The organism is Dapis purpurea BLCC-M126 (genome assembly GCF_050015975.1).
Taxonomy (GTDB): domain Bacteria; phylum Cyanobacteriota; class Cyanobacteriia; order Cyanobacteriales; family Microcoleaceae; genus Trichodesmium.
Genome location: NZ_JBNHER010000006.1, coordinates 4829 through 62499, shown reverse-complemented (window position 1 = coordinate 62499; position 57671 = coordinate 4829). Strand labels below are relative to the sequence as shown.

General features: G+C 36.2%; 37 protein-coding genes and 1 pseudogene (1 of these 38 cut by a window edge). 22 read left to right on the top strand and 16 right to left on the bottom strand.

Translation table 11 applies throughout. The features are described from left to right. On the bottom strand, positions 1 to 798 hold the 5' portion of the coding sequence (locus tag ACP6PL_RS01595; protein WP_426541839.1) for a hypothetical protein. 243 nt of this gene lie to the left of the window's left edge; 798 of the gene's 1041 nt are visible here — the first part of the coding sequence; its start codon is at positions 796 to 798; its stop codon lies off the left edge, out of view. Positions 799 to 873: 75 nt separating this feature from the next. After that, complete coding sequence (locus ACP6PL_RS01590; protein ID WP_426541837.1) at positions 874 to 1146, bottom strand: hypothetical protein; 273 nt, start codon at positions 1144 to 1146, stop codon at positions 874 to 876. Between the two features lie 340 nt (positions 1147 to 1486). Between ACP6PL_RS01590 and ACP6PL_RS01585 the strand changes: the two genes are divergently transcribed. Beyond that, positions 1487 to 4315, top strand: a complete 2829-nt coding sequence (locus tag ACP6PL_RS01585; RefSeq protein WP_426541835.1) for a tetratricopeptide repeat protein — start codon at positions 1487 to 1489, stop codon at positions 4313 to 4315. Between the two features lie 415 nt (positions 4316 to 4730). Next, positions 4731 to 10676, top strand: a complete 5946-nt coding sequence (locus ACP6PL_RS01580) for a tetratricopeptide repeat protein (protein ID WP_426541833.1) — start codon at positions 4731 to 4733, stop codon at positions 10674 to 10676. A gap of 625 nt (positions 10677 to 11301) precedes the next feature. Here ACP6PL_RS01580 and pheA read toward each other — a convergent pair. Continuing rightward, positions 11302 to 12192, bottom strand: a complete 891-nt coding sequence (gene pheA, locus ACP6PL_RS01575) for a prephenate dehydratase (protein WP_426541831.1) — start codon at positions 12190 to 12192, stop codon at positions 11302 to 11304. Between the two features lie 478 nt (positions 12193 to 12670). Here pheA and ACP6PL_RS01570 point away from each other — a divergent pair, with 478 nt between their 5' ends. Beyond that, positions 12671 to 13261 carry a DUF1997 domain-containing protein gene (locus tag ACP6PL_RS01570; RefSeq protein WP_426541829.1) on the top strand — a complete coding sequence of 197 codons (591 nt, stop codon included), beginning with the start codon at positions 12671 to 12673 and terminating at the stop codon, positions 13259 to 13261. A gap of 439 nt (positions 13262 to 13700) precedes the next feature. On the opposite strand, the gene ACP6PL_RS01565 is transcribed toward ACP6PL_RS01570, so the two are convergent. From ACP6PL_RS01565 to ACP6PL_RS01530, 8 genes are all read right to left on the bottom strand, one after another. Then, the gene (locus ACP6PL_RS01565; RefSeq protein WP_426541827.1) at positions 13701 to 14339 is read right to left on the bottom strand and encodes an LON peptidase substrate-binding domain-containing protein; all 639 of its coding nucleotides are present in this window, start codon (positions 14337 to 14339) and stop codon (positions 13701 to 13703) included. Between the two features lie 342 nt (positions 14340 to 14681). Then, entirely contained in the window at positions 14682 to 14999 is a 318-nt protein-coding gene (gene rpsJ, locus ACP6PL_RS01560) for a 30S ribosomal protein S10 (protein WP_426541825.1), read from the bottom strand. Between the two features lie 303 nt (positions 15000 to 15302). Next, complete coding sequence (tuf, locus tag ACP6PL_RS01555) at positions 15303 to 16532, bottom strand: elongation factor Tu (protein WP_426541823.1); 1230 nt, start codon at positions 16530 to 16532, stop codon at positions 15303 to 15305. Positions 16533 to 16972: 440 nt separating this feature from the next. Beyond that, a complete protein-coding gene (gene fusA, locus ACP6PL_RS01550) occupies positions 16973 to 19048 on the bottom strand; it encodes an elongation factor G (RefSeq protein WP_426541821.1) in 2076 nt (691 codons plus the stop codon). Between the two features lie 86 nt (positions 19049 to 19134). Next, positions 19135 to 19605, bottom strand: a complete 471-nt coding sequence (gene rpsG / locus ACP6PL_RS01545; RefSeq protein WP_426541819.1) for a 30S ribosomal protein S7 — start codon at positions 19603 to 19605, stop codon at positions 19135 to 19137. A gap of 106 nt (positions 19606 to 19711) precedes the next feature. Beyond that, positions 19712 to 20086: a 30S ribosomal protein S12 gene (rpsL, locus tag ACP6PL_RS01540; RefSeq protein ID WP_094676223.1), complete on the bottom strand. Its 375-nt coding sequence runs from the start codon at positions 20084 to 20086 to the stop codon at positions 19712 to 19714. Positions 20087 to 20751: 665 nt separating this feature from the next. After that, entirely contained in the window at positions 20752 to 21075 is a 324-nt protein-coding gene (locus ACP6PL_RS01535) for a HesB/IscA family protein (RefSeq protein WP_426541816.1), read from the bottom strand. A gap of 28 nt (positions 21076 to 21103) precedes the next feature. Next, positions 21104 to 21514, bottom strand: a complete 411-nt coding sequence (locus tag ACP6PL_RS01530) for a phosphomannose isomerase type II C-terminal cupin domain (protein ID WP_426541814.1) — start codon at positions 21512 to 21514, stop codon at positions 21104 to 21106. 2101 nt (positions 21515 to 23615) lie between these two features. Here ACP6PL_RS01530 and gltB point away from each other — a divergent pair. From gltB to ACP6PL_RS01485, 9 genes are all read left to right on the top strand, one after another. After that, on the top strand, positions 23616 to 28286 hold the full coding sequence (gene gltB, locus ACP6PL_RS01525) for a glutamate synthase large subunit (protein ID WP_426541812.1): 4671 nt from the start codon (positions 23616 to 23618) through the stop codon (positions 28284 to 28286). A gap of 505 nt (positions 28287 to 28791) precedes the next feature. After that, positions 28792 to 30189, top strand: a complete 1398-nt coding sequence (locus ACP6PL_RS01520) for a type III PLP-dependent enzyme domain-containing protein (RefSeq protein WP_426541810.1) — start codon at positions 28792 to 28794, stop codon at positions 30187 to 30189. Position 30190: 1 nt separating this feature from the next. Then, positions 30191 to 30760: an HD domain-containing protein gene (locus ACP6PL_RS01515; RefSeq protein WP_426541808.1), complete on the top strand. Its 570-nt coding sequence runs from the start codon at positions 30191 to 30193 to the stop codon at positions 30758 to 30760. Positions 30761 to 30793: 33 nt separating this feature from the next. Next, entirely contained in the window at positions 30794 to 32065 is a 1272-nt protein-coding gene (locus tag ACP6PL_RS01510; protein WP_426541806.1) for an ATP-grasp domain-containing protein, read from the top strand. A gap of 30 nt (positions 32066 to 32095) precedes the next feature. Beyond that, positions 32096 to 33172 carry a TauD/TfdA family dioxygenase gene (locus ACP6PL_RS01505; protein WP_426541804.1) on the top strand — a complete coding sequence of 359 codons (1077 nt, stop codon included), beginning with the start codon at positions 32096 to 32098 and terminating at the stop codon, positions 33170 to 33172. 101 nt (positions 33173 to 33273) lie between these two features. After that, positions 33274 to 33741: a hypothetical protein gene (locus ACP6PL_RS01500; protein WP_426541802.1), complete on the top strand. Its 468-nt coding sequence runs from the start codon at positions 33274 to 33276 to the stop codon at positions 33739 to 33741. Positions 33742 to 34211: 470 nt separating this feature from the next. Next, entirely contained in the window at positions 34212 to 35390 is a 1179-nt protein-coding gene (locus tag ACP6PL_RS01495; RefSeq protein ID WP_426541800.1) for a saccharopine dehydrogenase family protein, read from the top strand. A 136-nt stretch (positions 35391 to 35526) separates the two neighbouring features. Next, entirely contained in the window at positions 35527 to 36276 is a 750-nt protein-coding gene (locus tag ACP6PL_RS01490) for a class I SAM-dependent methyltransferase (RefSeq protein ID WP_426541798.1), read from the top strand. Positions 36277 to 36432: 156 nt separating this feature from the next. Then, complete coding sequence (locus tag ACP6PL_RS01485) at positions 36433 to 37362, top strand: DUF2785 domain-containing protein (protein WP_426541796.1); 930 nt, start codon at positions 36433 to 36435, stop codon at positions 37360 to 37362. Positions 37363 to 37581: 219 nt separating this feature from the next. Here the strand turns inward: ACP6PL_RS01485 and ACP6PL_RS01480 are convergent, their stop codons facing one another. Beyond that, on the bottom strand, positions 37582 to 41442 hold the full coding sequence (locus ACP6PL_RS01480; RefSeq protein ID WP_426541794.1) for a DUF4347 domain-containing protein: 3861 nt from the start codon (positions 41440 to 41442) through the stop codon (positions 37582 to 37584). 439 nt (positions 41443 to 41881) lie between these two features. On the opposite strand from ACP6PL_RS01480, the gene ACP6PL_RS01475 reads away from it, so the two are divergent. After that, the gene (locus tag ACP6PL_RS01475) at positions 41882 to 43417 is read left to right on the top strand and encodes a phytoene desaturase family protein (protein ID WP_426541792.1); all 1536 of its coding nucleotides are present in this window, start codon (positions 41882 to 41884) and stop codon (positions 43415 to 43417) included. A gap of 203 nt (positions 43418 to 43620) precedes the next feature. On the opposite strand, the gene ACP6PL_RS01470 is transcribed toward ACP6PL_RS01475, so the two are convergent. Beyond that, complete coding sequence (locus ACP6PL_RS01470) at positions 43621 to 44952, bottom strand: spondin domain-containing protein (RefSeq protein WP_426541790.1); 1332 nt, start codon at positions 44950 to 44952, stop codon at positions 43621 to 43623. A gap of 176 nt (positions 44953 to 45128) precedes the next feature. Between ACP6PL_RS01470 and ACP6PL_RS01465 the strand changes: the two genes are divergently transcribed. Further along, positions 45129 to 45341 carry a hypothetical protein gene (locus ACP6PL_RS01465; RefSeq protein ID WP_426541788.1) on the top strand — a complete coding sequence of 71 codons (213 nt, stop codon included), beginning with the start codon at positions 45129 to 45131 and terminating at the stop codon, positions 45339 to 45341. 614 nt (positions 45342 to 45955) lie between these two features. Here the strand turns inward: ACP6PL_RS01465 and ACP6PL_RS01460 are convergent. Beyond that, positions 45956 to 47287 carry a spondin domain-containing protein gene (locus ACP6PL_RS01460; RefSeq protein ID WP_426541786.1) on the bottom strand — a complete coding sequence of 444 codons (1332 nt, stop codon included), beginning with the start codon at positions 47285 to 47287 and terminating at the stop codon, positions 45956 to 45958. Positions 47288 to 47811: 524 nt separating this feature from the next. Next, positions 47812 to 48720, bottom strand: a complete 909-nt coding sequence (gene murI, locus ACP6PL_RS01455) for a glutamate racemase (protein WP_426541784.1) — start codon at positions 48718 to 48720, stop codon at positions 47812 to 47814. A gap of 605 nt (positions 48721 to 49325) precedes the next feature. On the opposite strand from murI, the gene ACP6PL_RS01450 reads away from it, so the two are divergent. From ACP6PL_RS01450 to ACP6PL_RS01420, 7 genes and pseudogenes are all read left to right on the top strand, one after another. Next, positions 49326 to 49610 carry a hypothetical protein gene (locus tag ACP6PL_RS01450; RefSeq protein ID WP_426541963.1) on the top strand — a complete coding sequence of 95 codons (285 nt, stop codon included), beginning with the start codon at positions 49326 to 49328 and terminating at the stop codon, positions 49608 to 49610. Further along, positions 49499 to 49965: pseudogene (locus ACP6PL_RS01445) on the top strand (two-partner secretion domain-containing protein). Before ACP6PL_RS01450 ends, ACP6PL_RS01445 begins: the two are co-directional and overlap by 112 nt. A 716-nt stretch (positions 49966 to 50681) precedes the next feature. Further along, entirely contained in the window at positions 50682 to 50807 is a 126-nt protein-coding gene (locus ACP6PL_RS01440; RefSeq protein WP_426541959.1) for a group II intron maturase-specific domain-containing protein, read from the top strand. 161 nt (positions 50808 to 50968) lie between these two features. Beyond that, entirely contained in the window at positions 50969 to 51421 is a 453-nt protein-coding gene (locus tag ACP6PL_RS01435; protein ID WP_426541782.1) for a DUF6220 domain-containing protein, read from the top strand. Positions 51422 to 52089: 668 nt separating this feature from the next. Further along, complete coding sequence (locus ACP6PL_RS01430) at positions 52090 to 54282, top strand: caspase family protein (protein WP_426541780.1); 2193 nt, start codon at positions 52090 to 52092, stop codon at positions 54280 to 54282. Positions 54283 to 54481: 199 nt separating this feature from the next. Continuing rightward, positions 54482 to 55048: a Uma2 family endonuclease gene (locus tag ACP6PL_RS01425; RefSeq protein ID WP_426541778.1), complete on the top strand. Its 567-nt coding sequence runs from the start codon at positions 54482 to 54484 to the stop codon at positions 55046 to 55048. 282 nt (positions 55049 to 55330) lie between these two features. Continuing rightward, on the top strand, positions 55331 to 55918 hold the full coding sequence (locus ACP6PL_RS01420; protein WP_426541776.1) for a Uma2 family endonuclease: 588 nt from the start codon (positions 55331 to 55333) through the stop codon (positions 55916 to 55918). A gap of 115 nt (positions 55919 to 56033) precedes the next feature. Here ACP6PL_RS01420 and ACP6PL_RS01415 read toward each other — a convergent pair whose 3' ends face one another. Continuing rightward, a complete protein-coding gene (locus ACP6PL_RS01415; protein ID WP_426541774.1) occupies positions 56034 to 56678 on the bottom strand; it encodes a Uma2 family endonuclease in 645 nt (214 codons plus the stop codon). A 259-nt stretch (positions 56679 to 56937) separates the two neighbouring features. Here ACP6PL_RS01415 and ACP6PL_RS01410 point away from each other — a divergent pair. Next, the coding region (locus ACP6PL_RS01410; RefSeq protein ID WP_426541772.1) for a tetratricopeptide repeat protein at positions 56938 to 57671 on the top strand (734 nt) is incomplete at its 3' end.

Sequence of the window (57671 nt, the reverse complement as noted above, 5' to 3'; positions counted from 1 at the left end):
ACTCAAGTAAGTTAAAGTCAGTAAGCAAGCAAAGAAAATTCCTCCTAAGATTGTCACATCTCGCAAACTTAAAGGAATAGAAAAATATAACAGAATTAACCACCACAAAAATAATAATGGAGCTAATATTAATAGGCGAGGTAAAATACCTGTATTTTTTACTGATTCTGTAGCAGTAAAGACTCCAAAAGGATTTTTCACAGAAACATTATCATCAAATATCCAAGTAAATTTACGACCCTCATTTGACTCTATAGTTTCGGTAGGAATAATGCCACTAGCAAAGTCTGCTTTAGGAAAATTTGCTAATGCTATTAATCGGAAGTTTGATAATAGTTGATTATTCGCATCATAAATCCAACGAGGTCCTCCTTGAGCTTGATAATTAACTTTGAAATTGACAGTTTCTCCAGGAGATAAACTGAAAGGAAAACTAGAATTTTCAGGGCTAGTAGGAATTAGTCTTTTATTATTTTGTTCAATGCGAAAGTTTTGTAGTAAAGAATAACCATAAGGAGGACGAATATCAAAGAAAAATTCTTGGATATCTTGAAGTTGGTTAGTAACTTGATATTCTGCGGAAAAATCTACAACATAAACAGCTTTGAGATTTTGAAAGTTTTTACCTTGGTTAATATCTACCTGAATTTTTGAAGCATTTATGTTTAAATATTTATCTACATTTCTCGTACTTTTAACTTCAACCCGTTTATTATCAACCCACTGATAATATGTATAGGGTTCTTTTACTATATAACGAACTTTTGGAGCGATTTGTTCGAGGCGATTGCCTGCCACACCCGCAGCAATTTTAGAGATTTTTGCTTGTTCCCAATTATGGTAACGATTACTAAGAGTTGAACAGAGAAAAAATCAGCTTATTACTAAGCTTAAAACTAAAATTAGATGGGGTAAACTTTTAAGTAAACTCGAATATTGAGATACTAATTCATTAATCAAATTTTTGGGTTCTGATTCTTGGTGATGACGGATAGAAAAATTGATAATTGCTATTCCTATGCCTAAGAAGCCAGTTAGAATAATTAATATGAGTGATGTCTTAAGAATTTGATTGCCAAGTTCAATTATTTCTTGGGGATGGGTAATATCGGGTATATTGGGAATGCCTTGACTAGATGACCACATATTTTGAATATATATAAGGTTTTAAGTATTAAATTATTGGGTCTGACTATGGAATAATTATCCAAAAATTAATGCTGGTAGATAGTTTAGTAACTATATAAATTTGGAAAAGCTTGACTAGATTTAAGGTTTGTAAATTAACTCAAGTATCTGCCAGCGTATTTAGCTAAGTGGATTTATATTTAGTTATATAGTTGTGAATTTTAACACCTATTTACTCAAGCAAACATTATTATTAATTGCCCGTCCAGAAAGACTCTAGTAAGACTTAAAAATTTAAAAACTTAATTTACCTACTTTAGCTAATTTTAATTGAAAATTTTGTCATTAGGCTAAACTTATGGAAAATCAGACATCAGAACATCTTTTTAACTCCGCAGTAAACAATTATCAAAAAGGCAATTTAAAATTAGCGACAAAAATCTGCCACAAAATCTTAGAAAGAGAGCGAAAACATTCGCGGTCTCTACATTTATTAGGAGTTATTGCTGGTTTAGAGGGGCAACCAAAAGAAGCAGTTTCCTACCTCACTCAAGCTGTGCAACTAAATCCAAATAATCCCGAAATTCACAGTAATTTTGGTCTGGCGCTGAAAGATAACCAGCAATATAAAGCAGCGATTAAACATTATCAAAAAGCCGTTGAACTTAAACCAAATTATGCCGAACCATATAATGGTCTAGGTAAAATATTTTTAGAGTTAGGAAAACTTGGGGAATCTCAAAAATATTATCAAGAGGCTATTAAATTAGACAAAAATCATGGAAATGCTCACTTTGGTTTGGCACTTATTTGGCTTAAACAAGGAAATTTTATTCAAGGATTTCATAAATATGAATGGCGCTGGCAAAAGAAAGATTTTAGCTCTCGTAATTTCTCTCAACCTCTGTGGGATGGTTCAAATTTTCAGGGCAAAACTTTGTTAGTTTATACTGAGCAAGGTTTGGGAGATTCTATTCAATTTATCCGCTATATTCCTCTGGTGAAACAATTAGGAGGGGGTGTAATTGTTGAGCTTAATCAAGCTGGGTTGAAATTATTATTTATGACTGTTTTGGGAATTGATGAATTATTTGTTATAGGTGAAAAATTACCAGATTTTGACCTGCAAATTCCATTAATGAGTCTACCTCGAATTTTGAGAACTACCTTAGAAAATATACCTGCTAGAATTCCTTACTTATCTGTACCAAAGTCAACCAATTTTACCATCCCACCTGCTCCAGAAAAAAATCTCAAAGTAGGGATATGTTGGCAAACAAGTAGCAATACTAAAACCAGTCAAAAACGTTCTTGCCCAGTTCAATATTTAGAGGGAATTCTAAGTATAGGTAAAGCTAATTTTTATATTTTACAAAAGGAAGTATTGCCAGAAGATTTAGAATGGCTGAATTCTCAAACTCAAATACATAATTTAGGTTTATCTTTTAATGATTTGGCTGATACAGCAGCAGCTATCCAACAATTAGATTTAGTAATAACAATAGATACAGTTATTGCCCACCTAGCAGGAGCATTAGGTAAACCTGTTTGGGTAATGTTAAATTTTGATTCTGATTGGCGATGGATGTTAGATAGAAATGATAGCCCTTGGTATCCAACAGCTCGATTATTTAGACAGCCAAAAATTGATGATTGGAATAGTTTATTTAAACAGGTGAAAGATAATTTAAAAATTTTTCTGGAGAATAGTTATCCTCAAAAGGAAATGTCAAAAACTATAAATATAAAATTTGATGATAGTGAAATTAAACAAGCCTTACAAAAATACCAATCTGGACAGTTGGAAGAAACAAAAAATATTTGTTATAAGATTATAAAAAGACAGCCTAATAATTTTTTAGCTTTAGAACTTTTGGGTATATGTACTTATCAAAATAATAAAATAGAAGAGGCGATCGCTTATTATCAAAAATCTTTAAAACTTAATCCTAATGATGCGAGAACTCATAATAATTTAGCTGTTGCACTTAAAGATAATCAGGAAATTGATGCTGCGTTTAGTCACTATCAAACTGCAATTAAATTGCGTCCTAATTATGCTGAAGCATGGCATAATTTAGGAAATATTTTGCAAGATAAAGGTCGATTTGAGGCAGCTATTGCTCATTATCAAAAATCCCTTGAACTTAAGCCAAATTATGCTGAAGCATATAATAGTTTAGGGAGTATATTTTTAGAGCTAGGAAAACTTGGGGAATCTCAAAAATATTATCAAGAAGCTATTAAATTAGATAAAAATCATGTCAATGCCCACTTTAGTTTAGCTAGTATTTTGCTGAAACAAGGAAATTTTATTCAAGGATTTAATGAATATGAGTGGCGCTGGCAAAAGAAAGATTTTAGCTCTCGTAATTTCTCTCAACCTCTGTGGGATGGTTCAAATTTTCAGGGCAAAACTTTGTTAGTTTATACTGAGCAAGGTTTGGGAGATTCTATTCAATTTATCCGCTATATTCCTCTGGTGAAACAATTAGGAGGGGGTGTAATTGTTGAGCTTAATCAAGCTGGGTTGAAATTATTATTTATGACTGTTTTGGGAATTGATGAATTATTTGTTATAGGTGAAAAATTACCAGATTTTGACCTGCAAATTCCATTAATGAGTCTACCTCGAATTTTGAGAACTACCTTAGAAAATATACCTGCTAGAATTCCTTACTTATCTGTACCAAAGTCAACCAATTTTACCATCCCACCTGCTCCAGAAAAAAATCTCAAAGTAGGGATATGTTGGCAAACAAGTAGCAATACTAAAACCAGTCAAAAACGTTCTTGCCCAGTTCAATATTTAGAGGGAATTCTAAGTATAGGTAAAGCTAATTTTTATATTTTACAAAAGGAAGTATTGCCAGAAGATTTAGAATGGCTGAATTCTCAAACTCAAATACATAATTTAGGTTTATCTTTTAATGATTTGGCTGATACAGCAGCAGCTATCCAACAATTAGATTTAGTAATAACAATAGATACAGTTATTGCCCACCTAGCAGGAGCATTAGGTAAACCTGTTTGGGTAATGTTAAATTTTGATTCTGATTGGCGATGGATGTTAGATAGAAATGATAGCCCTTGGTATCCAACAGCTCGATTATTTAGACAGCCAAAAATTGCAGATTGGGATAGTGTATTTATTGAGGTAAAAGAAGCATTAATTGAACTTTTATAATCTGAGCATAATTCACCATATTTACCAGAAAATTTTGACCTTGTATATCATTATCAACAAAATAATTTAGGAAAAGCAGAAAAAATATTTCGTCTAATAGTTGCATAAAAATTTCAAGATTTTCAGGTGCTCTATTTATTAGCTGTACTAGAACATTTAGTAGATCGAAATGAATTAGCAATTTATCTTTCCCATCAGGTTATTACTTTGCGTCCCAACTTTAGATAGTCATTTTAGTTCAAATCATCAGGCTGAAATACGAAAATTTATTTTTTTCATCGCCTTAAAAAGGTAAGCTTGAGACCTTACTTTTTGGTTAAAAATTGATGATTGGGACAATGTATTTAAACAAGTGAACGATAATTTAAAAAAATTGCTGGACAATGGTTATCCTCAAAAGGAAATATCAAAAACTATGGATAGAAAATTTGATGATAGTGAAATTAAACAAGCCTTACAAAAATACCAATCTGGAAACTGGGAAGAAGCAATAAATATTTGTCATAAGATTATAAAAAAACAGCCGAATAATTTTTTGGCTTTAGAACTTTTGGGTATATGTGCTTATAAAAATAATCAAATAGAACAGGCTATCGCTTATTATCAAAAATCTTTAAAACTTAATCCTAATTATGCGGAAATTCATAATAATTTGGCTGTTGCACTTCAACAAGATGGGCAAATTGATGCTGCTTTTAATCACTGTCAAGCTGCAATTAAATTTCGTCCTAATTATGCTGAAGCATGGCATAACTTAGGACGTATTTTGCGAGAGAAAGGTGAATTTGAGGCAGCTATTGAGAGTTATCAAAAATCCCTTGAACTTAAGCAAAATTATGCTGAAGCATATAACAGTCTAGGCAGTATATTTTTAGAGTTAGGAAAATTTTCGGAATCTCAAAAGTATTATCAAAAAGCTCTTAAATTAGATAAAAATAATTTTAATGCTCATTTTGGTTTAGCTACTGTTTTGCTTAAACAGGGAAATTTTATTCAAGGTTTTTCTGAGTATGAATGGCGCTGCCAACGTCAAGATTATGTAACTAATAATTTTGCTCAACCTGTATGGGATGGTTCAGATTTTTCTGGGAAAACTTTATTGGTTTATACGGAACAAGGTTTAGGAGACTCTATTCAATTTATCCGCTATATTCCTTTGGTGAAAAAATTGGGAGGCCGTGTAATTGTTGGATGTAATAAAGCTGGATTAAAGTTATTATTTACCACTATTCTAGAAACAGACGAATTATTTGTTATAGGTGAAGAATTTCCAGATTTTGACCTGCAAATTCCATTGATGAGTCTACCTCGAATTTTTGATACTACCTTAAAAACTATACCTGCTGAAATTCCTTATTTATTTGTACCAGAATCAACAAAAATCAAGCTGCCAGAAACTACAAATAGTTTCAACATTGGCATAACCTGGGGAACAAATAGCCAAATCAAGACTAGCAAAAAACGTTCTTGCTCCGTCGAAGATTTACAATCTATTCTGAGTCTAGATAATGCTAGCTTTTATATTTTACAAAAAGAAGTTTCTCCCCAAGATTTAGAATGGTTGAAATCTCAGACTCAAATCCATAATTTAAGTTCATATTTTAATGATTTAGCTGATACAGCAGCAGCGATAAAACAATTAGATTTAGTAATTACAATAGATACAGTTATTGCTCACCTAGCAGGAGCATTAGGCAAACCAGTTTGGGTAATGTTAAATTTTGATTCCGACTGGCGCTGGTTGAGAGATAGCCAAGACAGTCCTTGGTATCCGACAATGAGGTTATTTAGACAGGAAAAAATAGGAGATTGGCAAGGAGTTTGTCGAGAAGTTTTTGATGCTTTATCGTCTAAATTACTGAGTTTTAAAAAAACAGATTATCCATCAATAATTCAACCAGGGTCATCAGTTACAACTCAGCAGTTACTGACAGCAGCATTAGAACAATATCAGGTAGAAAACTGGAAAGAAGCAGAGAAAATATGTGACTTTATTATTCAATATCAACCCCATTGCGCTACTGCACTTGAAATACTTGCTTTGTGTGCTAAAAAAACAGGAAAAATTGATTTAGAAATCGCTTACCATCAGAAAGTAATTAACCTCAACCCTAATAATTATAAAACTCATCTAGGTTTGGCTATTGCTCTGAAAAAACAAAAGAAACTTGAGCAGGCAATAGTTCATAATCAAAGAGCGATTGAACTAAAACCAAATGATGCTTCAGCTTGGCATAATTTGGGTTTAATATTTAAAATTCAAGGCAATATTCCCGAAGTAATTCGTTCTTATCAAAAATCTCTAGAGATTCAACCAAATAATGTTCATATCTATTACTCTTGGGGTAATATTCTGAAAGAACAGGGTAATTTAACAGAAGCAAAAGTTCTTTATGAAAAATGTCTGGAGTTAAATCCTAACCATATCAATGCTCACTTTGCTAGAGGATTTATTCTTCTTAAACAAGGAAATTTTTTAGCTGGATTTTCTGAATATGAATGGCGCTACCAACGTGAAGATTATATAACTCGTAATTTTGCTGAACCTGTATGGGATGGTTCAGATTTTTCAGGCAAAACTTTATTGATTTATACGGAACAAGGTTTAGGAGACTCTATCCAATTTATCCGCTATATTCCTCTGGTGAAAAAATTAGGAGATCGTGTCATTGTTGAATGTAATCAATCTGGATTAAAATTCTTATTTACCACTGTTTCAGAAATAGATGAAATATTTGTTGAAGGTGAAAAGTTACTAGATTTTGACCTGCAAGTTTCATTGATGAGTCTACCTCGAATTTTCCAAACTACTCTGGAAACTATACCTGCTGAAATTCCTTATTTATCTGTACCAAAATCAATTGAGTTTCCTATTCCACTTACTCCAGAAAAAAATCTCAAAGTAGGAATATGTTGGCAAACAAATAGTACAACTGAAACCAGTCAAATACGCTCTTGCTCAGTTGAATATTTACAAGAAATTATCAATATAGATACAGTCAACTTTTATATTTTACAAAAAGAAGTTTCTCCCCAAGATTTAGAATGGCTGAACTCTCGAACAAAAATCTACAATTTAGGCTCATCTTTTAACAATCTAGCTGATACAGCAGCAGCGATAAAACAATTAGATTTAGTAATTACAATAGATACAGTTATCGCTCACTTAGCAGGAGCATTAGGAAAACCAGTTTGGGTAATGTTAAACTTTGATTCTGACTGGCGTTGGTTAACAAACAGAGAAGATAGTCCTTGGTATCCGACAATGAGGTTATTTAGACAGCCAAAAATTGAAGATTGGGATAGTGTATTTGTTGAGGTAAAACAAGCATTAATTGAATTTATAGAATCTCAGCAAAGTTTAACAGATTTACCAGCAAATTTTGACCTTGCGTATCAATACTATCAACAAAAGAATTTAGTAGAAGCAGAAAAAATATGTCGTCGAATACTGAAAGAAAAACCAGAAGATTTTCAGGCACTCCATTTATTAGCTGTACTAGAAAATTTAGCAGGTAGAAATGAAGTGGCAATTCAGCTTTTGAATCAGGTTATTACTTTGCGTCCTAACTCTAGTCAAGCTTATTCAAACTTAGGCAAAATCCTGAAAAAAGAATATCGTTTAGAAGAGGCGATCCCTCATTATCAAAAAGCTATTTCTCTTCAACCAAGTGATAGTAGTAACTATTCCAACTTAGGACTGATTTTTTTAGATAAAGGTGAAATTGATTCGGCAATTATCAACTATGAAAAATCCAGAGAAATTAATCCTAACAACTCATCCACAAATCTCAATTTAGGCTTTGCTTGGGAAAAAAAGAGAGACTTATCAAAGGCAAGTACCTATTATCAACAGGCAATTAAAATTAATCCTAATTACACCGAAGCATGGTACAACTTAGGAAATATTTTGCAAAAGCAAGGTCAACTTGACTTAGCAGTTGAATATTGCCAAAAATCTCTGGAACTAAATCCAGATTATGTCGAAGCATATTATTCTCTAGGCTTTATATTTTTAGAATTAGGAAAACTTGCGGAATCTCAAAAATATTATGAACAAGCTCTTAAATTAGATAAAAATCATGTAAATTCTCATTTTGGTTTAGCTTCTGTTTTGCTTAAACAAGGAGATTTTATTGCCGGATTTTCTAAATATGAATGGCGGTCAAAAACTAAAGGTTTTATCACTCGTAATTTATCTCAACCTGTGTGGGATGGTTCAAATTTTTCAGGGAAAACTTTATTGGTTTATACCGAACAAGGTTTAGGAGATTCTATTCAATTTATCCGCTATATTCCTTTGGTGAAAAAATTGGGAGGCCGTGTAATTTTTGAATGTAATCAACCTGGATTAAAATTCTTATTTACCACTGTTTCAGAAATAGATGAATTATTTGTTGAAGGTGAAAAATTACCAGATTTTGACCTACAAGTTTCATTGATGAGTCTACCTCGAATTTTTCAAACTACTCTGGAAACTATACCTGCGGAAATTCCTTATTTATCTGTACCAAAATCAATCGACTTTCCCATTCCATTTGCTCCCGAAAAAAATCTCAAAGTGGGAATTTGTTGGCAAACAAAAAGAAGTAGTATTGGTGACTCCAGTCAAGTACGTTCTTGCTCAGTTGAATATTTACAAGCAATTATCAATATAGATACAGTCAACTTTTATATTTTACAAAAAGAAGTCTCTCCCCAAGATTTAGAATGGCTGAAGTCTCAAACTCAAATACATAATTTAGGTTCATCTTTTAATCACCTAGCTGATACAGCAGCAGCCATAAAACAATTAGATTTAGTAATTACAATAGATACAGTTATTGCTCACTTAGCAGGAGCATTAGGTAAACCAGTTTGGGTAATGTTAAACTTTGATTCTGACTGGCGTTGGTTAACAGACAGAGAAGATAGTCCTTGGTATCCAACAATGAGATTATTTAGACAGTCAAAAATTGGAGATTGGAATAGTATATTTAAGCAAGTTAAAGAGAACTTAGAAAATGTGATAGATAATAATTCTATAATCAATAAAAGTTCTGAAACAAAAGCTATTCAATTGTCACAAGAATCAATTAAAAAAGCTTTAGCACAATATCAATCTTGCAAACATCAAAAAAATATAGCTTTATCTACCTCCATAACTTCTGCAAAAAATCTACAAACTCAAATTTATACTTCGGAAATAATGAATATAATTGGAATTAATTGGCCGTTAAACCATAATACTGGTTGGGGAATTTATGGCATTAATATTACTCTCCAACTACTTAAAAATAAAGAATATAAACCCCTATTATTAACACCTGCTTCTATTCAACCTGGAACCTTAAATCCCTTGCATCAAGCTTTACTAAATCCAGCTTTTAATGCTCAAAAAAATCTGCAAAATCAATTCAAAAATCACCAAGAAAAAAAGATTAAACTGAATTTGCCAATATTACAAGCATTAAATGGTAATTTTTCTGTAAATAACAATTTTCTAGGAACCCAAAACATTGGAATTATTTTTTCAGAAAATACTAAATTTACTTCAGAACAAATAAATCGCGCCAAAGCATACAATTTGATTATTACAGGCTCTACTTGGAATACTAATATTTTAGAAGGTAATGGCATAAAACCCGTACAAAAAGTTTTACAAGGTATCGATCAAACAATTTTTCATCCAGCACCTAAATCTAATACTTTTAGCGATCGCTTTGTTATTTTTTCTGGTGGCAAACTAGAATATCGTAAAGGTCAAGATATTGTTATAGCGGCTTTTAAAATTTTCCAAAAACGTCATCCAGAAGCATTATTAATTACAGCTTGGCATAATTTTTGGCCTCAATTTATGGGAGGAATTGAACAAACAGGAAATGTTGTAGGTTTACCTAAAATTAGTCAAGATAAACGTTTACAAATTACTGAATGGTTGCTAACAAATGATATTCCTGAAAATGCCGTTATTGATGTTGGTCCTATTCCTAATTATATGGTCGGACAAATATTACGAGAAACTGATGTTTCTGTATTTACAAACCGTTGTGAAGGTGGAACAAATCTTGTGGCAATGGAAAGTCTCGCCTGTGGTATTCCCACAATTATTTCTGCTAATACCGGGCATTTAGACATAATTAATGACTCTCATTGTTATCCATTACGTTCTCAAAAATCTGTCAAACCTACCCCTCATTTTCCAGGGATAGAAGGTTGGGGAGAATCTGATGTTGAAGAAGTAGTGGAAATGTTAGAAAAAGTATATTCCGATCGAGAAAATGCTAAAGTTAAGGGCAGTAACGCTGTGAATTTTATGCAAAATTTAACTTGGGAAAAACAAATTCAACGTCTGCTAGTTGTGCTGCAAAATATAATCTAAATCAGTAAGTAATATGATGTAAGGAAGAGGGAATAGAGGGAAATTTATTTGCGCAGCATTCTTCTGAAATAGAAAAAAATTTTTATTATGGTTAATTAATGAGACTCGATCGGGACTTATACCAATTTGAAAAAAGAATGTTACGAATAGTTGGGTCAACAAAAATGGTTAAAATTAGATTTATATTTGGCAGAATCGAATTCTTTGCAGGGTCAAAATGATAATAACAGCTCAATCTATCTGACTACTGACTACTAACTATTGACTACTAGAAACAGTTTCAGTATTTGTAGCAAACATTTATCAAATTGGTATTACACACCCAAACAATAAACTAGGTTTATTAACGTGATTATTGTGTTTCAAATCACAAAATTTCATCAATAAACCCCGTTTCTGCGTAATTTATATTGATATAAGAAATAAATATCAATAATAGCAAATATTAGAAATTTTTGCTACATATCATTGTGATAGATATAGGGGGATATGGAGATATAAAATGGCAACTAAATAAAGCATTAATTTCGATAAATACTATAAGATAGGCAAGTATTTAGCTATAGATATCAATCATAAAAAGTAAAGCAAAATAAAAAAACTGATAGTTGAGTGTTAATTGCTATTAATTAATTGCAGTTATAGTATAACTGCCAAATAATTTGAGAATTTTTGTATAGGTTTTTAATTCTTCTATTGCTGCCTTGACATAATTATGATTACTATTAGCTTCTATATCAATAAAAAATAAATAATCCCCTAGAGATAGTTTCGTCGGACGAGATTCTATTCTACTCATATTAATGTCCCTTTTTGCAAATACTTGCAATGGTTTAACCAAAGCACCTGGTACATTTGCAGGTACAGTAAAACCTAAAGAAGTAAAAACTGAATTTTCTAGTTGATTGATCGAATTAATTATTAGTTTTAAAGCCGAGTTTTCTATTTCTGTACATCCTTGTTTCAAGACCAAAAAGCGAGTACAATTATCAGGATAATCATTAATTGGATAAGCTAATATAGGTAATTGATAAAGTTCAGCAGCTCTTTGAGAAGCGATTGCTGCGGCACTCCGATCTGTTTCTAAATGCTCTAATGCTTCCGTGGTAGAATTAGCTGGAATTTGCTGTACTTGTGGCAAAAACTTTTCTAACCAACCTTGACATTGAGCTAAAGCTTGTGGATGAGAATAAACAGTTTTAATCTCTTCAAAACTACTAGCTAATGATATTAATCCATGAGAAATAGGTAAAACTAATGCTGTTTGAATCTTTAAAATATCCAGTTGCCAAAGTGTATCTAGAGTAATAGTAACGCTTCCTTCAATAGAATTTTCTACAGGTACAACTGCTAAATTAACTTGCTCTTGAGAAACTGCCCATAAAGTTTGAGCAATACTAGGATATGGGCACAGAATAGATTTTTGACCAAGTTTACTTAGTTTGTTAGAAAATGCTAATGCTGCACTTTCTGCATAAGTTCCAGCCGGGCCAAGATGTGCGATAGATATGGTCATTTCAGTTATCAGTTATCAGTTATCAGTTAGCCTACTAGGTCTAAACTGCCTCTTGCAGAGGAGCTTTCCTAGGTGATGCTCCGCATTCATGTCGCCTAGCAAAACAGTATCTCCTACTGAATTAGGAGGCTACGAAGTTTTTTATCCCCTTGTAGAGCGACAGCATCGCATCTAAGGGGAGATTATTGACCTTATTTATATTTATTGGTCATAAAACCCCGTTCTCTTTTAGATTTTATCTCTAAGGGAAATCTCTAAAAATTTGAATAATTTACACTTTGCAAAATTAAATTACATTTGTTTACTTAGTTCTCATTAATAAGACAGTATCATTTATGAGAATTAATTAATTTTACCTAAATCCTATCTTAGTTATTGACCAAACTTGAGTAGATACTTTAATATGATCTGAATCACATTAATAAATGTGAATTTTAATTAAAATTTAGCCATAAAATATTGATTTTTTGAAAAAATTATGATTATCAGATTTACTGCTTCACAATCAGTAGATATTCCTGTAATAGAAGAACAAGTTCCTATTCAGCATTATCTCCGTCAGCCAAAGCGTTTAGTTAATGCTTTGACAGATCCAACAAGATTAGAACAATTAGATAAAGATTGTTTCCGCTTGAAAATGCGTCCACTACACTTTATGATGTTGACTATTCAACCAACTGTAGATATGCGGTTTTGGTCTAGTCCTAAAGGCAAAATCTACTTAAAGTCAGAGAGATGTGAAATTCGTGGGATAGAATACATAAACCAACGCTTTACTCTCAATCTGGTTGGTATTCTTGAATCCTTGCAAATAAAAGGAGTTACTCATCTCAAGGGTAAAGCTGATTTAGAGGTTAAAGTAGAGTTACCCCCTCCATTATGGTTAACACCATTACCAGTTTTAGAAACAACTGGTAATGGCTTGCTCAAAAGTGTATTAATGACAATCAAACAAAGACTAACCCATCAATTATTGGTGGATTATCATAAATGGGCTTGTGATGAAACTAAGGTATTAGCTCAAAGTGAACAAATGTCTATCTTAGCCCCTGGTAGTCAAAGTGTATAATTTATCACTAAGTATTGAGTTCTACTCCTTCTCGTCCTAAATATCAAATTTAATTCCAGGACATACTCTCTATTTGATAGTCCTACTATCTACATTGACTAATTATTGTTAATAACTACTGACTACTTAAGAAGATGTAGCAAAACTTTTGAGATTTAGAATAATTAGTTTCGTATTATTAAAGTAGTATGAGTCAAAACTGGCAAAAGATTGAGCCATAAATTGTTATTATAGTAACTGAGCTATTGTTCTGAAATTCCTAGGAATTTTTTAACAAAAAAAATATTTAGGTATTAGGAATTGAATTATAAATTAAACTTCCTAATACCTAAATTTTGAGCTACTATTCTATTATTTCTATTATTTGTTTAGTTGAATTTAATATTCAAAATAATATTTCATAAACATAATATCTTGAACTGACAAAACGACTAATTTATTATTTTAGAGTGTCTTTAAGAACAGTTCTAGCTGCAAGATGATTGCGGGTAGAGCTGAGAATTTCTACTTCTCTTTCTAGTCTAGCAGCAGTATCTTGCATCTCCAAAAGAGCTTGCTGTTCAGTTGCGACACCATAAAGATTACTAGCTACCCAATACGATAATTCTTCTGGTAAATTAGGAACATCTTCTGGTAGCTCTATCCTTTGATCCATGAGTTTTCCAGAAAGATGAACTACATCTCTAAGTAACAGCTCAACTTGATTTGCTAACTCTCCAAGCTCGTTTTCTGAAGGGTTATCTTCTATCCATTCAACTAAACCAACTAAATACGGTTTCTCTCTAACTGTGTCTAAAACTCTAAATCTTTGCTCACCTATAGTTAAAACCTTCATCCGATCGTCAGGTAAGCGCTGATAATCCTCAATTTTAGCGCAGCATCCAGTTGCCACAACTTGATCTTGAGCAGAATCCCACATTAAAACTCCAAATCTCTTATCACTTTCTAGAATTGTGTTCATCATAATTCTATAGCGAAATTCAAAGATATGTAGTGGTAGAGGTCTACCTGGAAATAATACTACTTCTGGTAGTGGAAATAAGGGAAGTTCTCGAACAGCTACAGAAGAAGATGGCATTTTTCTAGTATTAATAGATTTTTGGTACTTATACTTCTTATACTTTAGCGGATTTTTCGATACTTGGATATGTATATACTTAATATTTTTGAGAATTTTGACATAAAAATTGAAGATAATCAGGGTTGTCTAAAGTGGCTTAGTTTTATGTTTTATCACAACCTTGATTAAAGACTCGCGCTCTTAGTCATAGGAATATCTATGCCTAACACCCGGAGAAAATGTCAAAATGTAACAGCAAATCTGACTCCAATATATCAAGAAGTTTAGATTAGCAAATCGCTTCTGGCCATGAGCATAATTAAGAATTCTCAACTATTACTGGCTCATGGCTTAATTTCTCTATAGCTTTACTTCAATATCTACACCTGCTGGCAAATCAAGCTTCATCAAAGCATCAATTGTTTTTGATGAAGGTTGATAGATATCTATAATCCTACGATGTGTGCGTGTTTCAAAATGTTCTCGTGAATCTTTATCAACGTGGGGAGATCGCAACAAACAGTAAATGCGTCGTTTTGTGGGCAAAGGTATCGGCCCAATTGCTGTGGCTCCTGTTCTATTTGCTGTATCTACAATTTTATCACAAGATGTATCTAGTAAACGGCGGTCAAATGCCTTGAGACGAATACGAATTTTTTGCTGTTGAATTGTGGCCATTTCTCTTTAGTTTTCTAGGTTCGGATTTTTAAGTTTTCAATTATCAATTACTAGTTTTATTAACTGGCAATAGATTTTTAGGAAATTAGATTAGGAGAGCCGTCAGATTAGCGATCTACAGAGGTTATTTTTGTAATTGGTAGTTTTGCAACCCTCCAAAAAGATTTCGTCTTCAAAAAAGGGGGGGGTTGCGTGACACAATTATTTTGATCAAAATTAACTTTCACTAATAAGCAGCAGAAAAGCAAACATCAATAATATATATCTGTGCTTTTCTGCCACTTAATCTTTCAGGCAGTTGTCCTACTCTATAATTTTAGAAACAACACCAGCGCCAATAGTTCTACCACCTTCACGAATGGCAAAACGCATACCTTGTTCAATGGCCACTGGGTTGATTAGTAGAACTGTCATTTTAATCCGGTCACCAGGCATTACCATTTCTGCTGTACTGCCATCATCAGCAGTAAAAGACTCAATGGCACCAGTTACATCTGTTGTCCGGATGTAGAATTGAGGGCGATAATTTGGGAAGAAAGGTGTATGACGGCCTCCTTCTTCTTTTTTCAGAACATATACTTCTGATTCAAATTTCTTATGGGGAGTAATAGAACCTGGTTTCGCCAAAACCATACCACGTTGGATATCAGTTTTCTGCATACCACGCAGTAGTAATCCCACGTTATCACCAGCCATTCCTTCATCGAGAATTTTCTGGAACATTTCTACACCTGTAACAGTAGTACTACGAGTTTCTCTGATTCCCACTAATTCTACTGTTTCGCCCACTTTCACTTTACCACGTTCAATCCGGCCTGTAGCCACAGTACCACGACCAGTAATAGAGAATACATCTTCTACGGCCATCAAGAATGGCTTATCAACATCACGTTCTGGTGTAGGAATATAACCATCAACTTCATCCATCAGAGCGAGAATTTTATCTACCCACTCATTTTCACCCTTTGCTATATTTGGATTAGCTGTTAGTGCTTCTACTGCTTGTAATGCTGAACCAGAAGCAATGGGAATATTATCTCCATCAAAATCGTAATCACTTAAAAGTTCCCGAACTTCCAGTTCCACCAGTTCCAAAAGTTCCTCATCATCCACCATATCTTGCTTGTTGAGGAAAACAACAATATTAGGAACCCCTACCTGCTTGGCCAATAGAATATGCTCGCGAGTTTGTGGCATTGGACCATCAGCAGCAGAAACAACTAGAATTGCACCGTCCATTTGAGCTGCACCTGTAATCATATTTTTTACATAGTCAGCGTGTCCAGGACAATCAACGTGAGCATAGTGACGATCTTCTGTTTCATACTCTACATGAGCAGTATTAATTGTAATACCCCGTGCTTTCTCTTCTGGAGCTGCATCAATATCTGCATAATTCCTGGCCTTAGCTTTTCCCTGTGCTGCTAGACTCATTGTAATTGCAGCAGTCAAGGTTGTTTTACCATGGTCAACGTGGCCAATAGTTCCAATATTGACGTGAGGCTTATTTCTTTCAAATTTTGCGCGTGCCATTAATTACTCGTTCCTTTTTTCCGTTGTTAATTCCGCTTCCGTTCTTAGAAACCTACGATTATCTGCAAAAATCTATGATTTTCGTGCTTATAATCTGTTCTATTCCTGCTTCAACCTGGCAAAGTCGGTGTTATCCAGTCCACAAGCTGTCACGGACGAACTGCCCGCCAAAGCTAGATTAGCTTCTAGCATTCAAGTCTCATACGCAACTGAAACCACACAGCTAGTTAAATTAGGAAACGGATGCACTGATAATAATAGATAAATTTTTAAAACTCTGCCTAATCCCTTCAACTAATCTTTGTTAGTTTTTGTTTTAGACAATTGCCTACTTTTTCAGTAAATTGCAAGTTTTTATCTAGTTATCAGTGATTTTATTTTCACATTATTCAACCCAAAGCTAGTATTTTAACCTGAAAAACACACAATTTTCCAGATTACTAAACATATCCTCTGCTTTTAGCAATGATAGTCTCAGCCACATTACGAGGCACTTCCTCATAATTACTAAATTCCATCGAAAACATACCACGACCTTGAGTCTTTGACCTCATATCAGTAGCATAACCAAACATTTCTGCCAAGGGAACCTTTGCCGTTACTTTAGCCACACTTGATTCTAACTCTTGATTCTCAATTTGTCCTCTTCTAGAGTTCAGGTCTCCAATAATATTACCAATAAAATCTTCAGGTACTTCTACCTCTACTTTCATCATAGGCTCTAATAACACAGGTGAAGCCTTAGTAACACCTTCTTTAATTGCCATAGAACCAGCAATTTTAAAAGCCATTTCTGAAGAATCCACATCATGGTAAGATCCATCTACCAAAGTAGCCTTAACATCTATTAATGGATAACCAGCTAAAACACCTGCTTCACAAGCCTCTTTCATTCCTTGCTCTGCTGGACTAATAAATTCTTTAGGAATTGTACCTCCAACAATTTTGGAGACAAACTCAAAGCCACTTCCCAGCTCTCCAGGCGCTAATTCCACGACAACATGACCATATTGACCTTTGCCACCACTTTGTCGGATAAATTTACCCTCGGCCTGAACCTCTCCACGAATAGTTTCTCGGTACGCTACCTGTGGTTGACCCACATTAGCTTCTACTTTGTATTCCCGAAGCATCCTATCTACCAAGATTTCTAGGTGCAGTTCGCCCATACCAGCAATCACTGTTTGATTAGTTTCTGGATCGATACTCACCCGGAACGTAGGGTCTTCATCTGAAAGAGCCTGAAGAGCTTGAGACAATTTTTCCATATCTTGCTTGGTTTTCGGTTCCACAGCCACAGATATAACTGGCTCAGGGACATAAAGAGATTCTAGGATAATTGGATGTTCTTTATCACAAACCGTATCTCCTGTCAAGGTATCTTTCAACCCCACAACTGCTCCCAAATCTCCTGCCCGTAGTTCATCAACCTCTATTCTGTCATCAGCTTTCAGAACAATTAGACGAGAAATTCTTTCTTTCTTACCTTTAGTAGAATTTAAAATATAACTACCTTTAGCAAGGACTCCAGAATATACTCGGAGGAAGGTAAGACGACCATAAGGATCTGACATAATTTTGAATGCCAGAGATGCCAGGGGAGCCTCATCATCTGATATCCTAGTATCCAATTCCCCATTTGGTAAGGTTCCTTGAATTGGTGGAACTTCTGTAGGAGCTGGCAAATAATCTACTACTGCATCTAATAAAAGCTGAACACCTTTGTTTTTGAAAGCAGAGCCACATAACATAGGTACAATTGTACCTGCAATAGTAGCTTGACGTAAAGCCTGCCGCATCTCCTTTTCTTCAATTTCCTCACCTTCAAGATACTTTTCTGTCAAAGCATCATCAGTTTCTGCTACTGACTCAACTAACTTGAGACGATATTCTTGAGCCAATTCTTCCACTTCTGCTGGAATTTCTGTTTCTTGAATATCTGTTCCCAGGTCATTGGTATACATAAAAGCCTTCATTCGCACCAAATCAACAATTCCCCTAAATTCATTTTCACTACCAATAGGAATTTGAATAGGAACTGCATTAGCTCGGAGGCGATCGCGAATTTGATCATATACCTTGAAGAAGTTAGCCCCTGTCCTGTCCATTTTATTCACAAAGGCCATACGAGGCACATTGTAACGGTCAGCTTGTCGCCAAACCGTTTCTGATTGAGGTTGTACTCCTCCAACAGAACAAAAGACAGCTATTATACCATCCAGAACCCTCATAGATCGTTCTACTTCAATTGTGAAGTCTACGTGTCCTGGAGTATCAATAATATTAATTTGATGGTCTAACCATTTGGTACTAATAGCAGCCGCAGTAATAGTAATTCCACGTTCTCGCTCTTGAGCCATCCAGTCGGTAACTGCGGTGCCATCGTGAACCTCTCCCATTTTATGTACTATGCCAGAATAAAATAGGATTCTCTCTGTTGTTGTTGTTTTACCAGCATCAATATGAGCTGCAATGCCAATATTCCGCACCCGCTCAAGTGGCATAGTTCTGCCCACAGTTACCTCCTTATCTGTGCTACCAATTTTGACGGTTGATTAAAATTCTATACTTTTGGGACAACTGCTGCTATGGTCTAAATTTATTAGTAACGATAATGAGCAAAAGCCTTATTGGCTTCTGCCATTCTATGAGTTTCTTCTCTCTTGCGAATAGCACTACCTGTTTCGTTAGCTGCATCCATCAACTCATTGGCCAACTTCATGGCCATTGTCTTCCCACCTCTGGCTCTAGAATATTGCACTAACCAACGCAAAGCTAGGGTAGTTCCCCTGTCAGAGCGTACTTCCATCGGTACTTGGTAAGTAGCACCACCTACACGGCGAGCTTTAACCTCTACTAAGGGAGTCACATTCCGGACTGCCTTCTCAAATAGTTCTAGTGGATCAGAATCTGTCCTTTCTTCAATAGCTTTAAAGGCATCGTACACGATATTAAAGGCTACAGACTTCTTACCGTGATGCATTATGCGCCGGACAATCATGCTGACTAACCGACTATTATATTTTGGGTCTGGAGGAACAGGACGTCTTTGAACAACTCTACGACGAGACATAATAAAAACCAATAAATTGTCAACAATGGATAATTGCTTGATGCAAGATAAAATATCTGCTAGTTAATTTTAGCTAGGATTTTCTAGAATTTGGCATTTCACTAATTTAGCCTTTTGGTTTTTTAGCGCCATATTTAGAACGACTTTGCTTGCGGTCTTTTACTCCTGCAGTATCTAAAGTTCCACGAATAATGTGATATCTTACGCCAGGTAAATCCTTAACCCTACCACCCCTAATCATAACTACAGAGTGTTCCTGTAGGTTATGACCGATACCAGGGATATAAGCGGTAACTTCAAAACCAGAAGTTAGACGTACCCTGGCCACTTTGCGCAGAGCTGAGTTAGGCTTTTTTGGTGTAGTAGTATAGACTCTTGTACATACTCCACGACGTTGAGGGCAACTTTTTAGAGCTGGAGACTTAGTTTTCTTCTCCGTTTCTTGACGAGCTGAACGAATTAGTTGTTGAATTGTAGGCATTAGTAACAGTTTTTTTTCTAATTGTTTTTATACTGCTTCATAAAACTGATATAAGGTCACAATTAGTGACATTTGAATGTTTACTTCCTGCTTCTACGGCCATACTCGGCAGTACAACCTTCACAGGCATCAACGGTCAAGCATACCGCATCTATCGCTATACTTGTATATAATACGCAGTCTATAGACAAACCATACTAGCTAGCAATCAAAAGTAAAAGACTCAATGGCATATTCATTACATTACCGTTACGAGTCTCGCTACAGATCTAGAATAATTCTGAGCTAATTTACTTAACAAATTTTTTCCCAATACTCTTAAGCATGATATGCAGATTTAGGCAAATTAGTATTACTTTAGTATTACTATTTAAGATAATCTTTTGTTTTCCAAGTAAATATATTGTTTTTACTCTTAAAAGTCATATTTGCCTAACAACAAATATTGGGATGATTAATCTTAATCTGATAATTTTTCAAATTATTTGATTAGGAATAATTTACCGTTGCACCAAAGGGTTATTTGGTGCAACGGCCTACTTTTGAGGAAGTTTCGGGAAACTATAAGGAGCATGAAGCATTGTTTTTACCTTTGTCCCTATGTTATTCCCAATAACTTTACAAACAATCTTTTATTTTAAATTAGTTAGATATCTTTGTCAATATCAAACAGAAAAAGAATTACCACAACCACAAACTACCTTAGCATGAGGATTGTTAAATCGGAATCCTCCACCCATAAGATCCTCAGAATAATCTAAGGTTAATCCATTTAGATAGTTGAGTTGTTGAGAATCAACTACAACTTTAATTTGGCCATAGTCATAAACTTGATCATTACTAGTCTTTTGTGAATCAAATTGCATTATGTAACAGAAACTACAGCAACCACCAGATTTAACCTTTAAGCGAAATAAGGCATTTGGTTGATTTTGTTTGGACTGAAGACGGATAATCTCTTGGACTGCTGCTGCGGTCAAGTTAATCATTGAGAAATTTTTTTGCTTACCAGTTTAATTAAGACTTTGTTCGAGCATAATCGTCTTGAAAACGAACAATGTCATCTTCTCCAAGATACTCTCCATTTTGTACCTCAATCAATACTAGAGGGATAACTCCTGGATTCTCTAAGCGATGGGAGGTACATTGAGGTACATAAGTAGATTGATTGTTTTCCAGAATTTCCTCTTTATCACCACAAATAACCTTCGCAGTTCCTGAAACGACAACCCAATGTTCACTACGGTGGTAGTGCATTTGTAAACTGAGTCTATGCCCTGGTTTTACTTCTATACGTTTGATTTTGTATCCAGTTCCTTCTTCTAAAGTAGTAAAGGACCCCCAAGGACGTTCTGTAGTAGCAGCTCCTTGTAAGTCAGAAGATATAGATAACTTAGGAGTTTGAGGTGCTTCTTTAAGTTGTACCATTGTTTGATGTTCTCCAAAAGAAAATAGTAATGTTAGATTGGTCTCCTTAACTCGCAGACTATTAATTATCTGGTATGAATATAAGTCTTATCCTAGGTATTATCAAATCACATACTGATAGATAAATATTTTATGGGTTTGAGTTAAATTGGATACTTTATCAACCATAGCAAAGTTACCCCTGTTACTGTCACCCCCCATTCAAGCTTTTTCAATATCTCTATCAAATCTTTACATACCCTATCTATAATCTCTGTAGAAAATACTAGGAAAAATTAAAAATTATTTATCGTTAATAGAGTTTATATAAATGATTTAGGAATCATTATTATCTAGCTTGACCAAGTTTTTTGAGCTTTCTAGAATTAATTAATATTCTTGAGTTTAATACATAGTGGATAGGAGATTAATTTCGGTATCATAACCAACTTAAGACTAAGTATATTTGACTATGATATTATAGGAGGCCATTCGGCCAATAGTGAAAATTTTCTCCTGAGCTTGCTAACCCCAACCAATTGTAGGTACTACAGGTGATAGCGGTACTTTAGCAAAAAAATATGTTAAAAATATTATAAAACCCTTATACAGTAAAAGTTTTACTGAATAATTAAGGTTTAAAGCCTCTCCTTTAAAGGAGAAACAAGCGGTCGTTTGCGGAGCATGACCTTAGGATGGGATGGCGTTAGCGAAGCTGGTCCGTAGGAGCGGGTCTCCCGCTCTTACAGAGCCGCTCCGCTTTTCATGTCGGCTCAAGCGCCGAAACGCCATATCCAATCACCAAGAGAGAAAAAATTTTCACGTTCCGCCTCAATCCAATCCGTTTTAGGGAGAGGTAATTATCCATTATTAATTAATGAACCCCATTAGTTTTGAAGGCATTTTTGCTGCGAAAAATATCAAAGTACTGATAGTGCGAATTTTAATTTCAGAGTAATTTGGCCAGGAGTCAGGAGCTATCCCCATAGAATGTACATAGCAGTTGCCATAACTTTCAGGAGATTCTCCCTATTCTCTTGCTTTGGTCAGAGCAATAACGGGACTAAGTGCATAAAATATGTTAAAACTTACATTATGGACTTCAAAATGTAGTATAAAAAATTAGGAGTCAGAAGTCAGCCGAAAATAAAAGATACCGAATGGGTTTTATACAGTAATGGTTTCACCTTTAATCTGCTTGTTTATTGATATATCTGGGTTTTAGCAATTTTTAGCCTCTATAACGTATTTCTTTTATACCATTTATCTCTCCAGGAAAGTCATATTTAGTTGCTATTGCAGTTGCCGAACTAATAATTTAACTTTTGACTTTTGACTTGCGCGTAGTGCTAAAGAAGTACATCTAAAATCTAAAATACAAACATAAATCTAGTGAAAAAATTAAAAAATATATAAGCCCAGTTGATAGAAGAAACACTGGACTATAATTAAGTAAAACAATTCCAACTACACATAAAATAATTGGCATTATGTGAGGTTGAAACTAAAAGTAGTTGAAACAGATTGCAATTCATAGATTTAATTTGAATTAAAAAACAATAAATTAATGTGTCGCTAGTGTTTTGTCATAAATCTTGAGTAGAGCGTGGGGTATTCTTTGTATCACAATTATTTTCTGGCAATCATTAAGATAGATAGATGAAATAGTCAAAACAATAGTTTTGCAGGTTTTCGTGGGGAAGTTGTATGCAAGGTCTGTGCTTCTACATAACCTGCTATTTTTGTCAAGTATTCTTTATATATTTTCAAATGCAATGAGGAAAGTAGGAATAAGCATTCAGTCGTCAGCTATTAGCTATAAGTTAGGTGGAGGTAAAAACAATTGAAAATTTGAGAGAGAATTAAAATTTACCGCTAAACTACGCTCCCTTAACCTGAGCAACAACTCTATTATTAATTGCTGTTTGCGTAGCATTCCAAATGAATAGCTGACCGCTGATAGCTAATTGCTTACAGTATCAACCTTCAAACAACATTAAAATTTCAGTCTATTGTTCAAATTGTTATGTACTTTAAGCAAGTAACAAAACAATTTAGATGAAAACTTCTATATCAAGGGTGACACCCTCTTTAAAGTTATAATGTTATGGGTAAATTAAACATGAATCAATCTCACACAAATCTAACAGCAAATAAAGAAACTTATCAGGGCCAAAGATGGCTGGTAGAAGAACGAGATGCCTGTGGAGTCGGTTTTATCGCTCATCCGTCAGGGAAAAAAAGCCATGAAATTATATTGAAAGCTTTACCTGCCTTAACTTGCTTAGAGCATCGCGGTGGTTGTAGTGCTGACCAAGATTCAGGGGATGGGGCGGGTTTAATGACTCAAGTCCCTTGGGAGTTGCTGTCTGAAAACTTAGAACTCAACCCTAATAACTGTGGGGTGGGAATGATATTTTTGCCTCAAACCGAAAAGAAAGCAGCAATAGCACGTCAGGCAATTGAAAAAACAATAACTACAGAAGGTTTGACGGTAGTTGGTTGGCGAGTTGTGCCAGTTCAACCAGAAGTATTAGGAGTACAAGCACGAGCAAACCAACCACAAATCGAACAAATTATTGTCAGTTCAGACAAATTGCAAGGAGATGATTTAGAGCGATCGCTCTATTTAATGCGTCGTAATATTGGTTGTGCTTTAGAAGAAGAAGGTTTTATTTGGGGGATAGATGCCTACATTTGCTCGTTTTCTTGTCGCACTATTGTATATAAAGGTATGGTGCGCTCCGCAGTGCTAGGAGAATTTTACACAGACCTGAAAAATCCAGCTTATAAGAGTTCCTTTGCTGTTTACCACCGACGCTTCAGCACCAACACAATGCCTAGATGGCCTCTTGCCCAACCCATGCGTTTGCTTGGTCACAATGGAGAAATTAATACTCTGTTGGGAAATATTAATTGGATGAAAGCACGGGAAGCTAGCCTGAGTTCATCTATTTGGGGGGCACGACTAGATGAGTTAAAACCTTTTGTTGATGATAAAAGTAGTGATTCGGCAAATCTAGACAACGTGATGGAATTAATTACCCGTTCCGGACGTTCTCCACTAGAAGCATTGATGATAATGGTCCCGGAAGCATACAGAAATCAACCAGACCTAGTAGATCATCCAGAAATTGTCGATTTTTACGAATACTATAGTGGTTTGCAAGAATCCTGGGATGGTCCTGCACTATTAGCATTTAGCGACGGAAAACAGGTGGGTGCAGCTTTAGACCGGAATGGTTTGCGACCAGCACGTTATTGCATCACCAATGACGACCTAATTATCGTAGCATCTGAAGCAGGAGTAGTTGAGATACCAGAAGCAGAAATAGTTGAAAAAGGTCGCCTCGGTCCCGGACAAATGATTGCTGTAGACTTAAACACTAACGAAATTCTTAAAAATTGGGAAATTAAAAAACGTATCAGTTCCCAACAACCCTATGGAGAATGGTTAAAACACAGAAAGGAGATAGCAAAGCAACCATTTACCACAAACACCAAATTAGAATCACAAACCCTACTCCAACTACAAACAGCATTTGGCTATAGTTTGGAAGACCTGGATATGGTGATTAGTGATATGGCAAATTTGGGTAAAGAACCAACATTTTGCATGGGTGATGACATTCCCCTAGCAGTTCTTTCTCAGCGTCCTCATTTGCTATATGACTACTTGAAACAAAGATTTGCTCAAGTGACAAATCCTCCCATCGACCCTCTGCGGGAAGGAATGGTAATGTCACTGAATATGCTTCTTGGTAAGCGTGGAAACTTATTAGAAATTAGTGCGGAAGATGCACGCTTATTAAAAGTAGAATCACCCGTATTAAACGAGGTAGAGTTAACAGAAATTCAAGACTCAGAATTTGCTACAGAAACTATTTCTACTCTATTTGCCGTAGCTAATGGACCAGAAGGACTGCAAAAAGCGGTGAATAATTTGTGCCAACAGGCAGCAACAGCAGTTCAGAATGGTAAGGAAATTATTATTCTATCTGACAAATATGATGGGGGAATAAGTTCAGAATTTGCTTATATTCCGCCTCTGTTAGCTGTAGGTGCTGTTCATCATCACTTGATTAAAGAACGGTTGCGGATGAAAGCATCTTTGGTGGTAGAAACAGCTCAGTGTTGGAGTACCCATCATTTCGCTTGTTTGATTGGTTATGGAGCGAGTGCAGTTCATCCTTATTTAGCATTAGAGTCTGTGCGTGCTTGGTGGTCTAGTTCCACAGTTCAAAACCAAATGGAACGGGGTAAAATTACAAAAATTACCATTGAAGAAGCTCAGAAACATTATCGTAAAGCAGTAGAAGCAGGTTTGTTGAAAATTCTCTCTAAAATGGGAATTTCTTTGTTGTCTTCTTACCAAGGAGCACAGATTTTTGAAGCTATTGGTATTGGTGGAGACTTACTAGAATTGGGTTTCCGAGGAACTACATCTCGAATAGGTGGTTTAACAGTAGCAGAGTTAGCACAAGAAGTGATTTCTTTCCACACTCGGGCATTCCCAGAACTGAATATTAACAAACTGGAAAACTATGGGTTTGTGCAATATCGCCCCACCGGAGAATATCACATGAACAGTCCGGAAATGTCGAAAGCACTCCATAAGGCAGTAGCAACATTTAATCATGCTAACGGCAATGGTAATGGTAAACACGAAGAAACAACAAAGTATGACCACTATGAAGTTTACCGGAAATATTTGCAAGGGCGACCAATAACAGCTTTACGAGATTTGTTAGATTTTAATATCTATTCCCCTTCTATACCTCTAGAGGAAGTCGAACCAGCAGCAGAAATAATGAAACGTTTTTGTACTGGGGGAATGTCTCTAGGATCATTGTCACGGGAAGCACATGAAACTTTGGCGATCGCTATGAACCGGATCGGAGGGAAATCTAACTCCGGCGAAGGTGGAGAAGATCCGACAAGGTTTAAGGTATTGGATGATGTGAATGGTCAAGGTTTGTCTACTTTATTACCTCATCTCAAGGGATTACAAAATGGTGATACCGCTTCCTCTGCAATTAAACAGGTTGCTTCCGGTCGTTTTGGCGTGACTCCAGAATATCTGATGAATGCCAAACAGATAGAAATTAAAGTTGCTCAGGGTGCAAAACCAGGTGAAGGCGGTCAGTTGCCTGGTAAAAAAGTCAGCAACTACATTGCTACACTCCGTCGCTCTAAAGCAGGGGTTACCTTAATTTCACCCCCTCCTCACCATGACATTTATTCTATTGAGGATTTGGCACAGTTAATTTTTGACCTCCACCAAATTAATCCTAATGCTGGTGTTTCTGTGAAGTTGGTTGCAGAAATTGGTATTGGTACCATCGCTGCTGGTGTAGCTAAAGCTAACGCTGATGTTATTCAGATCTCCGGTCATGACGGCGGTACTGGTGCTTCTCCTCTGAGTTCAATCAAACACGCCGGTAGTCCTTGGGAATTAGGGTTAACCGAAGTGCATCGGGTATTGATGGAAAATCAACTCCGCGATCGCGTTACTCTGCGGGTAGATGGTGGTCTGAAAACTGGTTGGGATGTAATAATGGCAGCATTAATGGGTGCTGAAGAATTTGGGTTTGGTTCCATTGCCATGATTGCTGAAGGATGTATTATGGCAAGGATTTGTCATACGAATAGTTGCCCAGTTGGTGTAGCAACTCAGCAGGAAAAGTTGCGTAAGAAATTTACTGGGGTGCCAGAAAATGTGGTTAATTTCTTCTGGTTTATTGCTGAGGAAGTACGAACAATTTTAGCAAAGTTGGGTTATCGTTCCCTCAATGAAATATTAGGTCGTGCCGACTTGCTGAAAGCACGGGATATATCAGCTACTTCCCCGGAGGGGAAAGGTGTGCAGTTAACTAAAACAGAAAGTTTGAATTTAGACTGTTTGCTCAAATTACCAGATACTCGCACTAACCGAGATTGGTTAAAGCATGAAACAGTTCATAGCAACGGTCCTGTTTTAGATGATGTGCTGTTGGATGACCGGGAAATTGAAACTGCAATTCGCAACCAGGGCAGTGTTTCTAAGACAATCAAGATTGTTAATACTGACCGGACTGTGGGAGCAAGGTTAGCAGGAGCGATCGCTTCTCGTTATGGCAATACTGGTTTTGAAGGATTCATTAATCTCACATTTAATGGTAGTGCTGGCCAGAGTTTTGGTGCTTTCAATTTGCCAGGAATGACTTTAACTTTGCAAGGTGAAGCTAATGATTATGTTGGCAAAGGAATGCACGGTGGAGAAATTATTATTAAGCCACCTGTAGAAGCAGGTTACAACCCAGCGGAAAATGTGATTGTTGGCAATACCTGTTTATATGGTGCGACTGGTGGTATTCTCTTTGCTAATGGTCAAGCAGGAGAACGTTTTGCTGTCCGGAATTCTATGGGTAAGGCAGTTATTGAAGGTGCTGGCGACCATGCTTGTGAGTATATGACTGGTGGCGTTATTGTCTGCTTAGGTAAAACAGGTCGCAATGTCGGTGCTGGTATGACTGGAGGAATTGCTTATTTCTTAGATGAAGATGGTGATTTTCCTGCCAGGGTGAATAATGAAATCGTTTCTATTCAGCGGGTGTCTACACCAGCAGGTGAGACGCAGTTAAAGGAGTTGATTTCGTTGCACTTTGAAAAGACTGGTAGTGAAAAAGCTAAGGCTATTTTGGCTAATTGGTCTGAATATTTGCCGAAGTTTTATCAAGTCGTGCCTCCTTCTGAAGCTGAAACTCCTGTGGCAAGTGTTGATTCTGGAAAACAAATTGCCCTTAAGGTTTAGGTTGCTGTTGATTATCCTATAACTTAGGCATAAGCTATTTATGTAATTGCAAGCGATAGTGTTGGCGTTTCATCTGTGTAGCAAAGCACTTCGTCAAGATAGCAATCTCAAATGCCTAAAACTAATTGAGAATGCGTAAGTTCTGTATCAAATACAATAACTAAATAATCAGGACTTACGCTTTCCCAACCAAGAAACCGATTTTATAGTCCTGATTTTTGTCTTTCAAATTACAAAATTTTGTGTTATATCATGTGCCCCCTCCGGGGGAGCTGCGCTAACGTATAATCAGTTGTGAATAAAATTTCAGCTCTGACAGTAGGGAAAAGATATTACACTTCTACTTTAATCCTGACTCCTTTCTGCAGCAATTATAACTCCTGACTCCATGATAATTATTATAAGTATTCAACCAAACATGATATTACAGTGGTTTTTATTTCAGTAGAGCACAGTTCGGATTTTGTGTTATGAGCCGATTTCTGCCTAATTCCTGTATAATACAGTGGCTGAAAAACTCAAGCATAATTCTATGAAAAATCCTAATTTGAATGGAGATAGAGTGCCTCCAATTCTCCTATCTCAGCAAGAAATAAAAATAGCCTCAGAACAATACAAGACTCCCTTATATCTCTACAATCTGAATAAAATTGGCCGTCAATATGCCAAACTACGAGATTACCTGCCCCCAAATTTCAACATTCTCTATACTCTCAAGGCCAATAGCAATTTAACTATCTGCCACAAATTGGCTCAATTAGGATGTGGAGCAGACATAAGTTCAACGGGAGAATTGAACGCAGCACTCAAAACAGGATTTTCAGCTCCAGAAATTGTGTTTACAGGACCAGGAAAAACTAATTCTGAACTAGCAGCAGCAATAGAAGCAGGAATTGGCATCATTGTACTAGAATCAGTCAACGAAGCTCGTCGCTTAAATAATTTGGCTCAAAAGTATGGTAAAAAGCAAGATGTCTTAATTCGGATTAACCCGTTGTACAGAACAAGTCAGAGTTGCGAAATTCGGGAAAAAGCAAGTAGTTGTGGGACTAATGATACTAATGGCGGAGAACCTAGGGCAAAAATTCAAATGATCGCCAGTAGCTCCAGCAAATTCGGTGTAGATGAAGACAGAGCCATAGAAGAAATTGCAGCGATAGACTCTTTAGAAAATCTTAATTTAAAAGGTATTCATATCTTTACTGAGAGTAATGTCCTAGACTATAACCAATTACTAGCTTCTTGGACAAATACCATTAGTATAGCTAATAGAATTAATGACCAAGGTTATCATATTTCCGTGTTAGATTTTGGTGGTGGAATTGGCATACCTTATAATAGTGTCGATCCTGAATTTGATATGGAGTCCTTTGGTAAGGAGTTGCAAATAATTTTTGAGAATAATCCTTATCCATATCATTGTATTGTAGAGATTGGGCGTTATATGGTGGGAGAGGCCGGATGTTATATGACAGAGGTAGTTGATATCAAAGAATCTCTAGGGCAAAAATTTATTATTTTGGATGGGGGTGTCCACCAAATTTTAAGACTGTCGATGAAACCAGCAAGCAAATATATGGAAGTGCTGGGAAGAAATGGCAACTATACCCAAAAATTAACCCTGGGAGGAAAACTGCCAACACCTTTAGATATTATGGTTGAAGATGTGATGGTGCCAGAAGATATAGAAATAGGCGATCGCTTGGTAATCTATAATTGTGGAGCTTATGGGTTTAATCATAGTCTGACCAATTTTGCCCTACACAATTATCCAGCAGAAGTTGCTTATTGTGATGGAGAAATGGAACTCATTCGCGAACCGGGAAATATTGAAGATTTTTTCTTGAATCAAAAATTACCTTTTGCGAAAAATCTAGAAAAAGAATTACTTACTTCTATTTAAGATGAAACAAGTTAAGTTTACCGCCATGGAAAATGGCGATCGCCAAGATTACGATTTATTATGTGCAAGCTTTGAAGAATATACCTCAAACTTACCAAAACAAATTTTAGATGGCCTCATGAAATTGAAAACAGCTTATGAAGGTTATCAAATTTCTCGTTACGAGCATTCTTTGCAAACAGCTACTAGAGCGTATCGTAATCAAGAAAATGAAGAAATGATTGTAGCAGCATTAGTTCACGATATAGGTGGAACTTTAGCACCTTATAATCATGGTGCCTTAGCTGCTGCCATTCTTCAACCTTATGTCTCTGAAAAGATTTGTTGGATAGTAAAATATCACGATCTATTTATGAAGTATTACTGGGGACATTATCTAGGTTTAGACCGCTATGCTAGGGAAAAATATCGTGAATATCCCTACTATCAAGCTACTGTAGATTTTTGTCATAATTACGACCAAAATAGTTTTGACCCCAATTATGATACATTACCTTTAGAGTTTTTTGAACCAATAGTCTGCAAAATATTTGCTCAACCTCGTCATCATAGTCCTTACCTTGAAGAGTAGAAAAAAGAGTTGTTTTTAACTGATGAAAATGTTATGGAACCTATTCCTATTTTAGTAATATGCCCTAGAAAAATAGATTACTTGAACTGTCAAACCATACCCGAAGCAGAAAAGTATGAATTTCATTTTCTGGATGCACCCTTAAAATTAAGTGGTTTTAGCCAGGATTTTGATATGATGAAATATTTGGAAGAGTGCCGTCAATATATTAAACAGCATGATATTAAAGTAGTCTTAGCAACTCGCGATATTCCTAGTTTATTACAAGCACAATTAAGTCAAGAGTTTGCTCATTTACGAGGTCCTAGTATAGAATCCTCTTTTTTATGTTTACATAAATATTACACACATCAAAAGATTGATTTTCCATCTAGTCAATATGCAATTTGTTTGTTAGAAAAGAAAAATAATTTATTTGAATATATTCAGGAAATAGATATTCCTTTTCCTTGGATGATGAAACCTTGTACTGGGGCTTGCTCGTCATCAATTTTCAAGGCTAATAATGTTCAAGAAGCTATCGATGGGATTGCATTTCACAAGGAGTTTGTAGTAGATAATCTGAATTATTTGAAACCTTTTTTAGAAGCTTATTTAGATACAAATAAATATCCACTAATTAGGAGTAATTCAATCTTACTTGAAGAATATATTGACTTCCCCCAGAAATGTTGTGTAGATGGTTGTGTTAGTAATGGAGAAATATTAATCTGGGGAATTTCTGATGGTCATTACTATTCTACTAAGCCAGAATGTTTTGCTGATTATACATTTCCTTCAACTTTACCTTTATATATTCAAGAAAAACTCCATCAAGGGTATAAAAAAATAGTCGAAATATTAATAGAGTATGGATTTGATAATCAATTTGTTGATGTGGAATTTTTTGTTAGTGACAAAGGAGAAATCAAAGTTATGGAAATTAATGGGCGGATGATACCTATATCTGCTTCTCTATATCGTCAATGCTTAAATCAAGGCGATCCTTATACTGCCATAATTTCAATTGCCATGGGTAGTAGACCTAAAACTCCTACTCTCAACGGATTAGTTGGAGGCATATTTTATATCACTACTTTTGCCAAAGATATTGCTAAAAATTTATTTGATTTTGAATTAGCTAGTCAATTTTCTAATTTGGAAATTAGAGTAAGTCCCGAACTGGAAATAACTGAAATTAGTGCTAGTGGTTTTACTTTAGCAACAGTAAATTTAGTAGGAAATAGTTATGCAGAAATACATGAGCAAGCAAATAATATTAGACGAGAACTTTTAAAACAGCCAAAATTTTCTTCTTGGAATTAATTAAGCTAACCTTAGTCGAGGAAAAATTCAATGACTACAACTCAAACCAAATCTTTTATTACCATCAAAAATAAACGTTTTCACTATATCTGGTTACGAGAAAATTGTCCGAGTTGTCGGTATGCTGCTCCTTATCAACAACTATACGATCCAAATATTAGTGATCGCCCAGAAAAACCCATACCTTTATCCATAGAATTAAATGAAGAAACCCTAACCATTGACTGGGATGAAACTCCCGCTCACCGCAGCGTATTTTCTGTGGAATGGTTGCTCAAAAATAGTTACGATCCTCAACCAGAAGTCGAGTCTGACAACAATATTTTATGGGATCGAGCCAAACTAGAATTTAAACCGCCCCAAACTTATAACCCTCAGACTACTAATAGCGATGTTTGGATGGAACAATTATTTAATCTGGGATTTGTCGTTCTAGAAAATATCGCACCTGAAAAATTGGAATCTTTTCTTGAATCTGTTGGTCCGATTTATAACATTTATTACGGGAGAATATTTGCTCTAGAAACTAAAGCCAAAACTAAAGAATCTATACCATCCCGTGATGGTTGCCCCTTACCCCCTCATAACGATCTGAGTTATTGGGGAGGACATCGCCTCGCTCAATTTCTTTATTGTGTAGAAAATCAAAATCCTGGGGGTGAATCTACGTTAGTAGATGGTTTCCGGGTAGCTCAAGACTTTCGTCAAGATTATCCTCAATATTTTCAAGTTTTGCTGGAAACTCCCGTACAATTTTGGTTAGTTGACCACAATCATCACTACCGCTTTTGTAATATTGCCTCTATATTAGAATGCGATAGTTCTGGGAACTTGACTACAGTGCGTTTTAGTAAAAGAAATTGTAGACCTCATTTAGCTTTTGAGGAATTAGAAAATTTCTATCAAGCGTATCATGCTTTTTTCCGCTATCTGAAAAAATCAGATTATCAATATCAGTTTCATTTGAAATCTAATAACTGTCTACTCTTCCAAAATTTCAGAATTTTACATGGGAGAACAGCTTTCGATCCAGAACTGGGCAATAGAAAACTCAAATCAGGATATGTTGATTGGAACTTTTTTGTGGGAAGAAAAAATTTTCGTTAGTAGACCAAGAAAATCTGGGAATGATAAGTAAGATGAATATAGTTTCTATTCAAAAAAAGTATTGTGTGAAAATCATTTTCACCTGATTATATTACCAATATTTGGATGAACAGATGGATATAAAAAAACTTTGTGAAAAAGCCTTATTTAGATATGATGAAAAAAGTAAATTTTTGTTGAGCGACTCATTGAGCTTTAACGAAAATATGCTTAGTGGAAAATTTATTTGTTATCAGCCGTATTTAAAGAGCGGTGAAAAATCTGCTGCCATGAATAATACTGATTTTATGACTTTATCTAATCAGGCTTGTTATTTAATAATATACTGTTATTTTATTGAGCAGCTAGATTATACCTTAGAAGAAGTTGTCGATCTGCATGGTAATATTGCGGTTTATAAGCAAAGCTTTTTCTTTAAAGACACAGTCGCTCTGGACGGTGATAACAAATTTCAAGCTACAATCTATGGCGTTAAGAAAAGGAGTCTCAACGTGAGTGTTGAGGTTAATGATGGAGATTACACAACTGATATAAAATTAGTACTCTTGAAAAAGAACATTCACTTTTGAAAAAGTAGGTTCAACTGATAAATTTAATAACTAAACTATCGGGAATTACCCAAATCATTAGACAACAGGCTATCAGGAGAAGGAAAATGCCATTACTATATATGGAGGTTCTGCATAAGTCCTGATGATATTACTTAATTCTTTTCATAAAACCATAAAGTGAATTTTATGCGAGATAAAAAAGATAATGATTTCCCCCTAAATGTTTTAGTTATCTGTCCAAAAACGCTATATTTCATAAACTTTAATAGCATTCCTCACAATGCTCAATATGAATTCAATTTTTTTGAGGCTTCAATCGAATTAAGTCGTTTGATCCAGCCTTTCGATATACTTGCCTAACTTGATGAGTGTAGAAAAGTTATCTGTGAAAAAAGGATAGATATTATTCTTTAAACTTAGGATTGTTATACTCTTATTCAAGCCAAGCTGTATAGTGAATTTGAAAATTTAATCTGAAAATATCTAAAATGAAAACTACACGATTTGCAATTATAGGTGGTGCTGGTTATACAGGTACAACCACAATAAAAGATTTGTTAGATACTTGTCAGTCCATTGACAAAATAATTGTTGTTGATTATGACTTAAAAAAACTGGAGTATGTAAAAGAAAGTTTTAATAGTGAGTATATTGAAACCAGAAAGATAGATATTTTAAGTGAAAATGCAGTTAATGAACTAAATGATGTTGATATTCTAATTAACTGTACCCCTTATCGATTGAACTTAAAGATAATGAATTTGGCATTAGCAATAAAATCTCATTATCTGGATATGGGGGGCTTATTTTACATGACTCAAAAGCAATTAACAATGAATGAGAAATTTGCTTCAGCAAATTTAACTGCTATTGCCGGTATGGGGATGGCACCAGGGACAACTAATATTATGGCCCGTTATGCTGCTGATAGAATGGAAACAGTAGATGAGGTGCATATTAAAGTTGCTTTTTACGATCAAACAGTTTACGAAGATAAAAATGCTTTTCCTGTTTCTCATGCTATTGGTACAACGTGCCAGGAATTTGAATATCCGGCTGCTGTTTTCACTAATGGGAAAATGGACTTTGTAGAACCAGCTTCTGGTGGTAATGAATATGAATTTCCAGAGCCTTTCAATATAAGACGTCCGATATATGTATTGCACTCTGAGTTAGCCACATTGCCTGAAAGTTTAAAAAGTAAAGGTATTAAAGAAGTTTCATTTAAGCTGGCTTTCAATGAAAGATTTGAGAAAGGAATGCGTTTTTTGAAGGCAATGAATTTAACGTCTAGTGAGCCAATAGAGATTAATGGTGTTAAAATTTCACCAGCTAACTTTGTAGAAAAAGTTGTGATGAGCCGTCCACGGCCTATAAGTCGAGAACCTAAAAAATCTGAGATCAAGCGAGTTATTGTTAAGGGAACGAAAGATAACAAAAATATTACATGGATAATGGATTACCTTTCTCTAAAGGGTGTGCAGTGGGAAAAGGGGAAAGATAAGAATGTTTGCTCGCCAATATCAATAGCCGCTCAGATGGTGGCAAACGAGGAAATTTCTCAAAGAGGGGTGTTTCCTCCAGAATCAGTAGTAAATCCTGATAGATACTTGGAGGAGCTTGCAAAACGAAAAACACCGATTAGTATTAGTAAACATACTGATTAATCCTCATCTGAAGTTCTAATAGAAAATTCTAGTTCTGCTGGCCTAATGGTAGATAAGGCTACAGCCTTACTACAAAAAAAACTTTTTGATCGCTGATTATCCGGACATAATATTACTCAATAAAATTTTTAACAAAATGTCAACTAACTTTCAAATTCGTTTGCCTGATAGCATCGAAAATTTACCAATTAATGAAGAATATGTTTTCATTACAGAAAACGGGCAAGAGCGTCGATTAAAACTCCATAATTATGGAGAAATTTATAGCATTCCTGGACTTTATAACTATTTGGCTGTAGAGAAACTCGCCTATCGTTCTCACCAAGTCATGGCTACCTTATTAACTGAGAACTTAAAAAATAGCGGTGAGTCAGTGGAGGAGCTAAAACTATTAGAATTAGGTGCGGGAAGCGGATTATTTGGTCAAGAAGTTGCCCAACTGGGAGTAAAATCTATTATTGGTATTGACATTGTTCCTGAAGCTGCCGAAGCTACTCAAAGAGATTCTCCCGGAGTGTATGAAAATTACTTTGTGGAAGATTTAACTCAATTATCAAAATCAACCAGCGATTTTCTCAAGGAGAAAAAGTTAAATGGTTTTGTTTGTTGTTCTGCATTAAGTGAAGGTCATATTCCTGTAAAAGCTTTTGCCACAGGAATGAACTTAATTCAAAATCAAGGTTGGGTGTTATTCAATGTGGCAAAAACCAGTTACGAATGTGAGGATAATTGTCCGGAATTTGTCAATTTTTACCGTCAGGCAGTGGAAAAAGGTTACTTAAAAATACATTCTACAGAATTCTATCTCCACCGTCGTTTTTTGAACGGTAAACCTCTAGAATATGTCGCAATTTTAGCCAAAAAGCAAATAAATATTCCCGTATAGGGTTTCTCGAATGGGTGAGGTACTTATGCGATCCCCCTAAATCCCCCTTTTTAAGGGGGACTTTGAAGGTTCCCCCCTTCTCAAGGGGGGTTAGGGGGGATCGAAAAGCTTTACCTTATAGATTAAATAATTTCCATAACTTAAAACATAAAACCAATGGATGTAGAACTTTTAAAATCAATTTTTGAGAATAGATTTGCCATTCCTGATAATTATCAGGTTGCGGAATTAACCCCCCAACTAATGAAGAATTTAGGAGCAGTAAGATCGGATTTACGGGATTACAGCTATATGACTTTGAGTGCATGGATTTGGGGATGGTATGACCGCACCTACTATAATGACGTAGAAATGCTGGAACTGGCAGAAAAAGCTAAATGTAATATAAAAATTGGTCTTGGTGAAACAGAAAGCGATGGAGTATTTTTGCGGAGTTATTCTATATTACTTTTAAATGATTTAACAGACTTCCATCGCCAGCATCCTTATATAGAAGAACCAGAAATTCGTGATCGCATGGAACTCTACTTAACTTATCTAGAAAAAGAGCAAGATTTAAGAGGATATATTTCTCCAGAAAAAGGATGGTCTCACGGAATTGCTCATGTTGCCGATGCTTTAGGTATTCTTAGTCTAAATTCCTATCTCAACGATTTAGATTTAATGAGATTGTTAATAGGGATCGCGACCAAACTTCGCCAACCAGTACCATCAGTTTATATTCATTCTGAAGAGGAGAGGTTAGCTAGAGCCACTGTCAAAATTTGCCAACAGAATATACTTAGCATTGAGCAAATAAATTCTTGGTTAGATATCTTGACTGAAACTGAGCGTCGTCCTTCAGGTCCTTTAATTTGGGATGATTTTGAAAAGTATCCTTGGCGAAAAATACTTACAAGTCCGACTGAACAACTATGTGCTTACCGAAATATCCAAAATTTTCTCCGCTCTCTCTATTTTCAGTGGGAGCGATCGGAAAATATCATTGAGAGGCAAGAGCCGGTTCGACAACTAATTTATCAAGCTTTACAATTTATAGAAACAGGTTTTGCCAATAGTGATCGAGGTTTCTTTCTCAATCCTTAAAAACCTACATTCAGAATATCAGGACTTACGCATAACAAGCATATCTAGTAGGGACGTTTCATATTGCGGAGCAAAACGGCCGTTCGCCCCTAAATCTTTGGACAAAATTTGATCTCCCAACCCTTTCAACCCTCCCCACACTTCCTAACTTCCCACATCCCCCAAAGTCTGCTTTATTCAGCAAACCCTATATAGTGTCCTTGCGTAACTCCTGACTTGTTACTCCCAACCAACAGCAGCGGTGCTAATTACTTCCTCTAAACTCTGAGTTATTTCCACCGTATAATCAAAGGGTGAACCCAGACTTGTATCTACTTGAGTCATCCGACTACCATCAGGATTGCGTGGTCCAAAGAAAGCATTAGCTTCCACAACTAAATTATTATCAGAGTTAATAGATAGATCTGTAACTGTCAAAGTATTACTATTACCGCTATTCAAGACTGCTGAGAAAAATGCAGCATCTGTCATTTCTCCTGTTAGCTCATCTATTCTGGCAACAACACTTACCTTCGCACCACCACCTTGACCATAACTGCGTAGCCAAGACTGTGTGGCATCGCTGGCAGCACGCCGAAAGTCTTCACTGGGAGATCCTTGAGTGCCATCGGTACTGAAAACTGCATATAAGTCGTCTCCATCCCAAAATAAACCATTACCGCGACCATCTGCTCCGGTACTTTCATAATCTGTTCTTATCCAATTATTAGCAGGGTTAATGTCGTCGAAGCTAGCAATAATGGGGTCTTGATTGTTACTCGACTCTTGCCAAGTACCGATATAAATGGTTTGAGTGCCAATTTCAATACTAGGTCCGCCTTTAGCTGCTATTTCTGCTTCAGTATCTGAGGGAGTAAACTTAATAACATCACTGGTAATTTCAGCAGGAGTAGCAGGAGTAGGTTCCGATGTTGAGTTAGATTTTAATACAAAATCTGACTCTTGCAAGTTTGCTTGATTTTCTAAAGTTGCAAACAAACCTCCTTCACCGAAACCGCTAGTTGTACCATTAGGATTGTAGAAAAGTTGACCATTGGCAGAATTATAAACAACTTTAGCGCTAGTAGTCGCTGCTGCTGTATCATTGTCAACAACAGCAAATTCTCCTCCAACACTGAAACCATTCCCAACTACACTACTCAAACTGCTAAAGGTAGTTTTATCTAGAACTATTTTGTCTGACTCAGCACTATTGAAGTCTGTAATAATATCCGAACCAATATCAGTCAGGTTAAATTGACTGCCAATATCAAAGATAAAGCGATCACTATTACTACCACCTGTTAAAGTATCTGTTCCCTGCTCGCCATTGAGAATATCTAGACCATTGCCACCTTTAACAATGTCATTTCCTGTACCACCTCTCAGAGTATCATCACCCCACCAACCAGTTAGGGAGTCATTACCTGCATTACCGTTGATAATATCGTTGCCATTGCCACCACCAACTGTATCTTGACCATCACCACCGTTGAGTTCGTCATCATCTGCCTCACCTTGGATAAAGTCATTCCCACTATCACCGTTGAGTAGATCGTTACCTGTACCTCCTTTTAGAGTATCCGCATCATTGCCACCGTTGAGGGTATCAACATCATCTCCACCTTGGAGAGTATCGAAACCATCACCCCCATGAATAATGTCATCACCTATCCAACCAGTTAGAGAGTCATTACCTGCATCACCATTAAGTTGGTCGTTACCCGCACCTCCACCTAGGGTATCATTACCATCACCGCCGTTTATGGTATCTTCACCCGCAGCACCTTTTAAGGTATCATTGCCACCCAAGCCATCAATGCAATCATTATCTGATGTACCATTAAGTGAGTTATCTGAGCTATCGCCAGTTATACAGTCTTCTGGTGTTGCTTCCGGTGTTGGTGTAGGGATAAACTCAACAGCACCAATATCCGTAATCCTACTACCATTATTATCACCATCCACAGGGCGAGTATTGCCTAACTGATCTGTAGTAGGTGCATCAGTATTAGTTCCTGCATCAATAGCTGGACTTCCTAATAATAAGGGATGGACTAATACACCATCAACCTCCTGTAGTTCTCCTAGTAAGGGATCAGCAACAGTAATATTTGCTGTTATTTTGTTATCGTTAGTATTAGCTTGATCTGGATATTGAATGTTACCCCCGCCATCATTTAATTGTTTTGCTGTTTGATTAGCTTGATCGAAGGGATTTCCGGCTGTATTATTATAATAAATTGAGTTAGTTGTTGTGGCAGACGCATCACCTACAAATGCACCACCCCACCATCCGGCATGATTATTGGCAAAAGTGGAGTTAGTTATAGTTGTAGGAACATTAAGAGTCATTGCTCCACCTATTACTCTGGTTATGTCATATTCTTCGTCTAAAACATAGTTTCCATCACTATCAACTATGGGTTGTTGATTAGAATCTAGTTGAGCAGGGAAGGCGGCGTTGTTAGAAAACGTACTATTAATTACTGTGGATGTAGCATTTTCTCCTACCCATAAACCACCACCTTGAGTTAAGGCTAAATTATTAGCAACGGTGCTGTTAGTTAGTGTGAATTCAGCATTGCCTGCTCTGATTCCGCCCCCTATACTATATCCTTTTAAACCTTCAATAACGTAGTTATTAATAATAGTGCTATTTTCAACAATTATTTCATCTGGAGGATAACCAAATAAAAATAGAGCACCTCCTTCCCCAGCAGCTTTGTTTCCTTCAAATAGACTATTACTAATTCTAATTGTGTCACCAATATCGTCAGTATGAAGACTAGCACCATCAGTATAAATTGCCCCACCATGACCATTTTCAAATCCAGCACTGCCTGCTGTAGAATCATTATTTTTAAAGATAGAATCTTCTACAGTGAGTTTACTTAATAGGTTATTAATTGCACCTCCAGTTCCACCTTTATTGTTGGTAAATTCGCTGCCTTGAATAGTTAATTCACTTTCACTCCAAATTAAAATTGCACCACCAGCATGTTCGCCTAATTTTTCAGCATTTTCAATAGCTTGACTACTATCATTATTATCAAATTTGCTATTAATTATTGTGGCTTTACTGTTATAACCACTGTAAATTGCTCCTCCACCTCTACCACTAATTGTATTGTTAATAAAGGTACTATTCTCAACAATTAATTCTGTAAAATTTTCGGTTCTAATAGCACCACCAGCACCTGGTTTTCCTATTTCTGTAGTTTTTCCCTCAGCAAATGTTAGATTTTTTATTATTAGAGGTTCTGTTTTTAGATCGGGATTTTCAGGTAGCAATTCAAAATTAGGAATTACTTGGTAGTCCATAATTCTAGAGCTGTTGTTGCCACTAATAGTTAAATTAGGAGCATTTCCACCATCAATAGTTAGGTCTTTATCAATTTCTAATTGACCAGAAGTGAGGGTAATAGTTTGATTAGTTAAACTAGAGTCAAATTCAATTGTATCTCCTGGGTTGGCATCGGCGATCGCTTGTCTTAAGGAACCAGTACCACTATCATTATTATTAGTAACTGTGATAGTGTCTAAAGTACCATTATAAGTAGCCATTATTTCTGGTTTTAATACTTGAGGAGCTGTAATTTTTCCAGTAGTAAATCCTAGATGCCAATCTCCAGGATAAGCTCCTGTAGGATTAACTGAAGCTGCAATATTTGCTTTAGTTAGTTGATGTAATTTCTGGACGAATTTTTTACCTATTCCGGCTGCGACATTACAACCATAAAGTAAAATATTTGATGTTGTATTTAGTGCTGCTTGCCATTTTTGAATCTGATTTTTATACAGTTTAATGGTATGGGTATTGAGAAAGATATCTCCTAGTTTTAGACTGCCGGGACTACCATGAGAAAATATGTGAATTGCATCTAATTTTTGCTCTTGTTTTATATATTTTTTTAGAGTCCCTGTAATAACTTCTAGTCCATCTTGATTTTTAGGAATAACAACTACATCTATTCCTGGATAAAATCCGGAAATTAAGAATCGGTAATCCTGAATTTGCGAGTCAATAAAAACAAGATTTGAAGATAAAAAATTAGGGTTTTCTAATTTCTGATTAATGTGACGATCTGCAGTTAACATTTTTCTTACTCCTAGAGGGTATTGATTGGTAGATACACCTTTGGAGCCAGATAGTTAGCCTGATTAGTTATTCTATCAGCAAAAAGTAATAATTGTTACTCTTTAATGTCTTAGTTATGGGACAATATAGTATGATTTGCTAGCCCTTTAATACTAAAGATAATTCATATTAGTCAAAAATGTCATTCGTAGTTTTACTGAATTTTTCTGGTGTTGAGTATAATACTAATTATGGCTTAGTGAAAAAGTATTTTGCTGAAGCCAGGGAATAAGCAAAGTCAAAATTTAAAAGTTAAAAGTAAGATTTGAAAACTTTGATGCTACAGTAATTTCAGGAAATTGTTTCACATTTCAGTATAAGAGCCAATTTGAGATGACTTTGTTAACTTTGCTGGTATCCTTTATATCAATTGCTAAATTAACTAATTAACTAAATAATATGTCTCAAACAGATGTAATTGTAATTGGTAGTGGAATTGGTGGTTTAACTTCTGCGGCTTTACTAGCAAACTATGGTTTTGATGTCATAGTGTGCGAAAGTCATTCTATTCCTGGAGGTGCTGCTCATAGTTTTGAATATCAGGGATTCAAGTTTGATTCTGGACCATCTTTACATTCTGGTCTTTCCTATCGCCCTTCTACTAACCCATTAGCACAAGTTTTGGATGCTATTGGCGAGGAAGTACCCTGCGTAACTTATGACACTTGGGGTTGTTGTTTACCAGAAGGTGACTTTGATACATCAGTGGGTGCAGACCAATTTTGTGATGTTCTCCAAAGCCTGAGAGGTGACAATGCGGTGGCAGAATGGCGTAAACTCCAAGAAGTTATGGCTCCACTAGCAGAAGCAGCGATCGCTATTCCTCCTGCTTCTCTCCGTTTTGATTTAGGAGCAATAATGACAATGGGGCAGTTTCTACCTACTATGGCAAAACACATTTTTAACGTTGCTCAGTTAACGGGAGCGTTTTCCCAAATTATTGAAGGGGTTGTTACAGATCCTTTTATCCGAAATTGGCTTGATTTACTTTGCTTCCTACTTTCAGGTTTACCAGCAAATGGTACCAGTGCTGCTGAAGTTGCATTTATGTTTGCTGAATGGTATAAACCAGGAGTTGTGCTTGACTATCCCATTGGTGGAAGTGGAGCAATAGTTGATGCTTTAGTGCGCGGGTTACAACGTCACAGTGGTCAATTGATGTTGAATGCTCATGTGGAACAGGTAGTAGTTAAGGGTGGGCGTGCTGTTGGGGTGTTGTTGCGGAATGGAGAAGAAATTCGGGCAAAGCAAGCAGTAATATCAAATGCTTCTGTCTGGGATACTTTGAAATTATTGCCAGAGGGTACGGTGTCAAACTCTTTTCAGGAAGAAAGACAAGCAACACCAGAATGTAACAGTTTTATGCACTTACATTTGGGTATTGATGCCACAGATATCAAACCCGATCTGGCGTGTCACCATATTATTGTTAATCATTGGGATCAAATAGATGCACCCCAAAATGTTGTATTAGTATCTATTCCATCATTAATAGACTCTACTGTTGCACCCCCAGGAAAGCACGTTATTCATGTTTATACTCCAGGAAATGAACCATATCAATTATGGCAGGGTATGGATAGAAAGATTCAGGAATATGTACAACAAAAGGAACAAAGAGCTGAGGTTATGTGGCAAGGTTTAGAGCGAATAATACCTGATGTCCGTTCCCGTTGTGAAGTGAAATTAGTAGGAACTCCCATAACTCACGAACGCTTTCTTCGCCGTCATCGGGGGTCTTATGGTCCAGCAATTCGTGCTGGAGAGGGTTTATTTCCTGGACCGAATACGCCATTGCCTGGGTTATTATGTTGTGGTGATTCTACTTTTCCTGGTATTGGTTTGCCAGCAGTGGCAGTAAGTGGTATGATAGCAGCAAATACTCTTGCTCCTGTGTGGAAGCATAGGGAAATGTTGGAAAGAACAGTTATATAAACTTTGGGTAATTAGTTATATCATGTACAGTTGAATAGTTATAATTAGAGCTCGTAGTAGGGCTTGAGCCCGAACTCTAGATAGGGCTAAAGCCCTACTACAAACTCATATTAAAGTTAGGGGTTGGGGGTTATAGGTTTAGCTTGTTGTTGCTTTTGCCTAAACCTACCCCCAACAAATGCCCAACTTTTACTCAAGCAGCACTAACGGAGAATAAAGTTATCTCCTTCTAATTCAGGAGTGACATTAGCAAACAAACCACCATTGCCAAAACCTGCTGTAGCACCATCTGGGTTATAGTACAAATTGCCACTTTCTAGACTGTGAACAATTAAAGCTTCTGAGGTATTTGCTTCTGCATTTGTATCAACTACAGTAAATTCAGTTGAAACGCTAAATCCTGGGCTAGCTTTGCTACTTGACACGCTAGTTATAGCAGCAAAAGTATCTCGATCAAGAAGAATGAAATCATCATCTGTATTAAAATCAGTAATTGTATCTACACCTACATCATCAGTATCAAATGCCTCATTAGTATTGAAGATGAATAAGTCACTTTTACTGCCACCCATAAGAGTATCGTTACCAGCACCACCATTGAGGCGATCGTTGCCAGCACCACCTTTCAACATATCATCACCAGCACCACCAAGTAGGCGATCGAACCCAGTGCGACCTTCTAAAATATCGTCACCTTCACCACCTCTGATCAGGTCATTACCCTTACCACCAATGACCTGATCGTTGCCACCTAGTCCATTGACAATATCATCGCCCCCTCGACCATTGATAATGTCTGCCTGATCGGTGCCATTGAGGCGCTCGCCCACCCCAGTACCGAGAATGTCATCAACAAAAGAAAAGGTGAACCTTGCTATTTCATAATCTGCCCCATCATTTTCTGTTGTAAAATCACCCGCAGGACGTGCTTGTAAAATATTTCCTTGTTCGGCACTATCTTCTCGGGCACTACCGATAAAACCAGGGTGTAGTAGAACTGTTCCATTTTCATCGTCACCTGTATTGGGTGCTGCCTGAGCAAGTGCTGCTGTATTTTCAGGAATTTCATCATTGACTTCCGTTCCAGCATCCCAGACTCGATCTCCAGTAACAATAATCTCAATACCTGGAATCAATTCTCCAGCCTCATCAAAAATCTCAACAGGATCTCCATTAGCAATAAACGCATCATTACTAGGAAGGATCATTGCCGCATAGCTGAAGAAGCGATCAACCTCATGCTCTACAACAAATTGTGTAGAAACACTGTCCCCTGAATCAAAATCATTAAAGTTACCTGTGGGGCCAAGAATTGTCTGTTGAACACCAGTAGCATCACTGTCACTAAAAGCAGTAGTTATCCCATCAGTACTAGCATCTTCGGCTAACCCTTCTAGAAAAGTCCCAGATGCCGCGTCACCTTGGTCAAAAATATCAAACTCACCGTTCTGAATAGCCACCCAAGTTGAAGAGAAAAATGCACCATTTTCTGGGGCTATATTTTCAATAGTGACTCTAACTACTCTTTCGGTCATAAAATTATTTCCTTTATCATTAGCTTATTGATACATCCAAGTTTAGCATAAACCTAATTGTGTGGATTGTGTTCAGGGTATAATATATATAATCCATCAAACTCGATCTAAATCAATTTCCATACGACATTATAAAAATATTTGGTTTTGCTGCATGCAATATAACTCTCGGAACATTGACACTCAGAAACGGGCGATCGCTTTCCGGTCACTGGGGGTTCTATACTCTGGTAATTTTTGCTGGGGAGTGGTTTTGTCCTAGACCTAATAAACTATTCCCAGGGTTATTATGTTGTGGTGATTCTACTTTTATGGGTATTGGTTTACCTGCAGTGCGAGTTTGGTGGAATAATAGCAACAAATACTCTTGTTATTGTGTCTTATATTAATTTCATAAACTTGAGCTACTGAGGTTTAGAGTAGTTAGTAGCGAGTAGTCAGTAGCCAGTAGTCAGTAGATAAGGTGAATAGCCTGAATTTTTGAATTTGGTATTACAGCAGTTTCAGAGTTAGTAAAGTACAAAGTTTTAGGCGTTTCTGAAATGTAATGGTAAATAGCTGAAGGTAAAATTGAAAAACTTATGTTTACAGCGCTTTTCATTTGAGTAGACCACTAAACTCATTGTTAGGAGTCAGGAGTCAGGAGTCAGGAGTTAGGAGTTAGGAGGCAGGAGTTAGAAGTTAAGAGTTAGGAGTTAGTATCATTGTGGTTTATTGATCTGAAAACCGCTGTAAGGTTCAGACTTAATCTAAAAATCATTACCACTCAGTAACGCCAAGTTTTATAACTTTAGTAAATAGGGAAGAGATATTAGTCTTTGACTGTACCTCATCATCCTCTATATTCTATTAAATCTGCTCTACACTTGTTGCATTTATTTATGTTTATCTATTAGAAACTGATTGCATATTATAACTAGGGATTGGGGGTTAGAAGTTTGGCTTGTTGTTGCTTTTGCCTAAACCCACCCCCAACAAATGCCCAACTTTTACTCAAGCAGCACTAACGGAGAATAAAGTTATCTCCTTCTAATTCAGGAGTGACATTAGCAAACAAACCACCATTGCCAAAACCTGCTGTAGCACCATCTGGGTTATAGTACAAATTGCCACTTTCTAGACTGTGAACAATTAAAGCTTCTGAGGTATTTGCTTCTGCATTTGTATCAACTACAGTAAATTCAGTTGAAACGCTAAATCCTGGGCTAGCTTTGCTACTTGACACGCTAGTTATAGCAGCAAAAGTATCTCGATCAAGAAGAATGAAATCATCATCTGTATTAAAATCAGTAATTGTATCTACACCTACATCATCAGTATCAAATGCCTCATTAGTATTGAAGATGAATAAGTCACTTTTACTGCCACCCATAAGAGTATCGTTACCAGCACCACCATTGAGGCGATCGTTGCCAGCACCACCTTTCAACATATCATCACCTGCACCACCAAGTAGGTGATCAACACCAGTGCGACCTTCTAAAATATCGTCACCTGCACCACCTCTGAGCAGGTCATTACCACGACCACCAACTAACCAATCTCGGCCACCAAAACCATTTAAAGTATCGTTACCAGCAAGACCACGGATACTATCTGGTGTTTCTAAACCGTTAAGGCGATTGTCTCCAGAAGTAGCACCAGCAACATCTTGTAAAACAGTGATGCGAGCTATTTCAAAATCTTCTCCATCATCTCCTATTGTGAAATCAGCATCTTCGCGTGCTGTTAAAATACCTCCTGGTTCACCACCAAGTCGTTGACTACCAAGAAAACCAACGTGTAGTGAAGTTCCTGCATTTTCATCCACACCTGTATTTGGTTCTGTCTGACCAAGTGCTGCCGTATTTTCAGGAATTTCATCATTTACTTCCGTTCCTGCATCCCATACTCCATCTTGACCTCCATTAACTATAGTATCTACTCCTAAGAAATTTCCACTCTCATCAAAGACATCGAAAGCAACTGGGTTTCCATTAGCGATGAAAGCATCATTACTAGGTAATATCATGGAAGCATAACTAAAGTATCTGTACAGACTTCCATCTACATCAAATGCTCCAAGACCTAGGCTTCCTAGAGTAAAAGCTCCACTAGTAGTATTTGCTTCAATTACTCCGTCAATACCACTTTCACTACTAGCAAACTCAGCAGTGATAGCATCAAAAGTAGCATCTTCAGCCAGCCTTTCTAAACCTTCAGTAGCGGGTTCAGGAGTAGTAAAGGTGTCAAAACCACCATTATGGAATGCTACCCATGCTGGAGAAAAGAATACAGAACTTGTTTCGGTCCCTTCAGAGACTACGTTCTGAATTAGAACTCTAACATCAGTCATACAGTTTGTCCTCACTAAATTACCTAGTTGTTATTGGAAAGTTTATCACAAGAAATTTACTTTCATAACAACTTAAAAATTTTATAACAACTTAAAAAAAAATATATTTTTTTATGTGAATTAATAGATATTAATTATTCTTGCTACAAATTAATATGCCTTAAATTTTAATATATATAAATTATGAGTTTATTATTTGTAATATTTTTTTTGTGAGTTTAGTATGAAAAACGAAATTTTATAGCTAAAATTTCTTAAAAAAGGAAAAATATGATACAGCGCTTTCCGTTGTTATGAGGTATATCCACACGGGCAAGATGCCCGCACTACATGATTTTCACCATTTACCCTGTACATCATTTGCTCGAAATATGCTGTATTAAAAAATTAAACTGAATTTAATTTGAATTTCTACTGACAAAAAAATATTTGGCATTGCTGAGTGAAATATCATTTCCAAAATAACGCCAAATATAAAAGAAATATCTTGTCAGTGATGCTTATCACAAATAATTTACTATAAATCAAGCTACAGATTCAGATTTGATTTTCACACTTTCTACTCCTAAGCAAAATTGTTCCACTATCGGAGTAAAACCAAGAAATTGTTGCACTCTTTTAGCAAATTCTTCTGGGTCGCCACTCACATAGAAGCTAGTACAATGAGGAGGGCGATCGCTTAATTTTCCCAAACTATCAAGTTCCTGGGCTGCAGTACGAACAACAGCAATAGCGGGGTCTACTATTTCTACTGAGTTATCTAAAATTCGTCTAAACAAATGTATCAGATGTGGATAGTGTGTACAACCTAATATTAGAGTGTCTATCTGTTTTGCGATTAAGGGTTCAAGATATTGTTGTACTACTGCCAAGGTATAAGCATCATTGATCTGACCCTGTTCAATTAATGGTACTAAAGTAGGAGCTCCTACTTGAAATACTAAAATCGAAGGATCGATTTTCAGAATAGTATTCAGATAAGCATTACTCTTAACTGTATGTAGAGTAGCGATGACACCTATTCTTTTGCTACTCCTGTGGACAACTGTTTTTGCACCAGGTTCAATCATACCAATAACGGGAAAATTGTATTCGACTGCTACTCGATCTATTGCTGCTGCTGTGGCAGTATTGCAGGCAATGATCGCCATCTTAACACCCTGCTTTTGCATCCAAGTTAGTACTTGACGCACAAATTGTACAATCTCTGTCTGAGATTTTGTACCATAGGGAAGTCGTGCTGTATCAGCGAAGTAGATAAAGGTTTCTTTGGGGAGTTGGCGGTATAATTCTTTTAAAACACTAATTCCACCTACTCCACTATCAAAAATGCCAATGGGAGCAGTGTGTTGTTGTCTAGGTTGACTTATTTTTAGTAGGTAAGGGGTAGTAGTATATTTACCCTTTTGAAATTGATAAAAAATATTTGTCATCGTTATATATATAATTGACAAAAATAGCAGTTTTGGAGCCAAACCTTTCTACTGGTTTGTCATTTCAGTTAACACTACCTCGTCAAATAGGGAGGCTGGGAATACTGAATTCTCTTTCTCTTGGTCGATTGGATATGGCGAAGTTTCCTCGCCATCCCATCCTAGGGAATGCTCCGCATTCATGTCGGCGACAGCCGTTAACGTAGTTGTGCGCTAGCTAAACGACCGCTTTTTATCCCCTTTCCAGGAGGAGACTTGAGACCTGATTTTCTGGTCAAGATGAATTTGGGGGATAAACCATTAAATTTTTTCCCCTTATCTAAACTCATCATTTATTTTTGATGAAATAGACCACTAGGAAGTGAACCTTAAATTGTGGTACGGTTAGCATCAATTTAGTGCTGACCTTTTACCTTTAAGCACTATAGTGTTGATCGAAACCGGATTTAGTATGAATATTAAATCTAATGGTCTAGATAAGTTAGTTTAAGTCAAAAGTCTAATAATAATAGTCAAAATTTAAAGGTCTGTAGCGTTACTAATATGAATCAGATTTGAAATAATCTTTGACGGATACTAAAGTCCAAAGTTTGAAAATTTTAGTAATGAAGAAATTATTAACTATTAGCATAATTTTCACTAGCTGGAATTTATCCATGCCGAGTTTAGCTCAAATAGTCCCGGATGCTACTTTACCCAATAATACTACGGTAATTATCAATGGCAACCGTTTTACCATTGACGGTGAAACAACAATTGGTGACAATTTATTTCATAGTTGGATTTTTCTTTGCCCACACTCACAGAAGCATTCTTTGATAACTCAATTAATATCTCTAATATTATCAACCGAATTACGGGCGGTAATATTAGAGATATTGATGGATTAATTCGGGCCAACGGTACGGCTAACCTTTTTCTACTTAACCCAACCATATAGTATTTGGTCCTAACCCTCGTTTAGATATAGGAGGATATTTTGTTAGCACTACCACAGAGAGTTTAATATTGTCTGATGGTAGTTTCTACAGCGCTACTAATCCTAATGCCCCACCCTTGCTGACGATTAATAGACCCATCGGTTTAGATTTGGGACAAAATCCAGGAACAATAACAGTTGAGGGGAATAGTCATGGACTTATTGCAGCAAATGCCCTCTTTCAACAGATTGATATAAGTCAAGCCAATACAGGATTATTAAGTCAACCCCAATCAAACTTTAGCCCCAATTGGAGGAAATATTGACCTAGAGGGAGGTGTCCTAACGGCCAAAGATGGACAAATTGAACTAGGAGCAATAGCGGAAGGAAGAGTTGGTTTTAGTTTCTTGCCATCTAAAGGTTTTGCTTTCAACTATAACGGTGTGGAGAATTATCGAGAGATATAGACTGGATAAGGGTTGAGAAGAATGTATTTAAAATGAGCGCTCACATATTTGCATACTACTATTATCATCAAGTGTAATACAAAGCTCTACTAATATTACCAATACTTTGAATTTACTACATTAGTAATTATTTGTATCATGTAAACACACAAGCGCTCATTGCTATATATGTGATTCTCAAAAAACCATCTCTGCTAAAGCCCTAATAGCTAAACTAAATCCGGTAATAATATTATGTCTGGTAGCATCGGAGCGTGTATAGAATTACAGCACTTTTTAGGATGGTGAGGTATACTTGAAGATTAATATTATGTGCCCCCTTCGGGGGAGCTACGAATTGCGGTTAAATAGTTATTATAATTAAAGTTCGTAGTAGGGCTTCAGCCCGAACTGTAGATAGGGCTGAAGCCCTACTACAAACCATATACTTTATTATAAGTGATTATCCACAATTCGTAGCTCCCCCGGAGGGGGCACATGATATAATCTCTCTTCACCCCGTGAGCTAAAGTGATCAAACTTTGTACCTCACTAACTCCGAAACTGCTGTAAGTCACAATTTGAAGAAACCCTTCTGCCTTCTGCCTTCCTTCCACTAAAATATAAGTATTCAAGCGGACATGATATAAGAGGATGGGCTAACTACTTCTCAGCCGTAGTCAGCAAAGAGGTATTCAGTAAAATTGATGACCTCCTATGAAAAAGATTATGGAGATGGGCAAGTAGAAGGCATCTTAATAAGTCGGCTACTTGGGTTAAGAAAAAGTATTTTTTCCCAATAAGAGAATGGCTCTTAATTTAGCGATATCGCCGTTGAAAAACAATGAATTTCACTCGCAAATTTGATTACCAATTAAGCTTATGACGAAACAAATTTCTTCAGACATAAAATCGCCTACATCTAATTCATTAATCCAACCAAAGGCCCCAGTGCATTGGACACTGATGAGCTGTTTCATCCTTGTAGTGTTTTTTAACCTTTGTCTCTATGCTCAAGTGCTAACAGTGGGGTTGGCTTATTTCTATAACCCAGAATGGTGGCAGGTGCATGTTTGGTTAGTGCGAGGGTATAGCGGTTTATCTTTAATTCTGTTGGCATGGGTGTATCTCATTATTGTCCCCCTTCGAGTGAGGTATCTCACCACCAGCCTGCCAGTCTTGTTGGGATTGCAATTTCTGACAATTCACCTGAAAACGCCAATTCCATTAGCTATCATCCATCCATTGATTGGTTTCAGCTTGTTCTCGGTTTCAACCACGCTGGTACATCGTATGAGTCGTTTTCTGTTTCCTAAGACTGATGTAATTGATTAATAAGGAACGATCGGAACCCAAATCTATCCATCTGGTATTCCTTTGAATTTGAAGTTGAAGGATATCCTGACTTCCAGAGTTATATAACCCCTAAGCGAAAGAGGGGGAAGAGGGGGGAAAGGGGGAAGAGGGGGAAGCTTACAAAGGTAGGTTTTTGAGTTTTGATATCAAACAAGTGTGAGGAATATAGGGAAAGGTAGAAATTAAGAACTATAAATTAATTCTTTCCCCCTACTCCCTCTTTTCTGGAGATACGCTTAGGGCTTCTATAAAACTCCTGAGTAGTTGGAGTAATTACAAGGAACTCCTGGATATATTTAGGGCACTAAAGTGAACTACAAAAAAATATTTTTTTATAATTAATTATCGGTTGTTGGTCGTCTTCGAGAATGTTTGTAAAATAAGTATTATAGAGAGATGCGTAGTGACTAAAATCTAAAAGCAGTAATACTTGAAGGGAGTGAAATCTGGTAGATATCATAGCTTTTATATACATATATTCGTATATTTTTAAGTGACAAATAGTTGTCTTGATTTATTCCTCATTATTCCCAATTCCTTGTTCCCTATTCCCTATCTCCTTTTTATATTTCCTGATACATTCAATCTCTTATGATGACAATAATGATATAATTTTATTGATAATAATTATTATAAAAAATTAATCTATGAAACGCCGTCAAATTTTACATTTTGCTGGCTCAATGTTAGCAACCTTGGGTATAAGTCAATTAGAAATTCAACACAAAAGTCTTTATTATGCTAAAATTTTAGCCCAAAATACTCCTCGGAAATTAGCTTTATTGGTTGGTATTAATGACTATCCTAATAATACTAAATTACGAGGATGTATCACAGATGTTGAATTGCAAAAAGAATTATTAATTAATCGATTTGGTTTTAATCCAGCAGATATTTTATTAGTTACAGATGAAACGAAAATTAAACCAACTCGTGATGGCATATTAACTTCATTTGAAGAACATATAATTAAGCAGGCAAAACCAGGAGATGTAGTAGTTTTTCATTATTCTGGTCATGGTTCGCGAGTAGTAGACAAAGATGAAACTGATGGTTTAAATAGCACATTTATTCCCATAGACCAAACAAAAATAGAACAAGAAAATCGTAAATTGGTGTCAGATATTATGGGGCAGACTCTCTTTTTATTAATGTCTGCTATTAACACAGAAAATGTTACGGTAGTATTAGATAGTTGTCATTCAGGAGGAGGAAAACGAGGTAATTTAACAATGCGTTCTCTAACTAGAGAAGGCGACTATTATAAATATTATCCTAATAATCAAGAATTAGAATATCAACAACAATGGCTTTCCCGCCTGAATATGTCAGAAGCAGAATTTAAACAAAAACGACAAGAAAGTATTGCTAAAGGAATTGTTATTGCTTCGGCGAAAAGAAATCAATTAGCAGCAGATGCACCTTTTGAAGGATTTTATGCAGGGGCATTTACTTACTTAATGACTCAATATTTATGGCAAGAAACAGGTAATCAAAAAATTAGTACTATGTTGGCAAATGTCTCTCGTACTACCACTGATTATTCTCTTACTAGTCAAATACCAGAATTTGAAGCTCAGAAAAATACAAATAACGAAAATAAACCTACTTATTTATTAAAAAAATTAACGCCTCCTGCTGAAGCAGTTGTTAAAGAAGATGGAGTAAAGTTTTGGTTAGGTGGAGCTAACCCTGAGTCATTAGTAACTTTCGATAAAGATGCTGTATTTGCTTGGGTAGATAATACAGGTGCAGAAAAAGGAAAAGTACAGTCAATATCTCGCAATGGTTTGTTGGGAAACGGCAAAGTTATTGAAGGTAAAACTCCTCCTCCTGGTGCATTATTGCAGGAAAGGGCGCGTTCTATTCCAGCAGATTTTACTTTAAAAATAGGATTAGATGATTCTTTGGGCAATACAACTACTCAAGTGCGGGGAAGTTTAGAACAAATTTCTCGTATTCAACCTGTATCTTTACAACAGGGAGAAGTGCATTATATTTTGGGTAAAATGACAGAAACTTTGGCAAAAGAAGCACGACAAAATAATTTTTCGGAAGTGCCGGAAGTGGGGAGTTTTGGTTTATATACTCCAGGGTTAGAGTTAATTCCGGGTTCATTTGGTAAAGCAGAGGAAACTGTTGAGCAAGCGTTACAACGTTTGCGAGCGAAGTTGAAGTCTTTATTAGCTGCAAGGTTGGTAAAGTTGACTGTGAATGCTGAGTCATCGCGGTTGAAAGTGTCAGCGAAGATGAAAACTCTTAATCAAGAATTTGTTGGTACTGCATTTACTGTCAGAGGAATAGGGAAAAGTACAGGAGAGGAAGTTGCGACAACTACTCCCATAAAAGTTGAAGCGGGGGTGCCGTTGTTACCTCTGGGTACTCAGGTACAGTTAGAGTTGATAAACCAGGAAGAGCGAAATTTGTATGTGGCAGTGTTAGTTATTGATGCGAGTGGAGAAATGGGGATAGTTTTTCCTAATACTTGGGTAGAAGGAGTTGATGCTGCTTTGTTAAAACGAGGAGAAACAAAGTTATTGCCTCAACCGGGGGTAGATACGTTTAAGTTGACTGTGAGTAAACCTTTGGGAAATACTGAGGTGTTAGTTATTGCTAGTGTGGCACCATTGCGAGAGTCATTAAAGATGTTGCAGGCGATCGCTACTGCTAGAGGTATGCGTAGTGGCCCAATGAGTTTAGAGGAAACAGATGTGGTTGATAGTTTGCTTGAGGATATTAATGCTGGCAGTCGTGGTTTAACTGCGGAGTTTGACCCCACAGCGCGGGTGGTGGATACGACGAAAATTGGGGCGATGTCGATTACGTTTAAGGCGGTTTAATAGTGAAATGGCATCTTAATATTCTGGTTTAGATATAATCATTCATATAATATTATGTCTGGATAATCAGTGATAAAAAATTTTTGTTTGTAGTTGGGCTTTAGCCCGAACTATTAAGACAGGGCTAAAGCCCAACTACAAGCTTTAATTATTATAACTATTCAACCCGATATGATATAACATTGAGGAACTAATAACTATGGAATTAGCTACTGCATTTATTTCAACCACAGATTATTTGGAAGGAGAAAAAACGAGTCCTATTCGCCATGAATATCTCGGTGGTCAAATATTCGCTATGTCTGGTGGTAGTGAAGAACATAACCGCATTGCAGGTAATATCTACGCTAGTTTATTAAGACACTTACGGGGAAGCGGATGTAAAACTTTTATTGCAGATATGAAGGTCAAAATTGCTGTTGCCCAAAATAGCTCAGATATATTTTATTATCCAGATGTGATGGCAACTTGCGACTCCCAAGATACGGAAAAATATTACAAAAGTTATCCTTGTTTAATTGTTGAGGTACTTTCCCCTTATACCCAGAATTTAGACAGACGAGAAAAACGCTTGAATTACCAAAGTTTAGCAAGTTTGCAAGAGTATGTATTGGTCGATCAAACAGAAATGAAAGTAGAAGTTTATCGTCCATCAGAAGCAGGTTATTGGTCTAAGAAAAGTCTAGGAAAAGAAGATTTTTTAGAGTTAAAGTCAGTGGGATTAACTTTAACAATGGCTGATATTTATGATGAGGTTTTGATATAGCTTTTAAGCATTCAGCTATCAGCCATCAGCTTTTTTCCATGTTTATATCATGTTCGGTTAAATAGTTATTATAATTAAAGTTCGTAGTAGGGCTTCAGCCCTATCCATGACTTAGGGCTAAAGCCCTACTACAAACAAAAACTTTATTATTAAGTGATTATCCGTTAGCGTAGCTCCCCCGGAGGGGGCACATGATATTACTCCTTCTCTAATAGACAACTAAATTCTTCTTACTTAATTTAGGATAAAATTTAACTAATTGAATAAAGAAAAGAGGAAATTATGATTGCTGAACCTCACAATTATCAAAGAATGACAGCAGAAGAATATTTAGAATGGGAAGCTAAACAGGAATTTCGCAATGAATATGTAGATGGTGAAATTTTGGCTATGACCAGAGAAAATCTTCCTTATAATAATATTGTTCTCAATTTATATACGGCTTTATATTCCTCTATTCGTCAAAAAGGCTATCGAATTAATATATTGGAGGCGAAAGTTAAGGATGCTAAAAATAATCGTTATTTTTATCCAGATTTAGTTATTAGTTGTAATGCTAATGATTTAAAAGCTCGTGACTTTATCCAACATCCTAGTGTGATTATTGAAGTTCTTTCTCCAAGTACAAGGGATTACGATCGCGGCGATAAGTTTAAATATTATCGTCAAATTGAGAGTTTACAAGAATATGTTTTAGTAGATTCAGAATCAAATTCTGTTGAGATTTATCAACGTGGTGAGGGGAGAATGTGGCTTTATTCTGCATATACTGAGGGAGAAGATTTTACATTATCTAGTATTGAATTTAATTGTGCTGTTGATGTTTTATCTGAAGGGGTTAGTTTTGAGGCTGAACAACAGCAGCAGTAGAAGAGGAGAGGGGGGAGTGTGGGAAGTGTGGGAAGAAATTAAAAAATATATAGCGTTTCTAACAAGAGCAAATTTTTCGAAATTCTCTTCTCTCCTGACTTCTGACTTCTGACTTCTAACTTCTGACTTCCCTTGCCCATTGCCTAACTTGCTTTAAGGTTGCCGTTTCCCCAATAATTAATCGTTGTTCTAACCATTGAGGAATCATTGTCAGCTCTAACAAAGGAAAAGCTAAACTTTGCATTATTTCATCATAATTTTTAGTTTGTTTATTCAACCCATAAAACTGCAACTTTTTTCCATCATATCGCCATATTTCCCCTACACCTAATGCTGCGTAAATAGGTAACTTATCAATTGAACTATTGGTAATATCAATTTCAATAGCTAAATCTGGGGGTGTATCTCCTTGATTTAAGTCAATATTTTGCTTATTTCTCACCTCTGACTCATTTTGTAAATAAAAACAGGCATCAGGTTCAATTCCTTTTTGAATATCATCCCTTTTGAGAGTAAGAGAGCCAACACTTTTAATATTTAAGTTCCATTCTTCCGCCATAATAAATATCAGACGAGCAATAAACCAATTGTTATTTTCATGCTCCATTAAAGGACTCATAATCTGTAAATATCCTCCATCATAAACTAGGCGTTTTGTAGAATTTTCACTTAATTCCTGACTGATATGCCCGAAAGTTTCCCAACTAATAGGATGCAAAATTATATAATTTTCAGCCTGTGTTTTAGTGAGTGTTTCCATTATCTTTTTTTCCTATTGGATAAATTATAGTAAACTGCTAAGGAACTAATAATATGATATTGGCATAACTAAGTTGTTGTTTGTAGTATTGTTCTAGCCCGAACATTTATAGATATTGCTCTGGCAATACTAGGAGATTTAATTATAACATTAACTGATATTTATGATGAGGTTTTGACTGGATAAATATAGTAAACTGCATAACTGGTTAATTCTACGGATATATAATTGAGTAATACCAATTTTAAGAGTTAATTTTATGAAGGCAATAATTAAATATTCTCTGGTGTGTGGAGCAACATTTATTAGTATCTGTGAGTTAAGTTTGGGGATGGCCAAACCAGTAGTAGGGGAAATTAAGCCTGCTGTGGTAGCACAACAGTCTAGGGAAGTGGAAGAATTTAAGCGACTTTTTCAACAAGCAGAAAAGTTGTCGCAACAGGGCAAATATAGTGAAGCTATTCCACTATTAGAACGTGCCTTAATTATTGTAGAAAATGCAGGTGCTTCTGAAACCAGTGTTGCTGCAGCAGTTATTAATTTTTTAGGTTTACAGCATCATTACCAAGGGAACTATACAGAAGCCTTACCCCCATACCAAAGGTCTCTGGCCATCAAAGAGAAAGTATTAGGAGCAGACCATCCAGAGGTTGCCTCCAGCCTCAATAACCTGGCAGCACTGTACCGTGACCAAGGGGACTACACAGAAGCCTTACCCCTATTCCAAAGGTCTCTGGCAATATTAGAGAAAGCATTAGGAACTGACCATCTATACGTTGCTACCAGCCTACTCAACCTGGCAGAATTGTACCGTGCCCAAGGAAACTACAGAGAAGCCTTACCCCTATACCAAAGGTCTCTGGCAATTGATGAAAAAGCATTAGGAGTTGACCATCCAAACGTTGCTCGAAGCCTCAATAACTTGGCAGGAATGTACCAAGCCCAAGGGAAGTACACAGAAGCCTTACCCCTATACCAAAGGTCTCTAGCAAT

Coding starts and splice junctions, on each gene's coding strand:
- ACP6PL_RS01590 (WP_426541837.1), bottom strand. CDS start 1,146: ATGTGGTCATCTAGTCAAGGCATTCCCAATATACCCGATATTACCCAT.
- ACP6PL_RS01585 (WP_426541835.1), top strand. CDS start 1,487: ATGGAAAATCAGACATCAGAACATCTTTTTAACTCCGCAGTAAACAAT.
- ACP6PL_RS01580 (WP_426541833.1), top strand. CDS start 4,731: ATGGATAGAAAATTTGATGATAGTGAAATTAAACAAGCCTTACAAAAA.
- pheA (WP_426541831.1), bottom strand. CDS start 12,192: ATGACCATATCTATCGCACATCTTGGCCCGGCTGGAACTTATGCAGAA.
- ACP6PL_RS01570 (WP_426541829.1), top strand. CDS start 12,671: ATGATTATCAGATTTACTGCTTCACAATCAGTAGATATTCCTGTAATA.
- ACP6PL_RS01565 (WP_426541827.1), bottom strand. CDS start 14,339: ATGCCATCTTCTTCTGTAGCTGTTCGAGAACTTCCCTTATTTCCACTA.
- rpsJ (WP_426541825.1), bottom strand. CDS start 14,999: ATGGCCACAATTCAACAGCAAAAAATTCGTATTCGTCTCAAGGCATTT.
- tuf (WP_426541823.1), bottom strand. CDS start 16,532: ATGGCACGCGCAAAATTTGAAAGAAATAAGCCTCACGTCAATATTGGA.
- rpsG (WP_426541819.1), bottom strand. CDS start 19,605: ATGTCTCGTCGTAGAGTTGTTCAAAGACGTCCTGTTCCTCCAGACCCA.
- rpsL (WP_094676223.1), bottom strand. CDS start 20,086: ATGCCTACAATTCAACAACTAATTCGTTCAGCTCGTCAAGAAACGGAG.
- ACP6PL_RS01535 (WP_426541816.1), bottom strand. CDS start 21,075: ATGATTAACTTGACCGCAGCAGCAGTCCAAGAGATTATCCGTCTTCAG.
- ACP6PL_RS01530 (WP_426541814.1), bottom strand. CDS start 21,514: ATGGTACAACTTAAAGAAGCACCTCAAACTCCTAAGTTATCTATATCT.
- gltB (WP_426541812.1), top strand. CDS start 23,616: ATGAATCAATCTCACACAAATCTAACAGCAAATAAAGAAACTTATCAG.
- ACP6PL_RS01515 (WP_426541808.1), top strand. CDS start 30,191: ATGAAACAAGTTAAGTTTACCGCCATGGAAAATGGCGATCGCCAAGAT.
- ACP6PL_RS01510 (WP_426541806.1), top strand. CDS start 30,794: ATGGAACCTATTCCTATTTTAGTAATATGCCCTAGAAAAATAGATTAC.
- ACP6PL_RS01505 (WP_426541804.1), top strand. CDS start 32,096: ATGACTACAACTCAAACCAAATCTTTTATTACCATCAAAAATAAACGT.
- ACP6PL_RS01495 (WP_426541800.1), top strand. CDS start 34,212: ATGAAAACTACACGATTTGCAATTATAGGTGGTGCTGGTTATACAGGT.
- ACP6PL_RS01490 (WP_426541798.1), top strand. CDS start 35,527: ATGTCAACTAACTTTCAAATTCGTTTGCCTGATAGCATCGAAAATTTA.
- ACP6PL_RS01485 (WP_426541796.1), top strand. CDS start 36,433: ATGGATGTAGAACTTTTAAAATCAATTTTTGAGAATAGATTTGCCATT.
- ACP6PL_RS01480 (WP_426541794.1), bottom strand. CDS start 41,442: ATGTTAACTGCAGATCGTCACATTAATCAGAAATTAGAAAACCCTAAT.
- ACP6PL_RS01475 (WP_426541792.1), top strand. CDS start 41,882: ATGTCTCAAACAGATGTAATTGTAATTGGTAGTGGAATTGGTGGTTTA.
- ACP6PL_RS01470 (WP_426541790.1), bottom strand. CDS start 44,952: ATGACCGAAAGAGTAGTTAGAGTCACTATTGAAAATATAGCCCCAGAA.
- ACP6PL_RS01460 (WP_426541786.1), bottom strand. CDS start 47,287: ATGACTGATGTTAGAGTTCTAATTCAGAACGTAGTCTCTGAAGGGACC.
- murI (WP_426541784.1), bottom strand. CDS start 48,720: ATGACAAATATTTTTTATCAATTTCAAAAGGGTAAATATACTACTACC.
- ACP6PL_RS01450 (WP_426541963.1), top strand. CDS start 49,326: ATGAAGAAATTATTAACTATTAGCATAATTTTCACTAGCTGGAATTTA.
- ACP6PL_RS01435 (WP_426541782.1), top strand. CDS start 50,969: ATGACGAAACAAATTTCTTCAGACATAAAATCGCCTACATCTAATTCA.
- ACP6PL_RS01430 (WP_426541780.1), top strand. CDS start 52,090: ATGAAACGCCGTCAAATTTTACATTTTGCTGGCTCAATGTTAGCAACC.
- ACP6PL_RS01425 (WP_426541778.1), top strand. CDS start 54,482: ATGGAATTAGCTACTGCATTTATTTCAACCACAGATTATTTGGAAGGA.
- ACP6PL_RS01420 (WP_426541776.1), top strand. CDS start 55,331: ATGATTGCTGAACCTCACAATTATCAAAGAATGACAGCAGAAGAATAT.
- ACP6PL_RS01415 (WP_426541774.1), bottom strand. CDS start 56,678: ATGGAAACACTCACTAAAACACAGGCTGAAAATTATATAATTTTGCAT.